General features: G+C 67.7%; 54 protein-coding genes. 25 read left to right on the forward strand and 29 right to left on the reverse strand.

Features of this window, described 5'->3' with window-relative positions; all coding sequences use genetic code 11:
• Window positions 1–119 precede the first annotated feature (119 nt).
• A complete protein-coding gene (locus VGP60_RS18985; RefSeq protein WP_327549364.1) occupies window positions 120–452 on the forward strand; it encodes a hypothetical protein in 333 nt (110 codons plus the stop codon).
• 20 nt (window positions 453–472) lie between these two features.
• On the opposite strand, the gene VGP60_RS18990 is transcribed toward VGP60_RS18985, so the two are convergent.
• The 12 genes from VGP60_RS18990 to VGP60_RS19045 all read right to left on the reverse strand — a co-directional run bounded on the left by VGP60_RS18990 (window position 473) and on the right by VGP60_RS19045 (window position 13,278).
• Window positions 473–1,381: a glycosyltransferase family 2 protein gene (locus tag VGP60_RS18990; RefSeq protein WP_327549365.1), complete on the reverse strand. Its 909-nt coding sequence runs from the start codon at window positions 1,379–1,381 to the stop codon at window positions 473–475.
• Window positions 1,381–2,247 (reverse strand): glycosyltransferase family 2 protein, encoded by an 867-nt coding sequence (locus VGP60_RS18995; protein ID WP_327549366.1) that lies wholly within the window; start codon window positions 2,245–2,247, stop codon window positions 1,381–1,383. The genes VGP60_RS18990 and VGP60_RS18995 overlap by 1 nt, the downstream gene beginning before the upstream one ends.
• On the reverse strand, window positions 2,244–3,143 hold the full coding sequence (locus tag VGP60_RS19000; RefSeq protein ID WP_327549367.1) for a polysaccharide pyruvyl transferase family protein: 900 nt from the start codon (window positions 3,141–3,143) through the stop codon (window positions 2,244–2,246). The genes VGP60_RS18995 and VGP60_RS19000 overlap by 4 nt, the downstream gene beginning before the upstream one ends.
• A gap of 4 nt (window positions 3,144–3,147) precedes the next feature.
• Window positions 3,148–4,458: a UDP-glucose/GDP-mannose dehydrogenase family protein gene (locus VGP60_RS19005; RefSeq protein WP_327549368.1), complete on the reverse strand. Its 1,311-nt coding sequence runs from the start codon at window positions 4,456–4,458 to the stop codon at window positions 3,148–3,150.
• The gene (locus VGP60_RS19010; protein WP_327549369.1) at window positions 4,451–5,392 is read right to left on the reverse strand and encodes a glycosyltransferase family 9 protein; all 942 of its coding nucleotides are present in this window, start codon (window positions 5,390–5,392) and stop codon (window positions 4,451–4,453) included. Before VGP60_RS19010 ends, VGP60_RS19005 begins: the two co-directional genes overlap by 8 nt.
• Complete coding sequence (locus VGP60_RS19015; RefSeq protein WP_327549370.1) at window positions 5,389–6,075, reverse strand: SDR family oxidoreductase; 687 nt, start codon at window positions 6,073–6,075, stop codon at window positions 5,389–5,391. The genes VGP60_RS19010 and VGP60_RS19015 overlap by 4 nt, the downstream gene beginning before the upstream one ends.
• 20 nt (window positions 6,076–6,095) lie before the next feature.
• The gene (gene rfaE2 / locus VGP60_RS19020) at window positions 6,096–7,478 is read right to left on the reverse strand and encodes a D-glycero-beta-D-manno-heptose 1-phosphate adenylyltransferase (protein WP_327549371.1); all 1,383 of its coding nucleotides are present in this window, start codon (window positions 7,476–7,478) and stop codon (window positions 6,096–6,098) included.
• A complete protein-coding gene (locus VGP60_RS19025) occupies window positions 7,475–8,038 on the reverse strand; it encodes an SIS domain-containing protein (protein ID WP_327549372.1) in 564 nt (187 codons plus the stop codon). The genes rfaE2 and VGP60_RS19025 overlap by 4 nt, the downstream gene beginning before the upstream one ends.
• On the reverse strand, window positions 8,035–9,081 hold the full coding sequence (locus VGP60_RS19030; RefSeq protein WP_327549373.1) for a glycosyltransferase family 9 protein: 1,047 nt from the start codon (window positions 9,079–9,081) through the stop codon (window positions 8,035–8,037). Before VGP60_RS19030 ends, VGP60_RS19025 begins: the two co-directional genes overlap by 4 nt.
• Window positions 9,078–10,550 (reverse strand): HAD-IIIA family hydrolase, encoded by a 1,473-nt coding sequence (locus VGP60_RS19035; protein ID WP_327549374.1) that lies wholly within the window; start codon window positions 10,548–10,550, stop codon window positions 9,078–9,080. Before VGP60_RS19035 ends, VGP60_RS19030 begins: the two co-directional genes overlap by 4 nt.
• Window positions 10,547–12,172, reverse strand: coding sequence for a carbamoyltransferase family protein (locus VGP60_RS19040; protein WP_327549375.1), 1,626 nt, complete (start codon window positions 12,170–12,172; stop codon window positions 10,547–10,549). The genes VGP60_RS19035 and VGP60_RS19040 overlap by 4 nt, the downstream gene beginning before the upstream one ends.
• Window positions 12,173–12,318: 146 nt before the next feature.
• Window positions 12,319–13,278, reverse strand: coding sequence for a UDP-glucuronic acid decarboxylase family protein (locus VGP60_RS19045; protein WP_327549376.1), 960 nt, complete (start codon window positions 13,276–13,278; stop codon window positions 12,319–12,321).
• 170 nt (window positions 13,279–13,448) lie between these two features.
• Here VGP60_RS19045 and VGP60_RS19050 point away from each other — a divergent pair, with 170 nt between their 5' ends.
• On the forward strand, window positions 13,449–14,438 hold the full coding sequence (locus tag VGP60_RS19050) for a glycosyltransferase (protein ID WP_327549377.1): 990 nt from the start codon (window positions 13,449–13,451) through the stop codon (window positions 14,436–14,438).
• Window positions 14,439–14,470: 32 nt separating this feature from the next.
• The gene (locus tag VGP60_RS19055; protein WP_327549378.1) at window positions 14,471–15,697 is read left to right on the forward strand and encodes a glycosyltransferase; all 1,227 of its coding nucleotides are present in this window, start codon (window positions 14,471–14,473) and stop codon (window positions 15,695–15,697) included.
• 136 nt (window positions 15,698–15,833) lie between these two features.
• Here VGP60_RS19055 and VGP60_RS19060 read toward each other — a convergent pair whose 3' ends face one another.
• From VGP60_RS19060 to VGP60_RS19075, 4 genes are all read right to left on the reverse strand, one after another.
• Entirely contained in the window at window positions 15,834–17,327 is a 1,494-nt protein-coding gene (locus tag VGP60_RS19060; RefSeq protein ID WP_327549379.1) for an FAD-dependent oxidoreductase, read from the reverse strand.
• Window positions 17,327–17,830, reverse strand: a complete 504-nt coding sequence (locus tag VGP60_RS19065; RefSeq protein ID WP_327549380.1) for a DUF4383 domain-containing protein — start codon at window positions 17,828–17,830, stop codon at window positions 17,327–17,329. Before VGP60_RS19065 ends, VGP60_RS19060 begins: the two co-directional genes overlap by 1 nt.
• Window positions 17,831–17,939: 109 nt before the next feature.
• The gene (locus VGP60_RS19070) at window positions 17,940–18,407 is read right to left on the reverse strand and encodes an SRPBCC family protein (RefSeq protein WP_327549381.1); all 468 of its coding nucleotides are present in this window, start codon (window positions 18,405–18,407) and stop codon (window positions 17,940–17,942) included.
• Between the two features lie 209 nt (window positions 18,408–18,616).
• Window positions 18,617–18,859, reverse strand: coding sequence for an acyl carrier protein (locus VGP60_RS19075; RefSeq protein ID WP_327549382.1), 243 nt, complete (start codon window positions 18,857–18,859; stop codon window positions 18,617–18,619).
• Window positions 18,860–18,974: 115 nt separating this feature from the next.
• On the opposite strand from VGP60_RS19075, the gene VGP60_RS19080 reads away from it, so the two are divergent.
• Window positions 18,975–19,514 (forward strand): SRPBCC domain-containing protein, encoded by a 540-nt coding sequence (locus VGP60_RS19080; RefSeq protein ID WP_327549383.1) that lies wholly within the window; start codon window positions 18,975–18,977, stop codon window positions 19,512–19,514.
• Here VGP60_RS19080 and VGP60_RS19085 read toward each other — a convergent pair.
• Together VGP60_RS19085 and VGP60_RS19090 are read right to left on the reverse strand one after the other, a co-directional pair.
• Window positions 19,504–19,653: a hypothetical protein gene (locus tag VGP60_RS19085; protein ID WP_327549384.1), complete on the reverse strand. Its 150-nt coding sequence runs from the start codon at window positions 19,651–19,653 to the stop codon at window positions 19,504–19,506. The two genes, VGP60_RS19080 and VGP60_RS19085, sit on opposite strands and share 11 nt — an antisense overlap.
• Before the next feature lie 548 nt (window positions 19,654–20,201).
• Window positions 20,202–20,753 carry a copper resistance CopC family protein gene (locus tag VGP60_RS19090; RefSeq protein WP_327549385.1) on the reverse strand — a complete coding sequence of 184 codons (552 nt, stop codon included), beginning with the start codon at window positions 20,751–20,753 and terminating at the stop codon, window positions 20,202–20,204.
• A gap of 469 nt (window positions 20,754–21,222) precedes the next feature.
• Between VGP60_RS19090 and VGP60_RS19095 the strand changes: the two genes are divergently transcribed.
• Genes VGP60_RS19095 through VGP60_RS19115 form a run of 5 tightly spaced genes read left to right on the forward strand, consistent with a single transcriptional unit; the run spans window position 21,223 to window position 25,077 of the window.
• On the forward strand, window positions 21,223–21,810 hold the full coding sequence (locus tag VGP60_RS19095; RefSeq protein ID WP_327549386.1) for a hypothetical protein: 588 nt from the start codon (window positions 21,223–21,225) through the stop codon (window positions 21,808–21,810).
• 4 nt (window positions 21,811–21,814) lie between these two features.
• On the forward strand, window positions 21,815–22,729 hold the full coding sequence (locus tag VGP60_RS19100) for a copper resistance D family protein (protein WP_327549387.1): 915 nt from the start codon (window positions 21,815–21,817) through the stop codon (window positions 22,727–22,729).
• Between the two features lie 44 nt (window positions 22,730–22,773).
• Window positions 22,774–23,781 carry a cupredoxin family copper-binding protein gene (locus tag VGP60_RS19105; RefSeq protein WP_327549388.1) on the forward strand — a complete coding sequence of 336 codons (1,008 nt, stop codon included), beginning with the start codon at window positions 22,774–22,776 and terminating at the stop codon, window positions 23,779–23,781.
• A 10-nt stretch (window positions 23,782–23,791) separates the two neighbouring features.
• Complete coding sequence (locus VGP60_RS19110) at window positions 23,792–24,427, forward strand: hypothetical protein (RefSeq protein WP_327549389.1); 636 nt, start codon at window positions 23,792–23,794, stop codon at window positions 24,425–24,427.
• On the forward strand, window positions 24,424–25,077 hold the full coding sequence (locus VGP60_RS19115; protein ID WP_327549390.1) for a plastocyanin/azurin family copper-binding protein: 654 nt from the start codon (window positions 24,424–24,426) through the stop codon (window positions 25,075–25,077). Before VGP60_RS19110 ends, VGP60_RS19115 begins: the two co-directional genes overlap by 4 nt.
• Before the next feature lie 43 nt (window positions 25,078–25,120).
• Here the strand turns inward: VGP60_RS19115 and VGP60_RS19120 are convergent, their stop codons facing one another.
• From VGP60_RS19120 to VGP60_RS19140, 5 genes are read right to left on the reverse strand one after another with little or no spacing between them, the layout of a single operon-like run.
• On the reverse strand, window positions 25,121–26,665 hold the full coding sequence (locus tag VGP60_RS19120) for an acetolactate synthase large subunit (RefSeq protein ID WP_327549391.1): 1,545 nt from the start codon (window positions 26,663–26,665) through the stop codon (window positions 25,121–25,123).
• Window positions 26,666–26,714: 49 nt separating this feature from the next.
• Window positions 26,715–27,353, reverse strand: coding sequence for a TetR/AcrR family transcriptional regulator (locus VGP60_RS19125; RefSeq protein WP_327549392.1), 639 nt, complete (start codon window positions 27,351–27,353; stop codon window positions 26,715–26,717).
• Window positions 27,354–27,380: 27 nt separating this feature from the next.
• Entirely contained in the window at window positions 27,381–28,232 is an 852-nt protein-coding gene (locus VGP60_RS19130; RefSeq protein WP_327549393.1) for a fumarylacetoacetate hydrolase family protein, read from the reverse strand.
• A 4-nt stretch (window positions 28,233–28,236) separates the two neighbouring features.
• Window positions 28,237–28,707, reverse strand: coding sequence for a nuclear transport factor 2 family protein (locus VGP60_RS19135; RefSeq protein ID WP_327549394.1), 471 nt, complete (start codon window positions 28,705–28,707; stop codon window positions 28,237–28,239).
• Window positions 28,701–29,282, reverse strand: coding sequence for a VOC family protein (locus VGP60_RS19140; RefSeq protein WP_327549395.1), 582 nt, complete (start codon window positions 29,280–29,282; stop codon window positions 28,701–28,703). Before VGP60_RS19140 ends, VGP60_RS19135 begins: the two co-directional genes overlap by 7 nt.
• An 84-nt stretch (window positions 29,283–29,366) precedes the next feature.
• On the opposite strand from VGP60_RS19140, the gene VGP60_RS19145 reads away from it, so the two are divergent.
• The 4 genes from VGP60_RS19145 to VGP60_RS19160 all read left to right on the forward strand — a co-directional run bounded on the left by VGP60_RS19145 (window position 29,367) and on the right by VGP60_RS19160 (window position 33,910).
• A complete protein-coding gene (locus VGP60_RS19145) occupies window positions 29,367–30,425 on the forward strand; it encodes an LLM class flavin-dependent oxidoreductase (RefSeq protein WP_327549396.1) in 1,059 nt (352 codons plus the stop codon).
• Between the two features lie 85 nt (window positions 30,426–30,510).
• Window positions 30,511–31,584, forward strand: coding sequence for an LLM class flavin-dependent oxidoreductase (locus VGP60_RS19150; RefSeq protein WP_327549397.1), 1,074 nt, complete (start codon window positions 30,511–30,513; stop codon window positions 31,582–31,584).
• Window positions 31,581–33,059: an FMN reductase gene (gene msuE, locus VGP60_RS19155; RefSeq protein ID WP_327549398.1), complete on the forward strand. Its 1,479-nt coding sequence runs from the start codon at window positions 31,581–31,583 to the stop codon at window positions 33,057–33,059. The genes VGP60_RS19150 and msuE overlap by 4 nt, the downstream gene beginning before the upstream one ends.
• Entirely contained in the window at window positions 33,056–33,910 is an 855-nt protein-coding gene (locus VGP60_RS19160; RefSeq protein WP_327549399.1) for a maleylpyruvate isomerase N-terminal domain-containing protein, read from the forward strand. The genes msuE and VGP60_RS19160 overlap by 4 nt, the downstream gene beginning before the upstream one ends.
• Window positions 33,911–33,935: 25 nt before the next feature.
• Here VGP60_RS19160 and VGP60_RS19165 read toward each other — a convergent pair whose 3' ends face one another.
• Together VGP60_RS19165 and VGP60_RS19170 are read right to left on the reverse strand one after the other, a co-directional pair.
• The gene (locus tag VGP60_RS19165; RefSeq protein WP_327549400.1) at window positions 33,936–34,571 is read right to left on the reverse strand and encodes a TetR/AcrR family transcriptional regulator; all 636 of its coding nucleotides are present in this window, start codon (window positions 34,569–34,571) and stop codon (window positions 33,936–33,938) included.
• Between the two features lie 25 nt (window positions 34,572–34,596).
• Window positions 34,597–34,926 (reverse strand): LysR family transcriptional regulator, encoded by a 330-nt coding sequence (locus tag VGP60_RS19170; RefSeq protein WP_327549401.1) that lies wholly within the window; start codon window positions 34,924–34,926, stop codon window positions 34,597–34,599.
• Window positions 34,927–35,191: 265 nt separating this feature from the next.
• Here VGP60_RS19170 and VGP60_RS19175 point away from each other — a divergent pair, with 265 nt between their 5' ends.
• Together VGP60_RS19175 and VGP60_RS19180 are read left to right on the forward strand one after the other, a co-directional pair.
• Window positions 35,192–35,557 (forward strand): DsrE family protein, encoded by a 366-nt coding sequence (locus tag VGP60_RS19175; RefSeq protein ID WP_327549402.1) that lies wholly within the window; start codon window positions 35,192–35,194, stop codon window positions 35,555–35,557.
• A gap of 93 nt (window positions 35,558–35,650) precedes the next feature.
• Window positions 35,651–36,388: a TetR/AcrR family transcriptional regulator gene (locus tag VGP60_RS19180; RefSeq protein ID WP_327549403.1), complete on the forward strand. Its 738-nt coding sequence runs from the start codon at window positions 35,651–35,653 to the stop codon at window positions 36,386–36,388.
• Between the two features lie 22 nt (window positions 36,389–36,410).
• Here VGP60_RS19180 and VGP60_RS19185 read toward each other — a convergent pair whose 3' ends face one another.
• Together VGP60_RS19185 and VGP60_RS19190 are read right to left on the reverse strand one after the other, a co-directional pair.
• Window positions 36,411–37,343: an SDR family oxidoreductase gene (locus VGP60_RS19185; protein ID WP_327549404.1), complete on the reverse strand. Its 933-nt coding sequence runs from the start codon at window positions 37,341–37,343 to the stop codon at window positions 36,411–36,413.
• A 100-nt stretch (window positions 37,344–37,443) separates the two neighbouring features.
• Entirely contained in the window at window positions 37,444–38,610 is a 1,167-nt protein-coding gene (locus VGP60_RS19190; RefSeq protein WP_327549405.1) for an FAD-dependent oxidoreductase, read from the reverse strand.
• Window positions 38,611–38,671: 61 nt separating this feature from the next.
• On the opposite strand from VGP60_RS19190, the gene VGP60_RS19195 reads away from it, so the two are divergent.
• A complete protein-coding gene (locus VGP60_RS19195; protein WP_327549406.1) occupies window positions 38,672–39,292 on the forward strand; it encodes a TetR/AcrR family transcriptional regulator in 621 nt (206 codons plus the stop codon).
• 86 nt (window positions 39,293–39,378) lie between these two features.
• On the opposite strand, the gene VGP60_RS19200 is transcribed toward VGP60_RS19195, so the two are convergent.
• Complete coding sequence (locus VGP60_RS19200) at window positions 39,379–40,341, reverse strand: amidohydrolase family protein (protein ID WP_327549407.1); 963 nt, start codon at window positions 40,339–40,341, stop codon at window positions 39,379–39,381.
• 583 nt (window positions 40,342–40,924) lie between these two features.
• On the opposite strand from VGP60_RS19200, the gene VGP60_RS19205 reads away from it, so the two are divergent.
• From VGP60_RS19205 to VGP60_RS19245, 9 genes are all read left to right on the forward strand, one after another.
• Window positions 40,925–41,704, forward strand: a complete 780-nt coding sequence (locus VGP60_RS19205; protein WP_327549408.1) for an MBL fold metallo-hydrolase — start codon at window positions 40,925–40,927, stop codon at window positions 41,702–41,704.
• A 157-nt stretch (window positions 41,705–41,861) separates the two neighbouring features.
• On the forward strand, window positions 41,862–42,908 hold the full coding sequence (locus VGP60_RS19210; RefSeq protein ID WP_327549409.1) for an NAD(P)-dependent alcohol dehydrogenase: 1,047 nt from the start codon (window positions 41,862–41,864) through the stop codon (window positions 42,906–42,908).
• Between the two features lie 35 nt (window positions 42,909–42,943).
• On the forward strand, window positions 42,944–43,495 hold the full coding sequence (locus VGP60_RS19215; RefSeq protein ID WP_327549410.1) for a VOC family protein: 552 nt from the start codon (window positions 42,944–42,946) through the stop codon (window positions 43,493–43,495).
• On the forward strand, window positions 43,492–45,168 hold the full coding sequence (locus tag VGP60_RS19220) for an FAD-dependent oxidoreductase (RefSeq protein ID WP_327549411.1): 1,677 nt from the start codon (window positions 43,492–43,494) through the stop codon (window positions 45,166–45,168). The genes VGP60_RS19215 and VGP60_RS19220 overlap by 4 nt, the downstream gene beginning before the upstream one ends.
• Before the next feature lie 40 nt (window positions 45,169–45,208).
• Entirely contained in the window at window positions 45,209–46,069 is an 861-nt protein-coding gene (locus tag VGP60_RS19225; protein WP_327549412.1) for a fumarylacetoacetate hydrolase family protein, read from the forward strand.
• Entirely contained in the window at window positions 46,066–46,497 is a 432-nt protein-coding gene (locus VGP60_RS19230; RefSeq protein WP_327549413.1) for a hypothetical protein, read from the forward strand. Before VGP60_RS19225 ends, VGP60_RS19230 begins: the two co-directional genes overlap by 4 nt.
• Before the next feature lie 131 nt (window positions 46,498–46,628).
• Entirely contained in the window at window positions 46,629–47,813 is a 1,185-nt protein-coding gene (locus VGP60_RS19235) for an oxygenase MpaB family protein (protein WP_327549414.1), read from the forward strand.
• Between the two features lie 84 nt (window positions 47,814–47,897).
• Entirely contained in the window at window positions 47,898–48,557 is a 660-nt protein-coding gene (locus tag VGP60_RS19240; RefSeq protein ID WP_327549415.1) for a TetR/AcrR family transcriptional regulator, read from the forward strand.
• Window positions 48,558–48,829: 272 nt separating this feature from the next.
• Window positions 48,830–49,726: a LysR family transcriptional regulator gene (locus VGP60_RS19245; protein WP_327549416.1), complete on the forward strand. Its 897-nt coding sequence runs from the start codon at window positions 48,830–48,832 to the stop codon at window positions 49,724–49,726.
• Window positions 49,727–49,766: 40 nt separating this feature from the next.
• Here VGP60_RS19245 and VGP60_RS19250 read toward each other — a convergent pair.
• On the reverse strand, window positions 49,767–50,097 hold a 331-nt coding region (locus VGP60_RS19250; RefSeq protein ID WP_327549417.1), incomplete at its 5' end, for an SDR family oxidoreductase.

A 50,097-nucleotide genomic window follows, 5' to 3' on the forward strand; every position in this document is an offset into this window, starting at 1 on the left:
ACACTCGTAAACACTCACGACCCCCACGCGCCTGAGGTTGCGGTTTGCGTTCGGGGCAGTGGGTACTCCACCGGAATCGGTTTGTCGTAGAAGCCAGGCCGTTACTACGAGGAGTACTCATGAACCAGAGCGACGAGCAACGCGGCGAAGCCGGCCGTTTCGAAGGAGAAGCGCAGCACGGATGGTCGCCGGATGTCGGTGCTGAAGGTGATGCGGCAGCGGAGGCGGGAGAGAAAGCGAGGCAGACACCTTCTCGCGAAACGAGCGGCGAGGACAGGCCGATTGCGCAGGAGGAACGCGAAGGTGTGTCATCGACGGACATGGAGCCGGGCACGCCGTTCGGAGCCGGGGACAGCACCAGGCGAAGGGGTGAAGACATCGCGGCTGAGGAAGGCGACGAGCCGGAGGGCCACAAAGGTGCGTCCCAGCGGCCATACGGCACTTCCGGTTGACCGGCATCAGCCATGCCCGCTCAGCCGACGTAGCGCCGGGCGGCGGAATTCCGCTGTGATTCTTCGAGCAGGCGGAGTCCGTGCTCCACCGCGGGAGGAACCACCCGGCGTTCCCGGATGACCCAGAGCGCACCCCGGAGCGCCTCGGCGACCGCGGCCAGGGTCGCGGTGTCCTTCGGCGCGGACCCGAGAACGACACCGCTGCGCCGCAGCGCGCTGCGGACGGGACGGCGCAGCCACAGAGTCCACAACGTGTTGCGGATCCCGAGTTGCCGCCGTCGCCGTGGATCGCGGGCGTGCGAAGGCGCGTGGTGGATGACGATGTCCTCCGCCCAGCACATCCACCATCCGCGGGCCGCCAGGTCGAGGGCGAACAGTTCCTCTTCCCCGCCGAGCCACATCCGCGTGCTGAAGCCACCGACCTCGCGGAAGGCCGCCACCCGCACGGTCGTCAGGCCCGCCATGATCCCGAGCAGCGCCGGGCCGGGAAGCCAGTGCGGGCCGGGTACCGGCGAATCGCGGAGCTCGGGGGTGATGGGGTCTTCCCGCAGGTCCGGTTCGACCAGGCAGCGGCCGGTCACCGAGCCGAGCCCGGGATGTGCGTCGAGGAGATCGGCGGCCCGGGTCAGCGCTCCGGGTTGCCAGCGCGTGTCGTCGTCGCAGAAGGCCGCATACGGCGTGTTGACGAGGTCCATGGCGTGGTTGCGGCCGGCCGCGCCCAGGTTCTCCGTCATCGCCATCAGTTTTACCTCGGGGAACCGCAGTGCGATCGTTTCGGCCGTGCCGTCTTCGGACGCGTTGTCCACCACGATGATCGGCGCCGCGTCCGGCAGTGTCGTCATGCGATCCAAAGTGGACAGAGCCTCCACCCGTCGGTTGTGGGTGATCATCACGACGGTGACCCGGGGTTCTCGGGTGTCCTGGTTCATCAGTGTTCGTGTCCTTCTTCCAGCAAGCGGACCTGCCCTTCGACCCGTACGGGCAGGCGGGTGCGCCCGGCCAGTGCGGCGGGCAGGCGGCGGAGGAAGCCCGCCAGTGCGCGGCGGGCGACCGGGTCGTGCGGAACGCGTCCGGCGGTGTGTGCGGTCTTCCGCAGGGCTACCGGCAACGGACGGCGTAACCACGCGATGAGCAGGTCGTTGCGGAGTTCCTGCGCGAGGCGCCGGGCGTCGGCCGGCCGGCGGCTCGACGGATGGTGGTGGGCGAGGATTTGGTCGACGTAGCAGAGCTCCCAGCCCGCGGCGGCGAGGTCGTAGGAGAGCAGTTTCTCCTCGCCCGCGAAGTGGAGCAGTGAACTGAACCCGCCGGAACCGAGGTACGCCTCCCGGCGGACGACGACCGAGCACGCGAGGAAACCGAGCACGGACGGCCCTGGCAGACCGGGGCGATGCCCCAACGGGCTCGCGGCCATCAGCTTGGCGACCGGATCGGGAGTGCCGCCGGGCCCGACCAAGGTGGTCGCGGCGACCAAACCGACCCGGGGGTTGTCGTCGAGCACGCGTTCGGCGCGGGTCAGCGCGTCGGACGCCCACCACGAGTCGTCGTCGCTGAAGGCCACGTATGGCGTGGGAGCCCGGGCAACACCGATGTTGCGGGCCGCGGCGCCTTCGTTGTGGTCGAGCTCGACGAGGTCCACCGCGGGGAATTCTCGCTGTACCGCCGGTGCGGTGCCGTCGCGCGAACCGTTGTCCACCACGATGATCTGCGGCCGCGGGCGTAGGGCGGCGAGCTGGGTGAGGGTCTTGAGCAGTTCGCCGCGGCGGTTGCGCGTGGCGATGACGACCGTCGTTTTCATCGGTTCGCCCTGTCCTCCCGCAGAATCGAGACGAGTTGGGTGGTGAGCTTTTCGGTGGTCCTGATCGCGCAGGTCCGAGCGTGTCGTGAGGCCTCGTCGGACAGGCACCAGTTCCACCAGCGGGCGAACCGCGCCTTCCCGCCGGAGTCGCACACCTGGTCCGCGGTCAGCAGCGCCGGCCAACCCCACGCGGACACCTGTGCGGAGACTTTTCCGCCACCCGCCACCGGATCCACGGCCAGTACCGGGGTGCCGGCGCGGAGGGCGAACACCACGCCGTGCAGGCGGCTGGACACCACGACGTCGAGGCGGCGCAGGATCGCCGCGAACTGGTCCGGAGTCGCGCAGTGGCGCCAGTCGGTACCGTCCAGCCGGGTGTCGAGGGGGACGGGAGCGCAGTCCCGTTCGTTGACCCAGGTTGTCACCTCGCGGTGTACCTGGTCGTGCTGACGCCGTGCGCCGTATTCGGCCTGTCCGGGCGCCAGCACGACTCCGGCCACCGGGACCGGCGCCAAGGTTCCTCCGGCGGCAAGGTCCACAGTGGACTCATTCGGGCCGTCGCGGGCGAGGACGTGGTGGAAGCCGGTCACCGCGGCGTCGTCGCCATCGATCACGGAGACGCCGACCACGATGCGCCGGCACGCCGCGAACTTCTCATGCAGCCAACGGACCTGTGGCCCGTGAGCGGGACCGCAGGCGAAGACGAGATGGGTGAAGTCACCGGGATCGGCGGCCTCCAGGGTCAGCGCGCCGGGCCGGAAGACCGGGCTCCACGCGCTTCGTGACGGGATGCCCGCCGCGGTCAGGGCGGCCGAAACCCGCCGCATGCTCTGCACGTCCCCGGCGGTGGCTTCGCCGTGGAGGAAACTCGGCCATCCGGTTACCAGTACGCGCATGACGTCAGCTTCTCGTCACGCCGGGCTTGCCGACGCCGGTGTGCACGAAACCCGTGCCCGCCAGTACTTCGCCGTCCAAAAGGTTTCTGGTGTCGATCACCACCGCGCGGTCGGAGACGGCGGCGAGCTGCGCCCAGTCCAGTGCCCGGAACTCCGGCCATTCGGTCAGGACGACGATCGCCGCCGCGTCCTTGGCGACGAGGTAGGGATCGTCGACCAGGTGCACCGAGGGCAGGCCCTCCTGCCCGGCGAGGGGGACACACGGGTCGTAGGCGGTGAGGATCGCGCCCTGTGCCACCAGTTCCGCGGCGACGACGAGCGCGGGGGAGTCGCGGAGGTCGTCGGTGCCCGCCTTGAAGGTGAGACCCAGCAGGCCGATGCGCATGTCCCGGATCGATCCGGCGGGAGAACCGGTTGCCGCGGTGCGGATCTTGCGCACGACTGTGTCGCGCTGCCGGGTGTTCGCCAGCACGGCCGCCCGCAGGAGGCCGAAGTCCACACCGGCCGAGTCTGCCGCGTTCAGCAGGGCGTTGGTGTCCTTCGGCAGGCAGGAACCGCCCCAGCCCGGGCCCGGCATGAGAAACGCCGGTCCGATCCTGGCATCGAGGCCCATGGTGCGGCCGACGTCGGACATGTCGGCGCCCACCTGTTCGCACAGTTCGGCGAGCACGTTCACGTAGGACAGTTTCAGGGCGAGGAAGGCGTTGCTGGCGTATTTGGCCATCTCCGCGCTGGCGGTGTCGGTCCGCAGTACCGGCGCGTCCATGCCGAGGTACAGCCCGATTACGGCCGTGGCGGCCGGGGGCTCGGCCGCGCCGACCACAATCCTGTCGGGGTGCAGGAAGTCCTGTACGGCGAAGCCTTCGCGGAGGAACTCCGGGTTGCTCACCACCGGCACGTCCGGCCGTCCGAGCAGCTCGGCGATCCGGCGCGCGGTCCCGACGGGCACGGTCGACTTCGTGACCAGCACACAGCCGACCGGCAGCACTTCGGCCAGCATGGGCAGGATCGAGTCCACCGCGCCGAGGTCGGCGGCGCCGCCGGGGCCCATCGGCGTCGGCAGGCAAAGCAGCACGATGTCCGCGACGGCCAATCGGTTCGGGTCGGAAGTGAAGGTGAGGCGACCGTTCGCCATGCCCTCGGAGACGAGCTCGGGCAGACGGGGCTCGGCGATGGAGACGGTGCCCTCGGTGAGCCGGTCCACTTTGGACTTGTCCTTCTCGACGCAGACGACGTTGTGTCCCCGGTGGGCGAGACAGGCCGCGCTGGTGAGCCCCACGTACCCCGCGCCGACGACGCCCACCCGCCTACCCATGGGCGGCCCGTTCGCCGACGAGCGTTCGCGCGGCCGCGAGTACCCGTTCTTTCCCGAGCAGGAGGAGACCGGAATGGGGCTCCGGCCCGTGGGGATCACCGACGTCGCCGACCCACAGCGTGAGGTGCTGCACCGCGCCGGGCGGCGGCCCCCACAGCCGGGGCGGGGTGGGCCCGAACAGCAGGACCGACGGCGTGCCGAACGCCGTCGCGAGATGGCCGACCCCGGTGTCCCCGCAGACGACCAAAGCGGCGCCGGCGACCAGCGCGGCCAGTTCGGCCAGAGCGGTCCGCCCGGCGAGCACCGCGGTGCCCGGGAGACCGGCCACTTCGGCGACTTCGGTGGCCAGTGCCCGCTCGCTGCCGCTGCCGGTGACCACGACGCGGTGACCCGCACGGTGCAGAGCCCGTGCCACATAAGCGAACCGCTCGGTTGGCCATCGCCGTGCGGGAAAGGCCGCGCCGGGATGGATCACCACGGTGTCCGGCTCCGGACTCGGGCCCGGGGGCGTCGGGAGTCCCAGGTCGCCGCGATCGGCGTCACCTCCGGCGAACTCGACGAGACGGCACCACCTCTCGACCTCGTGGATGTCGTCGCGCCACTCGATGCCCGGCAGGTCCGGGAAGTCCGGGTGCAGGTGGGTCAGCAGTTCGCCCGGTTCCCGCCGGAGCAGGTCGCTGATGCTCTGCGGGCCGCTGCCGTGCAGGTTGACCGCGATCGTGGGCGGTTCACCTGACCGGTCGAGGGTGCCGAGCCCCGCTGTCGGCAGCAGCTCGTCGACAGCGTCGATGAGCTCCACCAGATCGCGCAGTCCCTCAGGAGCGGCGAGCACGAGACGTTCGCCGGGATATCGGCGTCTCAGCCCGCGCAGTGCGGGCACGGCGGTCAGAAGGTCACCCAGACCGAGCGCCCTCAGCACGAGAACACCGGTCATGGCCAGGAGCCTTCCTCCGAAGAGCACACGACCATTTCCCGGACCTGGCAGCCGGGTGGCTGGCTCAGGGCGAACAACACCGTCCGCGCGACGTCTTCGGGTTTGTTCAGCTTGGCGTCCGGCCCCGGCTTGTACTGCTCGTCGCGGTTGTCGAAGAAGGCGGTGTGCATCCCACCGGGGACGAGCAGGGTGACGCCGATCCGGCCGGCCGTCTCCGCGGCGAGGGCGCGCGTGAAGCCCACGACGCCGAACTTCGCGGCGCAGTAGGCGGTGGCGTCGCTGACCGCCTTGATACCGAGCGTGGACGCGACCGTCACCACCGTGCCGTGACCGCGCTCCAGATAAGGCAACGCGGCGCGGACCACGGCCGCGGTTCCGAGGAGGTTGACGTGGACCACCCGCTCCCAGTCCTTTGTGGATACCGAGTCCAGCGTCCCGCAGGCGTCGATACCCGCGGCGGTGAACACCGCGTCGAGGCCACCGGCCCGCTCGGCGAGTTCACGGACCGCGTTCTCCGTCGCCGCGGAGTCGGCCAAGTCCGTTTGGACGGACTCCACGCCGTCTTCGGGTCGTGCCAGGTCGATCACGAGCGGTACCCCGCCCGCCTCACGCACCGCGCGGACGGTCGCCGCACCGAGCCCGGAGGCGCCACCGGTGATCAGGACATTGCCAAGGTTTCGCATCTTGCTCCTTTTCCTGGTTTCTACGCACCCGCGTGGGCCGCGGCCACCAGCCTGCTGGTGGAGTAGCCGCTGACCATGGGAATCAGGACGATTTCGCCGCCGTGCCGGTGCACGACCTCGGATTCGGGAAGGTCCGCGTCGGTGTAGTCGCCGCCCTTGACCCACACGTCCGGTCGCAGCCGGTCGAGCACGGCGACGGGCGAGTCCTCGTCGAACACGGTCACCGCGTCCACAGAGGACAGTTCGGTGAGCAGCCGCGCACGATCCCGTTCGGGCACGATCGGCCGGGCGGGACCCTTGAGCCGCCGCACCGAATCATCGGAATTGAGGCAGACGACCAGCGCGTCACCCAGGGCACGCGCCTGGCGGAGCAGGCTGATGTGGCCTGGGTGCAGCAGGTCGAAGCAGCCGCCGGTGGCCACGAGCCGGCCGCCGCGGTCCCGGACCCTGGCCGCCAGCTCGAAGGCCGAGCCGCTTCGGTCCGGGCATGCCCGGGATCCGGACGTCTCGGTGTCGCAGGTGGACAGTGCGGACGCGCCCCCGGCCACGACGAACCGGGCGGCCGCGTCGACCGCCGCCGAGACGGCCTCGGGCGTGGACGCGCCGTCGAGCAGCGCGGCGGCCGCGGCGGCCGCAAACCTGTCCCCGGCACCGCAGGTGTCACCGGGGAAACCCCGCGAAGAACGCGCGGCCCGGGAAACCGGGACCGTAGAACAGTTCTGGCCGTCGGCGAGGACCGCACCGCCGGAACCGGCCGTCACCGCGACCCCGGCCGCTGCCCACTCGCCACGCAGGATCTTCGCCAGTTCCGCGGCATCGGTGTATCCGGGCGCGAAATGCCGGGCTTCGGCTTCGTTGGGCGTGGCGAGCCGGACGCCGTCGACGGGGTTCGGGCCGCGCGGATGCGGGTCCCAGACGATCGGCACACCAGGTGCCAGTTCGGAGAGCAGCCGGCGCATCCCGGGATGACGGGCGACGCCCCGGCCGTAGTCGGCGACAAGGACGGCACCCGCCGACCGAAGCACGCTTTCGACGCGGGCGTCGAGAGGTACGGCTGTTGCCACCCCATCACCGGAATCCAGGCGCAGCAACGTTTGCCCGCCCGAGCGGACCCGGGTCTTGCAGACCGTGCCACCGCGCAACGGCAGCGGGACGACCTCCACCTCCCGGCCGAGCAGGCCGGTGAGCGCGCGGCCCGGGGCGTCCTCGCCCAGCGCGGCCACGAGCACGACCTCCGACGTCGACCGCGCGGCGAGGACAGCGGCGAGTCCGGCACCGCCCGCCCGGCGCCATTGCCGCTCGACGTCGACCACGGGCACCGGCGCCTCGGGACACAGCCGCTCGGCTGTGCCTTCGAGATCGACGTCGAGCATCGCGTCCCCGACGACCACCAGTGGCCTCACGTGGGCACCCCCAGCGCTTCGTCGAGCGCCGCGCAGAGAGCGTGGACGAGCACCAGATGCACTTCCTGGACCGTGGCGACGCTCGGGGCTTCGACGGTGATCGCGTCGTCGCACCGGGCGGCTAGTGGGTTCGGCGCGGGGCCCGTCAGCGCCCACGCGGTGAGGCCGAGCTCGTGCGCTGCCTTCGCCGCGGCGACGACGTTCTGGCTGCTTCCACTGGTGGACAACGAGATCAGCACGTCACCGGGACGGCCGTGGGCGCGGACCTGGCGGGCGAAGAGTTCGTGCTCGCCGTAGTCGTTGACGATCGCGGTACCCGCGGAGGTGTCGGCGTGCAGCGCGATCGCCGACAGCGGTTGCCGGTCGTGGAGGAACCGGCCGACCAGTTCGCCGCTGAGGTGCTGGGCTTCGGCCGCGCTGCCACCGTTGCCACAGGTCAGCAACCGGCCGCCACCGAGGAGCACGGTGGCCAGGTGCCTGCCCCAGTCCCGGATCTTCGGGGCGGTCGAGCTGGTCCGTTCGAGGACACCGCACAGCGCGGTGAAATGTTCTTCGATCACGAGACGCCTCCCGTCGTTGAACGGCGCGCGCGCCGGCCTGATAGCAGTTCTTCGGTCGCGGCGACCACCTGCTCCGGAGTGATCGACTCCAGGCAGGGGTGCCCGGCGACCGGGCAGTCGCGGGCCCGGGTGCCGCGGCAGGGCGCGTCCTGGTCGCCCAGTAGCACGACCGGCACGGCATGGGGAGTCCACCGTGACGCCGGGACGACCGGCGCGAACAGGGAAACCACCGGCGTGCCGACCGCCGCCGCCAGATGGGCGGGTCCGGTGTTCGGCGCGACCACGACACTCGCGCCGCGCAGTACCGCCGCCAACTCCGCCATATCGGTGGTGCCACCGAGATCGGTGAACTGCCCGGCGGCGACCTCGCGGGTGAGCTCGCGTTCACCGGGAGCCCCGGTGACGATCACACGATGGCCCGCCGCCGCGAGCGCCTTCGCGAATTCCGCGCTGCGGGTACCGGACACCTGCCGGGCCGGTACCGACGCGCCTGGATGCACGACGACGTATCCGGGAGCGCCGGTGAACGCCCGCATGTCCGGCAGGGGCTCGCGTACCGTCAGCCGGCCGTCGTCGCCCTCGGGCAGCGAAAAACCGGCGGCCTCGGCCAAGGACAAGGCGCGCACCGCTTCCGGCGGATCCCCGGTGACCCGATGGCGAAGGTCCAGAAGGGACCCGGGGTAGTCCTCCGAGATGGCGCCGATCCACGGGACGCCGGCCATGCGCAGCAGCACGGCCAAGGGCAAGGGCGACTGGTGGAACGAGGTGAGCACGAAGGCGCGGTCGACTTCCGCCGTCCTGATCAGATCGACCACGATTTCCGCGTCGGTTTCGGTGAACGGTCCCGGCTCGGGGTCGATCCACGGGGCGCACCAGGTGAGCACCTGGTCGACGTCCGGCAGCAGGTTCGCGGCCGCGGTGCCGCGTGGCCCGGCGAGCAGTGTCACCGAATCGGAGTGCGCGGCGATCGCGCGCACACACGGCCCGGCGAGCAGCACGTCACCGTTGTTGTCCAGGCGTGCCACCAGGGAGCGCCCGCTCATCGGGTTCCGCCCAAGGCGAGTTCGACGGCTTCGGTGACGTCGCGGGCGACCGTCGCGTCGAGGCGTGCGGACTCCACTTCGGCCGGCAGCGTGTGCTTCGTCGGCACGAGGATGCCGCGGGCACCGGCGCTGGTGGCCGCGGTGACGTCCGCGAGGATGTCGCCGACGACCACGCAGCGTCGCACGTCCACCCCGAGTGCGAGCGCGGCTTGGCGGACCAGCCCCGGCGCGGGTTTCCGGCACGCACAACCGTCTTCGTCGCCGTGGACACAGATCTGCCAGGTCCCGAACGGGCCGAGCAGTTCCTCGGCCCGCGCGTTGACCGCCCGTAGCTGCTCTCGGCTGACCAGTCCCCGTGCGACTCCCGACTGGTTACTGACCATCCCGACGCGGATCCCCTCCGAACGCAGGCGCCGCAACGCTTCCACGGCTCCGGGCATGGGTTCGACCAGCGCCGGGTCGGCGAGGTAGGGGATGTTCACGATCACGGTGTCGTCCCGGTCGAACAACACCGCCTGCGGTCGCGCCCGGCCACGAAAGCGGAACTCACCGCGGATCCGGTGCGCACAGGCGGCGGGCGGGATCAGTGCGCTGGTGACCAGCATGCGGCCGACCTCGTCGCGGGTGCGCGGGCCGGGATGGATCCGGCGGGCGGCGAAGTCCGTGGTGAGCGCGGCCCAGACTGCCACCGCCACCGCCGCGGCGGTTTTCTTCTTGGCGGCACTGAGAACGATGGCGCCGAGCATGGCCGCGGTGGTCAGGGCGTGGAGCCCGAGCCGTCCTTTGCCCTCTTTGGTTCGCTCGCGCCAAGTGCGTCCGTGCTTGTGGCGCATGAGCGCGTTGTCGGCGTTGCCCCGCTGTGCCCGGAGACTGGCGAGCGGGCCGGAGTTCTTGGCCGGATGGGTGGTGGTTCGCCTGCCGGTCACGATCCGGTAGCCCGCCTCGGAAACCCGGAGCGCGAGGTCGGAATCCTCCCGGAACGCGCGGGGAAACCGTTCGTCGAAACCGCCGGCTGCGACGAGCACATCGCGGCGGTAGGCCATGTCCGCGGTGATCCACTGAGCCTGTTCGAGCCCGGCTGTACCGCGTTCCTCGTCGGTGGGCCGCCGGTCCGCGGGGAGCGGTACCACGATGCGGGCCTTCGACGCACCGACATCCGAGGGCAGGCCGAGCAGGTCCTTCACCAGGAGCACCGGCCATTCAGGACCGGTGAGCACGTCGTCGTCGAGGAAGGCGATCCACTCCGTGGAAGCGTGCTGCCAGCCGACGTTCCGGGCGGCCGCGGGGCCGCGGCCACCCGATTTGAGCAGCTTGATTCCCTGTGGCAGCCCGAGATCGTCCGGTTCAGGACGGTCGTCCACCACGATGATTTCCGCCGGAGCCGGTCCGGTCGCTTCCCGCAAAGCCTTGAGCAACAACAAAACATTCTCGCGGCGGGTGGTGGGGATGACCACGGTGTAGTCGCTCACGGGCGCCTCACCACGAACGGGCCGAGCGCGAGCAGCTCGATCGGAGCCGAACCGAAACACTCGAGCGCGTCGCGCGGGCTGTCGACCATCGGCCGTCCCGCGGTGTTCAGGCTGGTGTTGACGACGGCCGGTATCCCGGTGCGGGCGTCGAATTCGGTCAGCATTCTCGCCAGCAAAGGGTTCGACGCGGCGTCGACCGTTTGGGCGCGGGCCGTTCCGTCCACATGGGTCACTGCGGGAAGCCGATCGCGCCAGGCCGGCGTCACGTCGTGGATGAACAGCATGTACGGGCTCGGGAGCGGTCCTCGGCCGAAGAGTTCCGCCGCGCGTCCGGCCAGCACCATGGGCGCGACGGGCCGGAACTGTTCGCGGCCTTTGACATCGTTGAGACGTTCGAGGTTCGCCGCGTGCCCGGGGTGAGCCAGTAGCGACCGGTGGCCCAGCGCACGCGGGCCGAACTCGGATCGGCCCTGGAACCAGGCGACGACCTGGTCGTCCGCTAGCGCCTCCGCCGCGGCCACCGCGACGTCCGCCGGCCGCTCGTACCGGACCTTTGCCTTGCGCAGCAAGGTTTCGAGCTCGTCGTCGGTCCAGTCGCGGCCGAGGTCGGCGCCGGACATGGGCGCCGCGCGTTCGCCGTATTCGGCGGCCAGCTGCAGCGCGGCGCCGAGCGCGGTACCCGCGTCCCCGGCCGCGGGCTGCACCCAGATCCGGTCGAACGGACCTTCGTCGTGCAGACGGGTGTTGGCGACACAGTTCAGCGCGATACCACCGGCGAGGGAGAGATTCGGCTGGCCGGTGCGCTCGTGCAACCAGGTCGTGAGCTCGAGCAGGACGTCTTCCAGGCAACGCTGCACGGTCGACGCGAGATCCGCGTGTCGCGGCAGCAGTTCGCCGGTGTCCGTCCGGGGTGGAGCGAAGGAGTTCCAGTTGATCGGCTCGGTGCGGAAACCGCCGTCGGCACTCGTGTGCACGAGTTCACGAAAGCGGTCCAGGAATCGCGGCGTGCCATAGGAAGCGAGGGCCATCACCTTGTATTCGTCGCTGGAGCGCGCGAACCCGAGGTGTTCGGTCAAGTCCTCGTACATCAACCCGAGCGAGTGCGGAAGGGACTGTGCCGCGAGTTCTTCGAACTTGCCGTCGCGGTATTCGCCCGCCAGGTACGAAGTGGCCTCGCCGCGGCCGTCCGCGACGAGGACAGCCGAGTCCGGAAAGGGTGCCGCGAGGGCCGCGGAAGCCGCGTGTGCCACGTGATGCCGGACGAACCGCACGACGGCGGGATCCAGCCCGGGAAGCGCGGCACTGAGGAAACCGGGTGCCCGCCGGACGTAATCCGTGCGGGTCTCTTCGGAGCCCTGGTCGAGGCCGCCGAGTGCATGGTCGACCAAGGCCGGGTCATAGGAGTACGCCACCGCGTCCAGTTCGCCAGGCGAGACGCCCGCGTGGTCGAGACACCACTTCATGGCCTGCTCGGGGAGTTCCCAAGTGGAGAACGGCACCGGGCGTTTGCCGTGTTTGCGGCGGCTGAAGCGTTCTTCCTCCGCCGCGGCCACGATCCGCCCGTCGACGACCAGCGCGGCGGCCGGATCGTGGAAGACGGCGTTGACACCGAGAATGCGCATCGGGCCACCTTTCTCAGTCGGGACACGGACTCCGGCTCCGGACCCGCTCGTGTGCCTAGCGTTACCCGCTGAAGTCGGCGATAAACTGATTCGGTCGAAAACCCCAGGACGTCGCTACTCACCGAAGCGACTCTCCTGTTCGGCAGCTACTCGGCAGCGCCGGTAAAGCGCTGCTGGAACCACTTGACCGTCCGTCGGAGACCGTCGGTCAAGGACACTTCCGGTCGCCACGAAAGAACTTGTTCGGCCAGGGTGATGTCCGGACACCGGCGTTGCGGATCGTCCGTGGCGGCGTCCACGTGGGTGACAGTGGAACGACTGTCGGTCAGTGCCCGGATCTCCTCGGCGATGCGAAGGACGGAAAGCTCCCGCGGGTTACCGATGTTGACCGGCCCCGGATGTCCGCTCGCGGCCAAGGCGACCAGACCGCGGACGGTGTCTCCGACATAACAGAGCGAACGGGTCTGCTCTCCCGAACCCTCCACCGTCATGGGTTTCCCCGCGAGCGCCTGCCCGATGAACGCGGGCACCAACCGGCCGTCGCCGGCACGCATGCCAGGGCCGTAGGTGTTGAAGATCCGCGCGATCGCCGTGTCGGCACCACGTTCCCGCCGGTACGCCGAAACGAGCGCTTCGCCGTACCGCTTGGCTTCGTCGTAGACACTGCGCGGGCCGATCGGATTGACGTGCCCCCAATAGGTTTCCCGCTGCGGATGCTCATGGGGGTCGCCGTAGACCTCGCTGGTCGAAGCCAGCAGGAAGCGCGCGCCATGCACCGACGCGAGGTCCAGCGCGTTCTCGGTGCCGTGCGATCCGGTACGCAGCGTCTCGATCGGCAACCGGAAGTAGTCCCTCGGTGACGCGGCCGAAGCCAGATGGAAGACGACATCACACGGTTCGGTGACCAGTAGCGGTTCGGTGATGTCGTGTTCGATCACCCGGAATTCGGGGAAACCCGCCAGATGGGCGATATTGGCGGGTGACGACGTCACGAAGTTGTCCACACAGAGCACCGCGGAACCGTTGCGCAGCAGGTATTCGCAGAGGTGGGACCCCACGAACCCCGCCCCGCCGGTGACCAGCGCCCGCGGGATCGCAGAAGACATGCGCCTCCTTCGGCGTGCTTCGACCACAGACTCGGACTGCTGCGCGGATACCCCGGCCGATCTTGGATAAACCCACGTTCGTCCGGCTCCGGAAGTGTCGGCGGACGAGGAGCGGGTATGTCGCGGGTGAGCGAGGTTTAGATCGCCTTCGATCGGTAATCCCTCCCACCATGATCGATGGCCGGCCTGACGACCGTGGACTGCGCATCCTGGTGTGGCATATCCACGGTTCCTGGACCACATCCTTCGTGCAGGGGCCGCACACCTATCTTCTGCCGGCGACAGCGGAGGGTGGCTCGTGGGGGCGGGGCCGATGTGGACGGGACTGGCCGGAGTCGGCACGCGAGATCGCGCCCGCCGACCTCGCCGGGGCCGACGTCGATCTCGTCGTACTGCAGCGCCCCGAGGAGATCGAACGCGCCGAGGAGTGGCTGGGCCGACGTCTCGGGCGCGACGTGCCCGCGGTGTACGTCGAGCACAACACCCCGCGCGGCGACGTCCCGGAGACCCGGCACCCGATGGCGGACCGGCCCGACATCCCCGTGGCCCACGTGACGCACTTCAACGCGCTGATGTGGGACTGCGGGCGCGCCCCGGTCACGGTGATCGAACACGGGGTCGTGGACCTGGGGCACCGCTACACGGGGAGGCTCGACCGGGCCGCCGTCGTGATCAACGAACCGGTCCGCCGATGGCGGGTCACCGGAACCGATCTCTTGCCCGCGTTCGCGCAGGCGGCTCCGCTGGACGTGTTCGGCATGGGCTCGGACGGCTTGGCGGAAAAGACCGGCCTTGGCGCGGACAGGCTCGTCGCGATCGGTGACCTGGACTCCACGCGGCTAGCGGCGGAGATGGCGCAGCGGCGGTTGTACCTGCACACCGCCCGCTGGACGTCGCTTGGCCTGTCGCTGATCGAGGCGATGCACCTCGGGATGCCGGTGGTCGCCGTGGCCACGACCGAAGCCGTGCGGGCGGTCCCGCCGGAAGCCGGGGTGGTTTCGGCGAATGTCGGAGAGCTGGCCGCGGCCGTCCGTGAGCTCGTCGACGAGCCTGAAAACGCGCGCCGGATGGGTAAGTGCGCCCGTGAGTTCGCCCTTCGGCACTACGGCCTGGACGCTTTCGTCCGAAATTGGCAGCAGGTGTTCGAGCGAGTGGTCTGAGTCCGTGTTCCCGGTGAAGGAGGCGAGGGTTTATGAAGATCGCGATGGTCTCCGAACATGCCAATCCGTTGGCGGTGCTTGGGGAGGTCGACGCCGGCGGGCAGAACGTGCACGTCGCCGAGTTGTCCGCCGCGCTGGTACGAGCCGGGCACGAGGTCACCGTCTACACGAGACGGGATGATCCGGCCCAGGAGCGGTGTGTCGCCGCGCCCGGGGGCTACCGCGTCGTGCACGTTCCCGCGGGCCCGGCGGCGCCGGTGTCCAAGGACGAACTGTTGCCGTATATGGAGGACTTCGCCAAGTTCCTGGAAGTGGACTGGCTGCGCGAACGCCCGGACGTCGTCCACGCGCACTTCTGGATGTCGGGGCTCGCCTCGATGCTGGCGGCGGCATCCCCCGGCGTGCCAGTGGTCCAGACCTTCCATGCTCTCGGTACGGTGAAGCGTCGTCATCAGGGAGAGGCGGACACCAGCCCGCCCCAGCGCATCGGTATCGAGCGAGCGCTGGCCACCGGGGTCGCCAGGGTCGTCGCCACTTGCTCGGACGAGATGTTCGAGCTCGGGCGGATGGGACTTCTCCGCAGCCGGGTGTCGGTGGTGCCGTGCGGGGTGGACCTCCGCCGGTTCTCCGCGTCCGGGCCGTCGATGCCGAGGAACGGCGAACACCGTCTGGTGGCGGTGGGAAGATTGGTGCCACGTAAGGGTTTTGCCACGGTGATCGCCGCGCTGCGCCAGCTGCCGCGGACCGAACTGGTCATCGCCGGTGGTCCCGCGAAGGGCAAACTCGCCGACGACCCGGAAGCGAACCGGCTCAAGGACCTCGCCGCCCGGGCCGGGGTCGCGGATCGGGTGAAGTTCGTGGGCCAGGTGTCCCGGCGGAACATGCCGAAGTTGTTCCGCTCGGCCGATCTCGTGGTGTGCACGCCGTGGTACGAACCGTTCGGAATCGTGCCGCTGGAAGCGATGGCGTGCGGTGTCCCGGTGGTCGCCGGTGCCGTCGGAGGCCTGATGGACACGGTGGTCGACGGCGTAACCGGCGCACTCGTCCCGCCGGAACAACCGATCGCGCTGGCCAAGACCATCCGGAAACTGCTGGCGGATCCGGCCGCCCGTAAGGCCTACGGGTTCGCGGCCGCCGATCGCGTGCGTGCGCGGTACTCATGGGACCGGATCGCCAGCGACGTGCTCGCGGTGTACGGCCGGGTGGTCTCGGACCCGCAGCGTGCGTCGCTCGACCTCGCGGTCGGGGAAAGTGCGTAGCCGGCCGCGACGACGCAGATCCTTCTGCCGTTTCCGGAAGCGGGCTGGGGCCGCCGACTTTCGTCGGAGTCACCGGTCCGCCTTGCTGCGTAAGGATCCTGACTACTATGGACGGACGAACTGACGCCGTGAGCCGTCACGGATCTCGTCGCGACAGAGGCCGGGTCGCGGGACCTTCGAGGACGGCGCCGTCGACGTCGAAGCGGGAGCCGTGGCACGAACAGTCCCAGCTGCGTTCGGCACCGTTGAACCGCAGCAGGCAACCGAGGTGGGTGCAGCGCAGCGACACCGCGTGCACGACGCCCTCGCGATCGCGATATACGCCCTTTTTCCCTTGCCCGTCGGGCAGCACCCGGGCGGTGTCGACAGGAACATCATCGGTGTCGGCCGCCTCCGGCGGGACGAGCCTGTCGCCGATGAGGTCCTTCGCGACCCTCGCGTTCTGCTGTAGCAGCGCCGGAGCACTGCGCAGGCTGGCGCGGTGCGGGGAAAACAGATCCGCGTGCGGATTGTCCGCGCCGGCGATCCGGTCGGCGAGCACCTGCCCGGCGACGGAACCCATTGCCAGGCCCCACTTGGCGAACCCAGTCGCCACCCACAGCCGTGAGGTGCCCGGCAGGTAGGCACCGACCATCGGCAATCCGTCGTAGGCCTTCGGATCCTGCGCCGACCAGCGATGGCGGATCTCCTCGACGTCGAAATGCCGGTGCGCGAAGTCGGCGAGAGCGGTGTACCGGCTGAAGTCGACGCCACGTTCACCGGCGGGATGACTCTGCCCGCCGACGATGAGGTGATCACCGTGGCGGCTGAACGACCATGACGGATTGCCGACGCTGATCGCCAGCTCGGCCGGTGGCGTTCCGGAGCGTAGACGTGCGGCGACGCAGTAGGACCGCTGTGCCTCGAGGCGGGCAAAGAACAGTCCCCGGTCGAGGATCGGGTAGTGGGTGGCCACCACCACGTGTTCGGCCCGGATGGCCCCTTCGTCGGTGCTGACCTGATAGGGCGCGGTGACCGATACGTTCCGCACGCGGCTGTGCTCGAACACCCGGCCGCCCTCGGCGGTGAACGCGGCGGCGAGACCACGTACGTATTTCGCCGGGTGCACCACGATCTGTCCGGGCAGCCGTACCGCCCCGTACGTGGGGAACGGCAGGTCCAGCTTCTCCGCCCACTCGACCGGCAGCCCGGCACGGGTCGCGGCGTCGGCTTCGGCTCGGACCGTGTCGTGTTCGTCTTTGGTGTAGGCGAAGGTGGCGGCGGGCGCGCGCTGCAGATCGCAGTCGATCGGTTCGGCCAAGGCGGCCACCAGCTCGACCCCGGCGGTGGCGGCTTCGGCGTAACCGGTGGCGACCGCGGCGTTGTGTCCTCGTTCCAGTGTCGAGTACATGGTGGACTGCAGCGCGGTGACCTTCGCGGTGTTGTTGCCGCTCGCCCCGGCACCGACTCGGCCGGCCTCCACGATGACGACATCCACGCCATGGCGCTGCAACAACACCGCCGTGGTGAGGCCGCCGATGCCGGCGCCGATGACGGCGACCCGGGCGTGGTGCTGCCCGCTCAGTGGTGGGTGATCCGGTGTGGTGGGAGTGTCCTGCAGCCAGAGGGACTGTTCAGTCGTGGTGGTCATCAGCGGCTGTCCGGAGCGACCTCGCCGGGGACTCGGCCACGGGCGCCGGTGAGCAGGCCCAGTGCGATCATGGCGACAGCGAGACCAAGGTGCAGCCAGTTGTCCGCGGTGTTGACCGGCACGAAGTTCGCGGCACTGTCGTGGTCGATGACCAGTCCGTAGATCCACAGCACCAGATAGATCACCCCGCCCCCGACCAGAAAGGCCCGTGCCGAGCGTGGGCTGCGGGCCAGTGCGAGCCCAGCGATGCCGAACAACAGGTGCACGATGTTGTGCAGGATCGACACCATGAACAACCCCAACAGCATCGCCATGGAGTGGCGCCCGGCGAAGCTGAGCTGGTCGTAGTCGGTCGTGAGACCGGGGATGAATCCGCCGATCCCGACGATCAGGAAGACCACCCCGATCACGCCGGCGACCAGCTGCGCCGGTGAACGTGCCGCGCCACCGGGAGTGACGCCATCGGTGGACCGGTCTGGTTGGGGGTTGAGTGGAGCGGCCATCACAATGCCTTCCTCGAGAACGGAAATCGATGCACCATGCCGGTGGCGGCACAGAGCGTTGCTGATCTGGAGAGAGGGTGAGCCTGTCAGCGGTATGGGTGACTCGCGGTCAATGCTGGGCGGGGCGTTCGACGTCGCCGCGCCACGTCCCGGTCTCCCGCCCTTCACGGTTCTCGATGAACGTCTTGAAGCGCTTCATGTCGCCCTTGACCTTGCGGTCGAGAATGCCCAGCTTGTCCGCGACGCTCTCGGCGAAGCCGTCGGGGTCGATGTCCATCTGCGCGGTCACCCGGGTGGTGTCGTCGTCGATGCGGTGGAAGGTGATGACACCGGCGTGGGTGGGGCCGGTGTCCGAGGCCCACGCGACACGTTCGTCGGGATGCTGCTCCGTGATCGTGGCGTCGAACTCCCGCGTCACGCCGCCGACGTTGACTTTCCAGTGAGTGTGGGTGTCGTCGAGTTGGCGGATCTCCTCGACGCCGTCCATGAACCGCGGGAACGACTCGAATTGGGTCCACTGGTTGTAGGCGGCGGACACGGTGGCTTCGACGTCGACGGATTCGGTGATGGTGCTCATCGGACAGATACCCTTTCTTCTGCGCTACGGGTGCCGGCAGGTCCACCGACACCCGTAGCCATACCCGCTCGCATCCGTTTAAAACGACGACGAACCTATGCGGACGCCGATGCCGGCCCGGCGTTCTCCCGCAAGAGCAGCGGCGCAAATGCCGAAGCGGTCCACCCGACCATTCACGGGTGGACCGCTTCGGGGGTAGGCACCTGCGGTCAGGTGACAGCTGGGCCTGACTGTGAGCTTCCGGAAAGCTCCTTCATGTATTCGTGGCATTGGGCGGCTCGAGCGGAGTCCTCCTTCATCGTCCGGCCGAAGAAGTCGGCGATGTCCTGCCTGCCGGCGTTTTCGGCGTCGCGGACGTATTGGCCGTAGTCGTGACCGGCCTTGAGCGCGTGGTACTGGACCGACACCAGGTCGTAGGTGACGTCGTCGAACCCGGTTTCACCTGTCGCCATCTCGTGCTCCTCCTTTTGTCATGGAAGCATTCGCGTACCCGTTCCCGGCCCGGCTAATCGCTTACGTCGCCATCTGTGCTCACGTGTCGACGAGATGGGCTCTTCTGCACTATCCGTGGGCGCCGTTCCGCCGGGCGCGCACCTCGACGAAGTCGTCGAGGGCGAATACCGCGGCGGCCTGTCCACCAAGATCGGTCCCATCAACGAGCGCTACACCGGGAAGGCGCGTTTCCTCGAGCGCGACGAAATCGACCACCGCGCGGTGATCGAGGCCAAGGGCCGCGAGGAGCGGGGGAGCGGTACCGCGGCGGCCACCATCACCGCCACCTTGCGGGCCACCGAGCGTGGCACCCGGGTCGACCTGTCCACCGACATGGCCATCAGCGGCCGGGCGGCGCAGTTCGGCCGGAGCCTCATCGCCGAGGTCAGCGCCACGCTCATCACGGAGTTCGCCACCCGGCTCGAAGCGACCATCGGTGGCGGTGACACGCAGGCGGCGACCGTGTCCGTCGCCGGGCAGGAGAACAGCCTCGACGTCGGCCGCACGATCGTGTTGCCGCTCCTGCGGCGCGCGGTGGCCCCGGCCGTGGTCGGCATCGTCACGGGCGTGGTCGGCTGGGTGCTCGGCCGGCGTACGCGCCGGGTCACCGGCTGAGCGGGAGACGGTCACCCGCGCCCGAAAAAGCGGCGGCGTGGACGCCCGCCGAGATCGCGAGTGCGTTCGGGCTCGAGCGCGGCACCCGCGCCATCGCCTTCGACCGGCTGCTGCTCGCCGGCGGCCGGCCGCTGGTCATGACGGATATCCTTTGCTGTCAACACATGCTACCGCCGCGGTAAGGACGACCGAACAACCGTGGAGCCAGGTCCTCCAGCTTGATGCGCCCTGGACAGCTCTTGCGGTCACATGCCGCGGCGGTATCGCGATGCCAGCCGCAGTCCGGTTTTCGGGGAGCCGGTCTGTTTCCTGTTCCACCCCGCCGCGGACGGGATATCCAAGCCGGATCGGGTGACGGCAGGCCGCCTTGTCGGGAGAATGGAGTCACTCCCGGCCCTGGAAAGGGCGACCTAATTCGGGCACTCCTGTTGTCTCGCTCATTGTCTCCCCGAGGTCGGATCCCCTTTTCGTGGTCGCCGCTTACGACGACGCACAGCAAGCAACCCGAGGAGCCGAGGAAAGCGCACGCGTTTGCCGCGGAAAAGTCGACGCATCAGCCCGTGACCGTTTCTATCGCGGGATCCATGAGCGAGGTACAAACATTGACTGGATCAGTGAAACGAGTGCCGGATTCAGTGCACCGGGCAGGAACGTCATAGCGGCACAAGTGCCAGTGTGCGGCACAGGTCAATGGTCGACGTGACCGGGCCCGCGGCCGATGTGGATGGCGACGGCGGCGCCTGCGATCAGCAGAACGACAGCCCCGGTAATCCAGGGCCACGCGGGTACGCCGCCGCCCGTGTCGGACTGCGCGGCCGTGTCCGCCGCGGGGGAGTTGGGCGGGGTTGGGGCGGCCGGGACGGATGTTGCAGTCGCCGGGCCGGGACTGGTCAAGGTGAAGGTGAGGGAGCCGGATACCGGATGGCCGTCGGTGGAGACGATTCGGTAGTGGACGGTGTACTTCCCAGCCTGGCCCAAGGGTTTCAGGGGTGCGGAGAGCTTTGGGCCGGTGATCACGGGCGCGCCACCTTCCCAGTGTGAGGTGCCGTCGGGCCCGAGCACCGCCAGTTCGGTGAAACCCGTGTCGAGGGGTTCGTTGAACTGCAGCACGACCTCGGCCGGCGCGGTCGCGATCGATGAGTCTTTCGCCGGGCTGCTCGATTCGAGGACGCTGTGGGCACTCGCCGCCGGTGCCGTGAGCGCCAGGATGAGCATGCCCAGCGCCACCGCGCCAAGCATCCTGAATGCGCGGAATTGTCCGGTTTGTTTGCTTTGATGGAATAGGGTGTTAGTGTCATAAATTGGTCGCAATGTCCTGCCCTTAATGCTTGACGGCGCGTGCGGCACAGATAATGACAGTGATCAATCGCAACGTACGGGTTTCGTAAGAAACGACAACGTTAAATATTTCTCACCGCCTCCGCGAACGGTCTGGATCTCACCGTCCGGACGGCGTACAAGGTGATCAATTTTACCTATCTGTCATGCCCGGATCATCACATGAAACAGGACGACTGGTGTTCTTCTCGCTCGTCGGACGATTTGGCAGGTCTGACGGGTGGTCGTCGAAAAGGTTCCACGGACAAAGCCGATATTGAACGATTTGCCTGTCGCACGTCGTGATGATGTGAGCCGGGCGACGGAAACTATGTTGGGAAGGAATTCGCTTGTGACGGCTTCGCGAGGGCGCTCGCTTCACCGTGAACACGTGGTCGCGGCCTGCCTGGCCGGTGCGGTCGTGGTGGTGGTCGGTTATGCCTCGGGCGTCGGGCTGAAGACGGCACCAGCCGGTGCAAATACCTCGGTGATGGCGGTGGACGGGCAGCCACAGGCCTCGCCGGCTCAGCGGCCGGTGCCGTCTGGTCAGCCGCCGCCACCGGACGCCGTCGAGCCGATGCCTCCGATACCGGGACCAGCGGCTCCGCCCCCCGTGGTCCCGCCGGGCGCGGTTCCCGTCACCGACGTTCCACCGGTTCAACCGCCGCCGCAGGGGTCCGACCCGGCCCCTCCCGGCTCGACCGATCCCGGCGCGCCATCCACGCCACCCGGTGTTCCGGCGCCCCCGGGAACGCCCCCTCCCGCCCCTGGCTGCCAGCCGGGGGCGGTGCAGCCCGTCATCGACGCACTGACCGGTCTCCCGCTCGTCGGCGGCCTGACCACCGGCCTCGGACTGACCGGTCCGGGTGGAATTCTTCTGGCCCTGGTCGGATCGTGCCAGCCGCAGCCCGGGCAAGCTCCGTTGCTGTTGCCCGCCGGCCTCCCGCCGGCCCAGGCCGTTCCTCCCAGCGGCGGCTGATCCGGTGGCTCTCAGTGCTGCCAAGGCGTTGTACGTCCTCGCGCGTTGCGTGGACTACGCCGGCATGACCGTGTTCGTCGGCGGGATGTTCTTCCTCGCTCTGCTGTGGCCGGACGGTGGCGACAATCGCCAGGCGCGCGGTGTGGTCGTGGTCGGCTGGGTCCTCGGCCTGGCCGGCACCGTCTGCGGGCTCGGCCTGGAGGGTGCCTGGGTGGCTCAGCGCTCACCACTGGATCTGTTCGACTGGGACCTGATCAGCCAGGTGTTGAACGGTCAGTTCGGGCGGATCTGGTTCTCGAAGACGCTGCTGTGGGTGCTGGGTGGGGTCGTCCTCGCCGACCTGCTGCAGCGCGGGCGGCGGGCCGCGACGTCGACGGCTTGGCGGGTCGGTGCGGGCGCGATCGCCGTCGGGTTGTTACGTACCACCGGGTTGACCGGGCACTCGGCGGAGAGCGGGCACCCGTTGCTGAGCCAGCTCGCGGACTTCGCGCACCTGGCCGGGATCTGCGCGTGGATCGGCGGCCTCGCGATGCTGCTGTTCGGCGTGCTGGCCCGCCGCGACCCCGGCGAGCTGGCCGAGGTCGTGCCCCGCTACTCGAAACTCGCGATGATCGCCGTGCTGCTGGTCATCGCCGCCGGGTCCGTGTTGGCGTTGCAGACCCTCGGTTCTGTCGGCCGCGTGTTCACCACGGACTACGGGCGGGTGCTGCTGGTCAAGCTCGGCGTTCTCGCCGTGGTGCTGCTGATCGCGCAAGGCAGTAAGAGCTGGGTCGCCCGGCGGCTCGACTTCGCGGTCGTCCTGCGCGGTGACGCCGGTGTTGTACGTCCATTCGTCTACTCCGTCGCCGCGGAGACCACGCTTGTCGTCGTGGTGTTGTTCGCGGCGAGCCTCCTCGTCACCGCCAGTCCTGGCCGGTGAACGGTTCCACCCTGAAATACCGTCACATCGAAAGGAAGCCCTTGATGGACAACCCCGAACACACCTCTGCTGCCACCGGATCGCAGCCCGACGCCCCGCCCGCGGTGGCACGTCGGCGTCGGTGGCCGATCGCGGTCGCGATCGTCGCACTGGCACTGGCCATGGTCAGCCTCACGACCATGCGCACGGGGCAGTCGACCACCGCGACCGGCACGAGCACCGACGACGTCGACCTGGCGGCGCTGTCCGCGCAGGGCCCGCTGGCCGTGCCGCTGTACCAGGGACTCGCTCAGGAACAGGCCGGGGGAGCCGCCGCCGCAGCACCTGCCGCCGCGTCGACAAAGTCGGTCGAGATGATGGGCTACGCATTCTCCCCGGCCGCGTTGACGGTCTCGGTCGGTGACACGGTGACGTGGACCAACCACGACACCGCGCCGCACAACGTCGTCGTCACCGACGGCCCGGAGAAGTTCACCTCACCGACGCTGCAGACCGGCGGAACGTTCTCCTACACCTTCACCAAAGCGGGCACCTACTCCTACTACTGCGCGATCCACCCGGATATGAAAGCCACTCTGACCGTTGACGGCGGGTCGACACCGCCGTCGTCCTCGACCCCCACGGCCTCGCCGACGTCGGCTCCCACGACCGCGCCGTCCAGCCCGGGCCACTCGATGCCGTCGCCCACGCCGCCGGGTTCCGGCGACTGTGTGCCCAAAGCCGTGTTGCAGCCGATCATCGACCACATCAAGGCCGCACACCTGGAGCCGTCGCTCGGCCAGCAGGTCCAGGACCTCCTGAACCTCGACCAGTACATCAAGACCCACACCGTGTGGCTGGAAAGCGTGCTGTCTCCGGTGACGAACGGGTCGGCCAACAAGGTCCTCACCGACACCCTCGCACCGATCATCGCGCACATCCAGAGCGCCCACCTGGAGACCTCGCTCGGTCAGCAGGTGAGCGATTTGCTCAACCTCGATCAGTACATCAAGACGCACACCGTCTGGCTCGAAAGCGTCCTCACCCCGATGCTCAACCAGGCGACCTGCTGACGTCCGCACGATGATCAGGTCCGGGGTGGGCCCCGCGGGCTCACCCCGGATCGCCGCCACCAACCCGGAGGACATTGTGCCCGCCGACACCCGATTCCTGCCCGCGGACGGCCACCACAACCCCGCGCTGTCCACAGAGGACATCGAATCCACGCACCGCGCCTTCGCCGTCAGACGTGACCGATGCGTGGCCGAGCTGACGATGCGACTGCTCGGGATCCGATGGCTCCGGGCCCGACTGACCGTGAGCCACGCGACCCTCGTGATCGGGGCCGGCGAGGACATGCTGGCCATCGAGCTCGCCACCGCTTCGCTGCGGACCGCCGTGCCCTTGCTCGCCAAGGTGCTTACCGGACAGACCGCCTTGCGCGCCGAACTGTTTCCCAGCCTGTACTTCACCAGCGACGACGTCGACATCCTGGACGACTCCACTGTGGAACTCGTCGGGCAGGCCGAAATCGCCGGTTCGCCGCGGGACCTGTTCCTCAAAGGCGAACTACGGCACATCGAGAGCGACCGCGTCATCCTGTGGCTGCGCGGGATGCTGCCGTCCCCACGTCGCTCTCCCGCGAACGGCGGTCGGACCGCCCGGTTGCTGGCCCGCCGTCCGGTGCATGTCGAGTTCGCCGCGGAGTTCGTCCGATGACCCGATTCTTCTGCTTGCTCGCCGCCGCCGCCGTCCTCCTGCTCCCCGAGCCCGTCGCGTCGGCGGCGTCCACGGCGACCCGGACGGTGATGATGCAGGACTACGCCTTCACACCGGGGTCGCTGACCGTCCAGGTGGGCGACACCGTGACCTGGATGCAGCACGACACCGCGCCCCACGACGTCGTCACCACCAGCGCACCCGTCGCCTTCCGCAGCCCGCAACTGTCGCAGGGGGAAAGCTGGAGCTACACCTTCCGTTCGTCCGGCACCTACGCCTACTACTGCTCGGTGCACCCCGACATGCGTGCCCAGGTCATCGTCCAACCCGCGCCCACCCCCACCCCCACCCCGCAGCCGTCCACCCGGGCGCCGGTCGTTCCACCCGCGGCCAAGCAGTCGACGGCCGCGCCGAGCCGCACGAGCGTGGCAGCCCCGCCCTCGGTGAGCACAACGCCGACGACTTCGTCCGCCGCCGCACCTGTACCGGACGAGAGCGAACCGCCGTCGGGAAACCAGCCCGCTCAGGCGGTCGCCCAGCCGACCGCACAAACATCGAGCACCTCGCTGGACCCGATGTTGCTCGTTGCGGGTCTCGTCACCGCCGTCGCCATCGGCTGTCTGCTGGCCCTTACCTCCCGCCAGGCCTGACCGCCGTGCCGCGTCGTCGTTCACGTCAGGCGGTGGCCCTACCTCAGGGGATCGCGGCTTCGATGAGGTGGGGGCCGGGTTCGGCGAGGGCGCGCCGGAATTGGGCGGCGAGGTCTTCGGCTGTGGTCGCGCGGGTCGCCGGGACGCCAAGGCCTTGGGCGATCTTCACGAAGTCCATGTCCGGGCGGGACAGGTCGAGGAGGTCGTTCGCCTTCGGGCCCGAATCCTCGGCACCGACCCGCTGCAACTCCATCCGCAGGATCGCGTAAGCCCGGTTGTTCAGCAACACCGTGGTGACATTGAGGTTTTCGCGCGCCTGTGTCCACAACGCGGAGATCGTGTACAGCGCACTGCCGTCGGACTGCAGCGCGATCACCGGACGATCCGGTGCGGCGACGGCCGCCCCGGTAGCGACCGGCAGGCCCTGGCCGATCGCACCGCCGGTCAGCGTCAGCACATCGTGCCGCGGCGCACCGGCGGTCGCGGCGGGCAGTGTCCAGCCCGAAGTGTTGGCCTCGTCGGAGATGATCGCGCCCTCGGGCAGCAGCGCGCCGATCACCTCGACCCAGTTCTGCACGGTGAGCGGGCCACTCGGCAGCGCGGGCCGATTTGCTTGCTGCAGCACGGGTTCGGTGTCCGGCGCGAGTTCGTCCGCGAGCGCTTCGAGCGCGCCGACCACGTCGTCGCCGAGCTCGGCCAGCGTGTGCACCTGTGCGCCCTCTGGCACCAGCACGCTCGGCTTGCCGGGATAGGCGAAGAACGACACCGGCGCCTTCGCCCCGGCGACGATCACGTGCTTGGCCCCGTCGAGCTGGGAGGTGGCCTGCTCGGCCAGGTAGCCGAGCCGTTCGAAGGTGGGCAGCCCGGCACCGCGTTCCAGCCGCGCGGGGAAGGTCTCGACGAGGGGCTTCGCGCCAGTAGCGGTGGCGATCCGGCTGATCGCGCGCAACCCCGCTTCGCGGGTGGCCGGCCCGCCGAAGAGCAGTGCGACGGGTTCACCGGTGCGCAGGATCTCGGCGATCGATTTCACTGTCGACTCTTCCACCGCAAGCGGACCCCGCGGCGGGACCGGGGCGGCCGCGACACCGCCGTCACCCCAGGACACGTCCGCGGGCAGGATCAGCGTGGCCACTCGGCCCGGCGCGTCCTGCGACGCGGCGACCGCGGCGGCGGCGTCCGCGCCAACGTTGGTCGTGCTGTCCGAACTGCGGACCCAGCCCTCCAGCGACCCGGCGATCGCCTTGATGTCGGATTGCAGTGGGGCGTCGTACTTCTTGTGGTACGTGGCGTGATCACCGATGATATTGACGATCGGTGTGTGCGCCCGGCGCGCGTTGTGCAGGTTCGCCAGGCCGTTGCCCAGCCCCGGTCCGAGATGCAGCAGGGTCGCCGCGGGCTTTTCGGCGATACGGGCGTACCCGTCGGCCGCGCCGGTCACGACGCCCTCGGAGAGGCCGAGTACGCCGCGCATCTCGGGCACTGTGTCGAGTGCGGCGACGAAATGCATTTCCGAGGTGCCCGGATTGGAGAAGCACACGTCGACGCCGGCGTCGACGAGCGTACGGATCAGGGATTGCGCGCCGTTCATCTCACTCCTGGTGGAATCGGGTCGTGCTGGGGATTTGTGGTCGCAACCGTCAGGCGGTCAACCTGAGTTCGCTGACCACGAAACAAATATCGGGATGGGCGGACTGCACACTCGCCAAGATGGCTACTGCCGCGGCATAGACGAGCTGTTCGAGTTCGTCGACGTCGAGATCGCAATCATGAGTGAGCCAGTCGATCGTCACCTCGTCGAGCATTCCCATGACGCCCCGGACGGCGATGCGCAATGGGGGCAGCGGTTCGGTGGTGAGGCTCAGGAGGTCGAGCATGAACTCGGCACCGGCCCTGCGCCCCTGCTCGAACAGCTCGTCGGCTTCCGGATCCTGCCGGTCGGCCCGCATCATGGCGAGCACGGTGTGGACGTGGCGGCGTCGATACTCGATGTGCCGCCGCAATAGGCCACGCAGCCGGCTCTCCCGCGAGTCGTCATCCTCGCGGGACTTGTGCAGCTCGAGGATTTCGCCCAGCATCTGTTCCAGGACAGCGAGAAACAGGCCGCGTTTGTCCTTGAAGTGGTAGAACAGCAGACCGTGCGCGACGCCTGCCGCTTCGGCGATCTCACTGATGTAGATGTCGTCGTAGGGCTTACGCGCGAACAGGTCGGCCGCGACATCAACGAGCGCCGCTCGGCGTTGCCCGCGAGTCAGAGTCGTCTTCTTGCCGGGACTCATGCGAATCGCCTCCCTGGCGAAGCTGGGTCAGCGGGGGAGCAGTGCGACCGTGTTGCGCAGGCTGCCGATGCCGTCGATGGCCACCTCGACAATGTCGCCGTCTTTGAGGTACGAACCGGATGCGAGCCCGACTCCGGCGGGCGTACCGGTGAGGATGATGTCCCCCGTTGTCAGCGGGGTCCTGGCGGAGACCGCCTCGATGATCTCGGCGACGGAGAACAGCATCTCGCTGGTCCGGCCGTTTTGCCGTAGTTCATCGTTCACGCGCGTGGTGACAGCGAGGTCGAGGGGCTGGGTGAATTCGTCCGGCGTCACCACCGCCGGGCCGAGCGGCTTGAAGGTGGGAAACGTCTTACTGCGCTGGATGGGGGCCATGTCGACCACGGCTCCGTTGTCCATGCCCTGGAATTGGAGATCGCGGGCCGACACGTCGTTGGCGACGGTGAATCCACCCACGTGGCGCCAGCTGTCCTGGGCGCGGATGTCCTTCCCGCCGGTCCCGATGATCACCGCGAGCTCGGCCTCGTAGTCGAGCTGGCCGGCTGCCTCCTCGGGCACCACGATCGGCGAGCCGTGCCCGGTGACGAGGCCGGGCCCCGCCGAAATCGAGAAAAACTGCGGTGAGGGCGGAACGGACATGCCGGCCTCGAGCACGTGGTCTCGGTAGTTGGCTCCGACCACGACGAGCGTGCTCGGCCGGGACACCGGCGCGAGCAGCTCGATCGAACCCAGGGTCGCTCGTTCGGTCACCTGTGCCGTGCGAGCGAGGGTGATGTCATCTGCCAGCAGGCTTGCGATGTCGGGATGGGGAAGGTCCAGCAGAAGCACCTCGTCGCCCTCGCCGCGGGCCAACCCACGCGTGGTGCGGTACAAACGCATCGGGTCACCGCCTTCCGGCAAGGATCGTGATCCGGCGCGCGGAGATACGCCACAAGCCGTCCGCGCCACGGACAAGCTCGTCCCGGACACGGCTCAACGATCCAGGCTTCGCGCTCTCCGCCCGATCATCGCCGAGTACATACACCTGCAGCTGACATTCCGACTCCGCCACCTCAGGATCGGTGAGCTGGAAGGACGACTGGCTCAGGACGTGCACTGTCTCCCTGTCCTCGTCCTCACGGTGCCGCATGGCGTGGTTGATGTCCTCACCGCGCAGCGTCACGTCGCCGGCCTGCTTCGTCGCGTCCGACAACGTCAGCGACCCGTCGGCGGTGTACAGCCCGGCCGCCTGGGTCGCGTGCCCTTCATCGATCAACCGGAACGACGCCCGCACGACATCCTCACACGCGAGGCGCGCCCGCAGCTCCGCCAAACCGGCTTCGGCGCCGGCCGTACCTGCGATCGCGGTCACCATGTGGGGGCCGCCAGCTCAGCCGCGGGCTCGCCGGCGCGCAACCTCCCGAGCATCGTCCCGGGGTCGAACAACTCGCCAAAGGGGTTTTTGGCGAAACTCTCGGACCCCATGAACGCCGTACCCCCTTCGGCTGTGTCGAAGTTGTCGATCTGCAGCTCGATTTGATTGCCGTCCGGGTCGGCGTAGTACATCGACGTCGTGGGGCCGTGGTTGACCGCCAGTACCGGCAGCACCGATTCGTTCCGGAGCCGCTCCCAGTTCTCGAGCAAGTCCTTCAAGGTGGGATAGGTGAAGGCGATGTGGGCGAGTTGTTGCGGCGCCAAGGCCGCACTCGCCCCCGCGGGGATTTCGGCAGGACCAGAGCCCTCCTTGACCAAGTCCCCGGCCCCGATCTCTTGCATGGCGGCCGCGTCGGCGATGGCAATGCGGTGGTGTTCGTCGTCATAGGTGAGGAAGGCGATCGCCGGGGTTTCGTGGACGACGCGCCCATCGAGAAGTCGGACGTACCAGTCGCGCATGTGCTGGACCTGCTGGGAGTACAGGACAACATGAGACAACTTCGCTGGTGAAGACATGTGTATCAACCTTCCGAATCGTCGTTGCTCGGTGACACGACCGACACTACTTCTGACTTGACTTCAAGTCAAGTTCTCCTATGCTTGACCTTGTTCGGCAACCCAAGGCAGGGCCCGTCGAAGAAGGTCGGTTCCGTAACCGGGCATGCCTCAGGCGGTCGCACCCACCGCACATCGGCTCTGCCCATCGCTCGCACACCGTTGCTGGAGGCCACCATGAACACCGTGCAATTCGGTATTTTTCTCAGCCCACGCCGGGACCGTGCGGCCGCACTGATCGACAACACACTGACCGCCGAGGACGCCGGCTTCGATTACGTCTCCGTCCAGGATCATCCCTACGTACCCGAATTCCTCGACCCGTTCTCGATCATCGGCGTGCTGGCCGGGCGGACCCAGACGCTGCGATTCATGCCCAACGTCGCCAACCTTCCACTCCGGCCGCCCGCGATGCTGGCCAAAACCGCCGCCAGCCTCGATGTCCTCTCCGGCGGCCGGTTCGAATTGGGACTGGGCGGTGGACGCACCTGGCCGCAGATCGTCGGCCTTGGCGGACCCCATTGGCAGCCGGGTCAAGTAGTCACGGCCACCGACGAAGCCATCTCAATCCTGCACGCGCTCTGGCAGTACGGGCCGGCCACAGACGCCGAAGGGGAGATCTTCCAGCTCACCGGCGTTGCCCCTGGCCCAGCGCCCGCCCATCGTGTCGGAATCTGGCTCGGCGTCGCCGGACCTCGCATGCTGCGGCTTCTCGGCCGCCGTGCGGACGGGTGGGTCGCCCCGTTGGGAACCGGGTTCGAAACCAAAGCCGCGGCACAAGACCTGATCGACGCGGCCGCGCGGGAAGCCGGACGGCAGCCCACCGATGTCCGGCGAGTCATCCAACTCGTCGGCACGGTAACCGACCGCCCGGGTACGGCCGAACGTCCCCGCAGCGGCTCTGGCGCGCAACCCATCAACACCACCCCCGAGGGATGGGCCCGCATCATTTCGGAGTTCGTCACCACCGAAAGGTTCGATACGGTCAACTTCGTCCCGGCACACGAAACCCCGGAACAGATCGAAAAATTTGGCACCGAAGTCATTCCGGCGGCCCGCGAGCTGGTGAACGACTTCCGCCGGGCCGTCAATTCTCCGGCGTAGCTCCACAACCAGGAAAGACCGGTCTTTTTATCCGGCGCGTGCTCCCAATAACCTCACTAGGCCGCAAGAAAGAAATTGATCAGCCATGGCATTCGAACTCGGCATCTACCACTTCGGTGAACTGACACCCGATCCCGTCACTCATGTCCCGCCCGAACCCGGGAGACGCCTGCGCGAGTTGATCGAACAGGCAAGCGTCGCCGACGAAGCGGGGCTCGATGTGTTCGCCGTCGGCGAGCACCATCGTTCGGATTTCGCGGTGTCGAGCCCGGCCGTCGTGCTCGCCGCGATGGCGGAGAACACCCGGAACATCAAGCTCTCCAGTGCGGTCACCGTGCTCAGCTCCGACGATCCAGTGCGCGTGTTCCAGCAATTCGCCACACTGGACCTGATTTCCGGAGGACGAGCCGAGATCATCGCCGGGCGTGGATCCTTCACCGAATCGTTCCCCCTGTTCGGCTACGAACTCACCGACTACGACAAGCTGTTCGCGGACAAGCTGGACCTCTTGCAACAGCTGCGCCAGGAGAATCCGATCACCTGGCAGGGCTTGACTCGCCCTCCTCTGCGGAACGCCGACATCACCCCCCAGCCAGAGCGAGAGCTACCGTTATGGGTGGCGGTCGGTGGCACTCCAGCCTCAGCCGTACGCGCCGCCAAGCTGGGTTTGCCGCTTTCGCTCGCCATCATCGGCGGCAGTTACCGGCAATTCGCGCCGTTCGTCGACCTCTACCGCCAAGCAGCCACGGAATTCGGGCACGATCCGGCCCAGCTGAAAGTCTCGATCAACTCGCCGGGCTTCGTCGCTGATACGCACCAGGAAGCCATCGACATCTCGCATCCGTATTTTGAGGCGGGCTGGGCCGCGAACAATCACCAGCGCGGGCGGGGCGTTCCCATGCCCTTCGCGGCCTACGAAGCCCAGTCGACTCCAGGCGGCGCTTACTTCCTCGGCAGCCCGCAGGAGGTCATCGACAAGATCATGGCGCAGTACGAGCTCTTCCAGCACGATCGTCTCCTGATCCAGCTGGCGTTCGGAGATGTACCGCAGAAGGAAACCATCAAAGCGATCGAGCTACTCGGCGCTGAGGTCGCACCGGTGGTACGTAAGGAAATCGCCTCGCTGCGCGGTGAGCAGAACGCGGAGGCCAAGTCATGACCAATCCACTGCGGGTGGTGGCCGTTATCGGCACAATGCACGCGCCGTCCAAGACCACCGCACTCGTCGAGCTGATTCTGAAATCCCTCGGTTCCCGGACTCCGATCGAGTCGCAAATCATCGAGACCCACGCCCTCGCTTCGAGCCTGGGGCCGGCGCTGGAACGTGAGCAGGCAGGCGAGCAAGTCGAACGAGCCCTCCGTTCGGTGGAAAGCGCCGATATGCTCATAGCGGCGTCGCCGGTGTTTCGCGGTACGTTCACCGGGTTGTTCAAACATTTCTTCGACCTGGTCGATCAGTATGCGCTGGCCAACAAGCCGGTGCTACTGGTCGCGACCGGTGGCAGCGAGCGGCATGCGCTCGTCATCGACCAGGCGTTGCGACCGCTGTTCGGGTTCTTCCAATCCTGGACCGCGCCGATGGGGATATACCTCAGCTCAGGTGACTTCGACGGAACGACGGTGCTCAACCCGGAGGTTTACGAGCGGATCGAAGTTGCGGTCGCCGATGTGGTCCCCGTCGCGCTGGCACTCGCATCGGCCGATGATTCGATGGCCGGCGGCGCACCCTCGCTGGATGGCAGCAGGTGGCAGACGGTTGGCTCAAGTCGCGGTGGGATTTCTGGCGCGCGACAGATTTCGGGGGAAAGGAACAAGATGCATTTTCCTGCGCCTTACACCAGCCGCGCCTCGATGCTGGAGGTGATGCGCGCCGAGCATGAGCGTTTCTTCAAAATGGTCAGCAATCCGGACGATTGGCATGCCGAGAGCCGGCTGCCGGACTGGCAGGTCAGGGATCTGGTCGCCCACATGATTGACGAGACCGAGCGCTATCTCGATCACTGGAAGATGGCGCGCGGAGGGCAGTTGCCCAAGAGTCCGAGCCTGGCCGACTTTCGTGAGGAATTGAAGGCCGGTGTTCTCGCCCTTCGTGAGCTCCCCCGTGAGGAGGCGATTGCTCGCCTGAGGGCGGCGGCTCACGCGACCGTAGTCAATTTCGAAGCGCTGACGGAAGAGGAATGGAGCGGCTTCCAGATCGCCCACGGTTTTCTGGGGCCTTTGCCCGCCTCGTTCTTCGTGCCCCTGGAGCTGGGGCACCATGCGCTTCATGCCTGGGACCTTGGCCTCGGCGACAGGGACGCCAAGCTTGACGAACAGTCCGCAGGCATCCTCGTGACGCAATACATATTCAATCTCTGGGATTACATGTTCGACGCGGAGGCGGCGAAGGGCGTCCATATCAGATATGGCATCAGGATAGATGGCGACTGGGGCGGTCAATGGATCGTCACGGTCAATGGCGCCGAATGGGCAATAGAAGAAGCCGATGAGCTGCGGGACGTGCAGGCCGTGGTCCGTTATCGGCATCCGTCCGATATGGTGCTGATTTCCTATTTCCGGATCGAGGCAGGAGAAGTCAGCGGAGAGCCGGGCGTCATCGAAACAGGTCGCCGCCTATTCTCCCGGCCGGTATGAATTCGACCCATGGTGAGAAGTGGTGGATCATGAGCATATACAGGACGCCCTACACCGGGCGGGACGCTTTACTCGAGGCCTTGCGAGCCGAGGAAGATCGACTGGTCGGCGTGGTCAGCGATCCCGGCAACTGGAGTTCCGGCACTTATATCGACGGCTGGACCGTGCAGGACGTGGTCTGTCACCTGATCGACGAGACAGAAGACTACCTGAAGCGCTGGGACATGGCGCGCAAAGGCGAATTGCCCGAAGGTATTGACCTGGCAACCTTTCGTGAGAAGCTCCGGTCAGGCGCCCTCGCCCACCGTCATCTCGCGCAAGATGTGGCTGTCGCCCGTTTCACCGCGGCCGCGGCCGAGATGATGGCGATTTTCCGAGACTTGACCGAGGAAGAATGGGACGGTTTCACCATCGCCCACCCCTTGTTCGGCGCCATGCCTTCATCCACCTTCCCGGCGGTTCAGGTCGCGGACTACATGCTGCATATCTGGGACATCCGCTGGGGACAGGGCGACACGACGACCAGGCTCGACGAGCGATCAGCCGGGACTCTGATCCCGCACCTGTTCAGTCTATGGGGCTACACCTTCAATCACAGTGCGGCCGCAGGCGCCGCCATCTCCTATGGCATCAGGACCGGTGGCGCATGGGGCGGTCAGTGGAAGGTCGTCGTCGCAGGCAGCCAGTTCGTCATCGAAGCGGTTGAGGACTTGAGCGAAGTGCCGGCGATATTCCATTATGAGGACGCAGCGGAGATGGTTCTGAGCCGCTTCAGCCGGATAAAGGCCGCCAAGGCGAGTGGGGATCCGGACGCGATTAACGCGATCAGGAGCTTGTTCTCGGGACTCTGAGCTTGCCCGATATCGCCGTTTGCCGTCAGGCCATCGAGTCCAGTTCGTCGACCACCTGGCAGATGCCGGGGTGGGCGGATCGCACGGACGACAAGATGGCCACCGTCGCCCGGTAGACAAGCTGTTCGAGTTCGTCTTCGGGGACATCGCAGTCGTGAGTGAGCCAGTCGATCGTCGCCTCGTCGAGCATCCCCATAATGCCCTGGGTCGCAATGCGCACTGACGGCGGCGGTTCGGTCAGGCCCAAGAGGTCCAGGAGGAATTCGGCGCCGGCCTGGCGGGCTCGCTTGAACAGTTCGTCGGCTTCGGGATCCTGCCCGCCGGCCCGCATCAGGGCGAGCATGGTGTGGACGTGGCTGCGCCGATACCTGATGTGCCGCCGGAACAGGCCCCGCAGCCGCCTCTCCCGCGTGTCCTCATCCTCGCGGGGCTTGTGCAGCTCGAGTATTTCGTCGCGCACCTGTTCCAGGACAGCGAGGTACAGACCGCGTTTATCCTTGAAGTGATAGAACAGCAGCCCATGTGCGACACCGGCCGCCTCGGCGATCTCACTGATATAGATCTCGCCATAGGGCTTGCGCGCGAACATTTCGGCCGCGACAGCGACAAGCGCTGCCCGGCGTTGCCCGCGTGCTGGTGTTGCCCGCTTACTGGAACCCATCTCGATTGCCCTCCGCCTGTGCACGCTACTCGGGCGCGTCAGCCGCCGCTCTCTGCGTACGTGTGTCAGCCGCAAAACGCCACTTGGGTGAACCGTCCACAAAATGACCAGCCACCGTGGTGAAGTAGTCCGCCTCAGCGACAATCCTCTTGGCGGAGGTAAGCAGAAATCGTCCCGCTTCCGTCAACGAGACTCGGCGACTGCTTCGCTGGAACAATGCGACTCCCAGCTCCCGCTCCAGTTTCTGAATTTGAAGACTGAGCAATGGCTGGGCGACGAACAGTGACGTCGCCGCGCGGCTGAAGTTCAGATGCTCGGCCAACGCGATGAAATAGTGCATCTGCCGTAGTTCCATGTCTCCACTCACCTCCGCGACCAGCCGTTCCGTGAGCCCGGCGCAACGCGACGTGCCCGCCGCCGGACTCGGCGTGCCTGCCACGGCCGGAGCCTGCTGAGCCGGTCGCCAGCCGTAGCATGATCATGATTGTGCCCCTTGCTCAAGATCCACGGGGGGCCACCGCTTCCAGCGATGAGTCGGTTTTGCCGTAAACGTTACATTTCTGCCTCCTCGCGCGACGTACCCACCGGTACATCCCGCTTGCGACGCAGGAGGACACAGGATGAGCAATAAAGCGGTCATCAGCCTTTGCGCCGGGCTGGAAGACTCCGAAAGGGTGACCGTGGCGTTTCTCGTCGCGGTGGGAGCCGCCGAAAAGGGACGTCCAACGCTGATGTTCCTGACGAAGGAGGCCGTCCGGCTCGCGATTCCGGACTTCGCCCACGCCGTCGCGTGTGATGGCTGTCCATCCCTCACCGATCTCATGGACCGATACGAGAAGGCCGGTGGACGCTTCCTGGTGTGCCCGATCTGCTTCGACGCCCGTAAACTCGGCAAGGGCAACCTCGTCGTCAACGCGGAACTCGGCGGAACCGTCCCGATGTGGGACTGGATCGGCGACGAGGCCGCAACAACCTTCAGTTACTAGGCCGCGCGAGTCACCGGGCCGAGTGAGCGCAACGGCACTGCCTCGGCTCGCTCAGGCCAGGACGGCCTGGCCTGAGCTGGTGGCCGACAGCGGGTGAAAGTGTCCGTCGAGGGCATCGGCTACCTGCGCAGCACGGTGACCGCCGCGTCGAATAGCGTGGACACCGCGGTCGGCAGGAGGGCAGCTCAGATGGGTTCCGGTAAGCGGACGACGCCGGCGCGCGGGCAGCGCAGGGCGGCGCTCGTCGCTGTCGCGGCGGATCTGTTCGCGCGCAAGCCTTATGACGAGATCTACATCAGTGAGATCGCCGAGGCGGCCGGTGTCGCGCACGGGCTGCTGTTCTATCACTTCAAGGACAAACGCGGTCTGTATCTCGCGGTTCTGGAACAGGTGCTGGACGAAGTACTCGAGCTGCACAAGCCCCGCGAGGACGAGGACACCAAGGAGCAGCGGCTGCGGGGCTTGTTCCGGCGGCACATCGAATATCGGCGCGGCCACGTCCACACCATGCTTGGCCTCATGCGGGCCGGTGGGCAGGGCCCCCAGGTCGACGAGCTGTTCGAGCGGGGGCGCCAAGCCGGCGCCGACTTCATCCTGGACCTGCTGGGCCTGACCACCGAACCGCCGCCGCCGTCGCTGCGCATCGCCATCCGCGGGATCATGGGGATGCTCGACGAGGCGACGATCGACTGGCTCATCCACGACTGCGACGTCCCGGTGGACGAACTCGAGCAGCTCGTCTACCGCGCGACCGTCGCCATCCTGTCGTCCGTGCGATCCGCCCACCCCGAAATCTGTGACGTCGTCGACGAACTCGGCTCCGCCGCTTAGTGGTCCGCCTGCCTAGATAGCGTCAGGCGTGGTCACCGGCGCTGAGGCCGACGAGCTCGTCGGTGACGGACCACAGTCGTCGCCCCGCGTCGCCGTCGAGTGCGGTGGCCCCCAGCTCCGTCAGCACCCCTCGGTCGTAGAACCGGCCACTCGTGTTCGCGAGTGCTGGGTCGAGCGCCACCCGCAGCAGGCCGGCGGCGGCATCGTCGGGAGAGATGAACGCGCGGCGGACCAAGGGGTAGACGTTGCGCACGACCGGGTGGTCGAACATCGCCTTCATCATCGGTGTGTCCACCATTCCGGGATGGGCAGCGTTGACGTCCACGCCGGATCCCTCGAGCCGGCGAGCGAATTCACGGGTGTACAGGATGTTCGCCAGCTTCGACCGGCTGTAGGCGAGCATGGGCTGGAACGTCCCCTTGGTCATCATCAGGTCGTCGAAGTCGAGGCCGCCCTTCGCGCGGCGGTAGGCTTCGGAGGCGACGAAGAGGATACGGCTCGGGGCACTCGCACGCATCCGGTCCTCGAGCAGCCGCGCGAGCAGCGCATGCCCGAGGTGGTTCACGCCGAGTGTCGTCTCGAAGCCGTCGGCCGTCTCGGTTCGAGCGCCATGCCCCAGGTATCCGGCGACACAGACGAGAAGGTCGAGCTGGTCCCAGCGTTCCAGCACTGTTGCCGCCGCTCCCCGCACCGATGTGAGGTTCGCGAGGTCCAACTCCACGACGTCGACCGTGTCGTTGCCCGTGGCCTTCCTGATCTCATCCCGAACGCGGTAGCCCTTCGCCTGGTTTCGTGCCGCGATGAGAGTGACCGCCCCGCTTTCCGCGAGCCGGCGGGCGACCACCTGTCCGACGCCGTCGCTCGCGCCGGTCACAAGAGCTACCTGGCCACCCATGTCCGGCAGATCGGCCAGCCCTTCGACCCGCTGCGGTCGATTCCCGGCATGACGACTCATGATCTCAGTCCGTTCCCTGGTCCCGGTCAATGTTCACGGCGGAATGGCCCTGGGTGGGCCGACGCCCTGGTTCCGTGGTCACCGCAAGACGGCGACGAGGTCAGGCCCACAGTGGTCCTAGGCGGCGGGCTGCTTGTCGCACTTCGGAGTAGGGGCGGGTGGAGCTTTTGGCTTCTTTGAAGATATTGATGCCGAGGACGGAGGCGGTGATCATGCGGACGTTGGCCATGGTGTTCTGGTAGCGGATCTGCCCGCCGATCCAGGAGATCGCGTCCGCTTCGGGTTTCCAGGCCGCGTTGTAGCGGGCGCCGGCGGTGTCCAGCGGTCCGGATGCCAGGCATTTGTCGAGGACGATCGCCGATTCCAGGGCCGCGTTGCCGCCCTGGCCGACGGGTGGGAACGCGGCGGCGGCGTCGCCGAGCAGCACCGCCTTGCCGCCGTGCAGGCTCGAACAGGTCAGCCGCTGGCCAAGGTGGGCGCCCTCGCGCTGGGAGAATTCGGCGATCGCCTGCTCGCTGGTCAGGTCCAGGACGCGCGGGGAGTGCTTGCGCAGCCAGGTGGTGGCGTCCTCGGGGGAGGTGAACGTGGTCGGCTTGTTGACCCCGATCACGCAGATCCAGCGCACGCCGTCCGGCTTGTTCTCGTCGTTGATCGCCGCGGCGAGGGTGAGTGGGCTGAACGCCAGCCCGTTCAGGTAGTGCTTGTCCAACTCGTCGCCGACCTGGTCGAGTTCCAGTATGAGCCCGTAGTTGGGGACGGTGGAGGCCTCCACGGTGAACCCCTCGACCTGTTCGCGCATCGCCGCGCGGACGGCCGAGCCCGCGCCGTCGGCGCCGATGATGAGATCGAAGCGCGCCCCTGCCACCTCACCGGTGTGCACGTCGGCGGTGCGCACGTCGCTGTTGAACACGAAGTCGATCATGTCGTGGTGCCGCTCGTCGGCGACGGAGATCAGTGCCCGCATGATGTCCCCCCGCGAGCCGATCCAGCCGGGCTCGGACCACGGGTCGCGCAGCCGGCCCCCGGACTTGATCCCGCGGAACGGGACCATGTGGGCGTCGAAATGGTCGACGGCGTCGATGTACCGCACCGCGTTCAAGCCATGGCCGGTGAGGTCGATCGGGTAGGAGCGGTCGGGGTTGAAACGCGGCATGCGCTCGGGGTGGGCGTCACGCTCGAACACCGTGCTGCGGACGCCGCGCCGGGCCAGCGCGATGGCCGCCGTCAACCCGCCGGGACCCCCGCCGATGATCGCGATGTCTCCCATTGCGGCATCCTCACTTTCATTGATTTAAGATCAACGATACACAATCAACTAGACTGAAGGCATGGTCTCCACTAGAGCCGAGCGCGCGGCTTCGACCCGGCGCAAGCTCCTCGACGCGGCGGTCCAGCTGTTCCTCGACAAGCCCTACGACAAGGTTTCGGTCCACGACCTCGCCGACGCCGCCGGAGTGGCCTACGGGCTGATCGCCCACCACTTCGGCAACAAAAGAGGCATCCACCGCGAGGCCATGCGACAGATCGCCCGCCGTCTCGCGCAAGGCCCACCGCCGCCCGGTCCTCCCGGCACCCGGATCCGGCACCTCGTCCGCGACCACCTCACCTCCACCCGGCACAACCCGGCCGCCTATCTCGGGCTCATGCTCAGCACCGACCCTGACAGCCACGCCATCGTCGATGCCTCCAAGCGGCTGGCCATCCAGGCCATCAGCGAGATTCTCGACCTCGACCCGGAACGGCCCGCCGTACGACTGGCCCTGCGAACCTGGCTCGCCGCGTTCGGTGAAGCCGTGATCGTCTGGCTCCAGGACGGCTGTCCGTACTCCACCGACGACCTGATCGAGGTCCTGACGGCCACCCTCGCCGAACTGCTCCGCCAGGCCGCGCGGCTCGACCCCGCGCTCGACCCGGCCCCGGCCCTGGCCGCACTGGACCGGCCCGACTGACCCGCAGCGGACGACGTCGGGGTCACCAGGACCCCGGCGGCGTCGCCCGCCACCCCGCTGCCGGCGGGGCCCCGGCGGTCAGGTCATCAGGCGAAACGCGGGAACAGGCGAAGGGCGTTGTCGCGCTCCACGCCCTGCAGTTCCTCCTTGGTGAAGCCGTCGAAGCTGGTGAGGTTCGCGATGTTGAGTTCGACCGTGGGCTCCGGGGCCGCCGGCCAGTCGGTGCCGAAGAGGATGTGGTCCGAACTGGTGACTTCGAGCGTGGGAAGCAGCGAGTTGCGGCTGCCGGCCAGCGCCGTCTCGTAGTAGAGCCCGCGCAAGACGTCGGCGACGTGTGCGGGGTCGATGTCCGCGTCGTCGGGTCCTCGTCCCATGACGGTGTGTTCGCCGATCCGCCAGCCGAGCATCGGCAGAACCCCACCGCAATGGGCCAGGATCAGCCGTAGTCCCGGATGCCGCCGGAAGACCCCGGTGTAGAGCGCGTTGGTGATGTTGCGCGCGGTGTCGAAGGGGAATTCGACGATCGAACTCGGGCGGCCGAAGCCCAGCACGTCGATGTAGGGGCAGTCCACCGGGTGCACGAACACCGGCACCTGTCGTCGCGCCAGTTCGGCCAGTACCGGCTCCAGGTGCGGATCGCCGAAGTAGTGCCCCAGCACGTTCGAGGTCAGCACCACACCGTCGAGCCCCAGCTCGTCCAGTGCGTACGCGATCTCCGCCAGCGCCTGCTCGGGGCCATCACCCGGCAGCGAAGCGAAGGCTCCGAACCGATCCGGGTGCTTCGCGATCAGTTCGGCGTGCCCTTCATTGATCATCCGGGTCAGCCGCGTGCCGAACTCCGGGTCGTCCGGCGACCCCCCGAACGTCATCGGCATCGACACCAGCTGTGCGGCGATCTCCTGCCGGTCCATGTAGGCGAGCGCCGCTTCCGGCGTCCATCGCACCGAGATCTTGTAGCCACCGGTCGGTTTGAAGCCCCGCGCTGCCATCACCGCGACAGCCTGTTCCGGCATCGCGTGGGTATGGATGTCAATACGTTGACCCGGCATGACGCCACTCCTCTTGTTCATGGGACGTGAACACCCCGGACGGTCGGTAAACCACTTTCCGCGCGGGCGTGTCGACTCTGATGCGTTGTGAGTTCGACCTTAAAGTTTAAAGTGTTGCTAGTCAATTTATGCGGCGACGCTGGCGACGGAGCCCGTTCGGTCGGACGTGCCACGGTGCGCTGACTGTCCGCGACCTATGTGCCGTTCGCGAGCGCCGACCAGCAGCAAGCCGCGCCGTGCGTCACGTGACAGTGAGTCGGCTTTCATGACCGCAGGGTAATCCCATCGCTTAGATGTCGCACTTTAGGGGTGCTGGCGCAGGAGGATGTCGGCTGCGCGGCCCGTGCATGGGGGAGCAGGTGACCGCTCGTCAGGCCGGATTGACTGGCCTCACCTGCTCTCGACTATGCGCGGATGGTGATGGGGTGATAGCTAAGTGTCACGGCGTAGCCTGGTTGAAAAAATTGACTAGCAACACTTTTATGTCTAGTCTCGGGACCAGTTCGGTCGACCCTTCATTGAGTCGGCTCTCCACCGGCAGGCACCGCAGCCTGCCGACATCTCGCCCACACTGGAGTGGTCCATGCGAATTGGCGATGTGACGGTTCATTCCCTCCCCGACGGCGTTCTGCCGATGCCGCCGACCGTGCTCTATCCCGACCTGCCGATGTCCACCTGGCGGAGTTTGCCGGGCACCGTGGACGAGGACGGTCTGCTTCCCGTCCCGTTCGGTGGCTTCCTGGCCACCGACGGACAGGGACACCGTGTCGTGTTCGATCTGGGCGGCGGTTTCGCTCCCCAGCTGATCCCCGGCGGCGAACTCCCCGCGGTCCGCGAACTCCTGCCCGGTCACCTGGAGAAGCTGGGCTGCCCACTCGACTCGGTGACCGACGTGGTCCTCAGTCATCTGCATATCGATCACGTGGGATGGGCTTCCACAAACGGCTGGCCCACCTTTTCCGGTGCCAGGCACCACATTCACGCTCAGGACTGGAAGCACTTCGTGGTCGACGGCGCGGACGACGCGGTGCGGGACAAAGTCAGTCCATTGGGTGACGCGGTCGTGCTCTGGGAAGGCGACTCGGTTTCCGTCTTCGACTGGCTACGCCTCGTTCACGCCCCTGGCCACACGCCGGGCGCCTCCATCGCGCTGATCGAGTCACAAGGCCAGAGCCTTGCCCTGGTGGGTGATCTCTTCCACCACCCGGCCGCGCTGGACCACCCCGACTGGCGCTGTGGCTTCGACTGGGACGCCGAGCTCGGAGCGTCCACCCGAGCGGAATGGCTGGAAAGGCTGCGTGAGACAGGCACGCCCCTCGTCGGCCCGCATTTCCCGGACTTCAAGCCGGTCACGCTCCGATGAGCCGCCTGCCGGAAGCCGTCCGCCGTCCCAGCGGCACCGGAACCGCCGTTTCTCCAGGTCGTCCCGCTCCACGTAGTTCGTCATCGAAAGGCTTGCCATGGACCGGGTGAAAGCAGCGGTGTGCCGGCCGGACAACGACTTATTCCGTTTGGAAGAATTGACCATCGACGACCCTCGCCCGGACGAGGTGCTGGTGCGCTTCACGGCGACCGGACTGTGCCACACGGATCTGGAGGTGGCGGCCGGACGGATGCCGACTCCGTTCCCCGTGGTCGCCGGGCACGAGGGCGCCGGAGTGATCGAGGCGGTCGGCTCCGCTGTCACCGGGTTCAGCCAGGGCGACCGCGTGGTGGCCAGTTTCAGTTTCTGTGGCACCTGCCGGAACTGCTTGAGGGGTCAGCCCGCCTATTGTCCTGACCATTTCCCGCTGAATTTCGGTGCCCAGCGCGCCGACGGGTCCGTCGGGTTTCGTGACGCCTCGGGTGATCCGGTGCGGGACCAATTCTTCGGCCAGTCGTCGTTCGCCGGCTACGGATTATGTCGGCCGAGCAGTCTCATCCGGGTGCCCGGGACCTCCCTGCCCGACCATGTTCTCGCCCCCCTTGGCTGCGGCGTCATCACGGGAGCGGGCGCGGTGTGGAATGTATTGGAGGTGTTCCCGGGCAGTTCGGTCGCCGTATTCGGCGCCGGTGCCGTGGGACTGAGCGCTGTCATGGCCGCCGTGGCGGCCGGCGCTTCCCGGATCATCGTGAGTGACATCCACCGCTCCCGGCTCGATCTCGCGGTTCGCCTCGGAGCGACCGACGTATTCGACGCCACGAATGACGCCGGCGCGGAGACGGTCCGGGAACTGACCGCGGGGCTGGGCGTGGACTTCAGCGTGGAGTCCACCGGAGTGCCCGCGGTGATGGCCCAGGCCGTGGCAGCCCTGGCCCCGTTGGGGAGCGCGGCGATCCTCGGCGTCGCGCCGGACGGCGCGGACTTGCACACCAACGCCTTCGCGCTCCTCGAAGGTCGTACCGTGACCGGTTCCATCGTCGGCCACCAGGCCCCCGCGGTACTCGTGCCGCGCATTCTGGCCCTTCACGGCAAAGGCCTCTTCCCCCTTGAAGCCATGATCAGCACTTACCCGCTGGACGACATCAACAAGGCCGTGGACGACGTCCGCTCGGGAGCCGTGGCGAAGGCCGTATTGCTTCATTGAGCCGTATCCATCCCCTCAGGCAAGGAACAATTGACATGTCCGGAATACGTTTGTCGGAAGTCGTCCTGCGGACGACCGAATACGACCGCCTCTGCGATTTCTATTCGCTGGTGCTGGCGCAACCGCGCAGCGTGGAAATGACGCCGCCCCCGTCCGACGACCCGGACGACCCGTCGCGCATCTGCTTTCTCGACTTCTACTTCGACCCGCCCTATAGCCAGCGCATCGCCGTCTTCGAGTGCAAGGACATCGGTTCCGGACCGACATCCCGTGGCCTGCACCACTTCCAGCTGCGCACACCGACCATCGACGCGCTCCTCGACCTCTACAGCACCCTCAAGAACAGCGGCCACCTACCGATCGAGGCGTCCAACCACGGCCCCGGTACGAGCTTCTACTACCGCGACCCGGACGGGAACAAAGTCGAGCTGTCCTCGCTGAACTTCACCTCACAGCAGGAAATGCGGACGTTCATGGCGACCGACGAGTTCAAGAACAACCCCAACGGATTCCCGCTGGACCCCGAACGCCTGCTCGCGGGCGCGCAGGCAGGGCGGGACCTCAGCGAAATGCTCTGGGAACGATGACACCCGTCTCGACGCCGGGCCCGACCGGCGACATCACCAGTGACACCTACGACATCGTGGTCGTGGGCGGCGGCCCCGTGGGCATCGCGACCGCCATCGAACTCGGCGGCCGCGGGCTCTCCGTCCTGGTCGTCGAACGCGAAGACGGCGTCGTCCGCTACCCGACCGCGGAGTCCATCGACACCGCGTCCATGGAACTGTTGCGCCGCTGGGGAATCGCCGACGCGGTAGCAGACAGCGGGTTTCCCGCGGACCAGCGGCGCGACATCTCCTTCGTCTCCCGGATGACGACCTACGAACTCGCCCGCTTCCCTCGTCCGTCCAATGCGGACCGGCGCACCACCACCCAAGGGCTCAGCCCGGAGGGTGGCGTGTGGTGGCCGAAGTTCTGGTTCGATCCGGCGCTGCGGGTGCGGGCGGTCGCGGAATCCACAGTGGACCTCCGCTTCCAATGGACCTGCGAGAGCTTCGACGACGGCACCGAGGGAGTCTCGGTGCGGCTCTCCTCGACCGAACACGGGCCCCGCACGGTACGCGCGCGTTTCCTGGTCGCCTGTGACGGCGCCGGATCGCCGATCCGCAGGACTCTGGGCATCGCCTCATTGCGGGACTCCGACCAAACCCGCGCACGGTGGCAGGGCGCCTTCGTCAAGCTGCCGGGGCTTCGCGAGCGGATCCCGCACGCCCCGGCTGTGCAGTACTACCTGATCAACCCCCGCCGCATGATTCTCGGCTCGCTCGACGGCGGCGACCTGTGGCGCGTCACCTACCCGCTCAAGAACGGCGAGTCACCCGCCTTCGCGGATGTCCGCGCGACCATCGCCGACGCACTCGACTGCGCGGTCGAGGAGGTGGAGGTGTTCGACGCCAGGGAATGGAGCGGCGACGCGGTGGTGGCCGAGTCCTTCCGGTCCGGGCACGTCCTGCTGGCAGGCGACGCCGCACACCGGATGTGGCCCTCGGGCGGGCACGGAATGAACACCGGTCTTGGCGACGTGGCCAACCTCGGCTGGAAGCTGGAAGCCGTACTGCGCGGCTGGGCACCGGACTGCCTGCTCGACACTTACACCGCCGAGCGCCGCCCGCACGGTGAGCGCATGGTGCGCCGTGCGTGGCACAACTACCGCATGGACAACGCGTTCCTGTCCGATCCGACACTGGACGATCCCGCGGGGGAGGCGACGCGCGCGTTCGTCGGCAAGCGGATCGTCGCGACCCGCCAGGCCGAGTGGCGGTCCCTCGGTGTCCAGCTCGGCTTGCGCTATTCCGAGTCACCGCTGGTCGTGCCCGACGGCACCCCTGAGCCCCCCGACGACCCCGGGGAGTATGTGCCGACGGCGCGCCCCGGGCACCGCGCCCCGCACATCGCGCTGGCCGACGGACGGTCGGTGCTCGACCTGTTCCGTGGGCGTTTCACCCTCCTCAACATCGCGCCCGCCGTCGACAGCGGGTCGCTGGCCGCGGCGTTCCGGCACCGCGGGATCCCCCTTGACGAGGAGTGGACCGGCGTCGCGGGCACCCGGGAGCTGTACGGGTGCGCCATCGCACTGGTCCGTCCGGACGGCATCGTCGCCTGGCGCGGTGACGAGTGCCCCGCGGACCCTGACTGGCTGCTGGATCAGGTGACCGGCCGGACGAGCGCGGCATTGATCGGCGACGGGAACCCGGCCTGACCGGCCAGATCCGCCTACTACCGACAGAACGGAGAACGCCATGTTGCTCGCGCAGACCACCGACGGCATCGCGCGGGGCGGGCCCGACGGACTGCAACTCCTCGACGTCCCACGACCGCTCGAGGACTTCATCGCCGAAGGACGTCTGGCCGAGCTGGAAGGGGTGAAGACCCGGAAGGCGATCGGCTGGGACGAGGCCACGCTGGCACCGCCGGTGAGGCGGCCCGGCAAGATCGTCATCATCGGCCTGAACTACCGCGACCACGCCGCGGAAACGGGCAACCCGCTGCCTTCCTTCCCCCGCTTCCACCTGATACCCGGCTCCGCCGTGACGGCCGGCGGTACCTTCATACGGCTGCCGCACACCGCCCCGGACAAGGTCGACTACGAAGGCGAACTCGCCGTCGTGATCGGGCGCACCGGCCGCGACATCCCCGAAAAGTCCGCGTGGGACTTCGTCGGCGGCGCCACGGTCGCCGACGACATCTCGGCGCGCGACATCCAGTCGGGGGAGAACCCGGCACTGCCGATGGCCAGCCCGGCCCTGGCCAAGGGGTTCGACGGCTTCAAGCCACTGGGCCCCGCCCTGCTGACCACCGACGAGCTGCGCCAGTACGACGCACTGGGAATCACGACCGAGGTCAACGGGGTCGTCCGCCAACGCTCGTCGACGGCCGAGCTCGTCTTCTCGATCCCTCAGTTGCTGGCGTGCGTCAGCTCGTTTCTCACCCTGGAAGCCGGCGACGTCATCCTCACCGGCACTCCCGGGGGAACGGGCGTGGCCGAGGGACGGTTCCTCCGGGCGGGCGATGTCGTCACGGTCACCGTCGACAACATCGGGACGCTGACCAACACGATCATCGACGCTGAAACAGCAGAACCACGCGAGGCGGCGCGATGACCGCCGGCGCATGCGTGCTCTGCGACCGGGCCGGCACGCTCGCTGCCGCCGATCCCGGCTGGCTGCTGCGGACCGGCCACTGGGGAGTGTCCCCGCACCCGGCCATGCCAGTCCCCGGCTGGGTCGCGGTCCAGACGATCCGGCACACCGAAGGACTCGCGGACCTGAACGATGCCGAGGCCGCGGAGCTCGGTCCGCTGCTCTCCCGGGTGAGCGCGGCCGTGACCCGGGTGACCGGCTCGGAACGCGTCTACACCTACTCCCTCGGCGAGGGCTGTCCCCACACCCACGTCCTCGTTGGCCCGCCCCAGCGAGAACTGCGCGGCAAGGCTTTCATCGCCGCGCTGCTGGGCCGCGACGAGACCCTGGCGGACCAGGCGGCCGCAGACCGCACGGCCCTCGGACTGGCCGGTGAACTATCCGGCTGACAGAAAGAAGTGTCCGTTTCGGCGGGCATTCAACCGCACACCAACCTGAAAGGCAGTGACCACAAGTGACTCGGTCAGCCGAAGTGTCGATCCCGGAATGCTTTTCGTATCACCGACTCGTCGACACCCCCATGGCGAACACCACCAAGTGGCAGCTCGAACGCATAGCCAAGAGCCACCTCGACGTTCCCGAAGACCTCGCGGAGGCGTTCGGGCGCGCGATGAACACCGGGGACCGGCTCGGCGACGCCTACATCGACGCCGCGTTCGCCACGCCTGAAGGCAAGGCACGCGCCAGGAAAGACGTCGACCAGGCCCTCCAGCACGGCATCGGGAGCGTCGACGACGCCCCTCCGGAACTCGTAGCGCTGTTCGAGCAGATCAACACCGATCCCGACTGGGTCGACTGGGCGAAGGTCGAACACGGCGCCGAGGTCTTCCGCCGGTACAAGGAGCTCTACCCGTACTTCGGGATGGTCTCGTTCCCCGGCTACGCGCTGGAGACCATCGCCAAACCGCTCGCGCTGACCGGCGCCTACACCGGCGGGTCGGCATTCGGCCGGTTCCTGGAGACCTGCCGCCTCTGGACCGACACCACCGAGCCGGGTGCGATGCGACCCGGCGGCGTCGGCCGCCGCTCCGCGGTGTTCGTGCGCACCCTGCACTCGATGATCCGCCACACCCTGCTGCCGCACGCCGAGTGGGACCAGGCCAAGCTCGGTATGCCCATCAGCCAATTCGGGATGTTCGGGACCCTCCTGCTCAGCTCGTTCGCCCCTGGGCAACAGCTGAAGCTCATCGGATACCGCCCCACCGACGCCGACATCGAAGCCATGATGCACCACTGGCGCTACGTCGGGTACCTGATGGGTGTCGAGTTGCCGTGGTTCCCGGAGACCGTGACGGAAGGCTTCCGCGCCCAGTTGCTGATCACGCTCGTGCAGGAGCCGACTCCGAGCAAAGACTCCCAGAACCTGTGCAGCTCGTTCATGGACACCTTCCTTCCCGCTGAGGACGCACGGGGACTGCGCAAGGTCTACGGCACACTGCGATACAAGGCGCAGCTCGGTCACGCACGCTTCTACCTCGGCGAGGAAAGTTATCTCGGGACGGGCCTGCCCGACGCCGGATTATGGCGCTACGCCCCGATCGCACGGGTGATTCCGAACGCGACGCGCGAGACCCTTCGCCGTACGGTCCCCGGGGTGTCCGGGTGGATCGACCAGAAAAACCGGCGCGCCCGTCATGATTTCCTCAACAAGAACCTCGAGAGCGGCGAAGCGAAGTTCAAGCCCGTTGACAAGCTTGCGCGGTAACGGACCAGTTGCCCTGTCCCCCCCTGGCGCGCCTGCTCTCCTCCACCCCGAGCGGAGGAGAGCAGGCGTCATAAAGGTGGCCCCATGCCCGACATCCCGTCACCTGTCACCCGTCCGCGCGGACGCCCACGCAAAGACGCCCAGTTCGCGCCCATGGACGACGTCATGGCCGCGGCGATCGAGGCGTTCTCTGTGCACGGGTACAGCGGGGTCTCGTTGCGGAGGGTCAACGACGAACTGGGTGTCAGCCGTAACCTTCTCTATCAGCGCTTCGGTTCGAAGGCCAATCTGTGGCGGACCGCCGTCGACTGGGCTTTTGGCCCACTCCTCGAACACCTGGAGGTCACGGACGATGAAACGGCTGACCCCATTGTGCGACTGAGGGTGTTGATCCGGAATTTCATCGAGTTTGCGGCGACCCGCCCCTATCTGGCTCGCCTTGTCGCGGTGGAGGCCAGCACCCTCACGGATCGGCTTGAGTATCTTTACCACCACTACATCGAGCCCATCCAATTACGGTTCATGCCTGTTTTCGAACTGCTGCGCGAGCAGGGGAGAATCAAGAACATCCCACCCGAGGTCTTCTATTTTCTTCTCACGTCCGGCGGTTCCGCGCCCTACGGTCAGATCGGGCTCGCCACATTGATGAACCCGCAGCTGATTTCACCGGGCGAAAAGACCGCCCAGGTTTACGCCGAGAACGTGGCCGAAGTGCTCATCAACGGCCTGTTGCTGGCCAGTTGATGGGAGCCACATCGAGCGGGCGGTGATCGTGGCCTGGAACGTGTGCCAGCCTGATTCCGGTAGCTGTTCAGCTGTGAGGAGTCCCGCGTGGGCGCCTCGGGGTGCGGGCGTGGCCGTCTCCACGGGTTGACGACGGCCCAAGCCCCGATGCCTGTTTCGATCGCATCGAGAACCCGATCTGCCGAGGTTGAAAACGCTCACTACGATTACGCTGATTACAAAGTTACAACGGGGGTGGACCGCGGTACACCGCAGGGAGGGGACGGGAGCCGATGAGCCTTCGTCAGTACGAGTACGCCCTGGCGGTTGCCGAGGAGGGCTCGGTGACGGCGGCGGCGGAGCTGCTGCACGTCGCTCAACCGTCGATGTCCCAGCAGATCCGCGGCCTGGAGCGGGAACTCGGCGTGAAACTGTTCGCCCGCACGCCGACCGGGCTGGTGCCCACCGTGGTCGGCCGCGCGTTCCTGCGGGAGGCGGAGATCGCGGTGAGGGCGTCCCGGCGGGCGAGGGCGACGGCGCGAGCCGGTGCCGACGACCTGGTGGGCGAGCTGGTGGTCGCGGTGCAGATGGGCTTCGGCACGCGGCAGCTGCCGGGCGCGCTGGGCGCACTGCGTCGCCGCTTCCCGCGGCTGGAGGTCACCGTCTTCGAAGAGCCGAGCTCCGCCGAGCTGGATCGGCTGTGTCGCCAGGGCCTGCTGGACCTCGCCCTGATGGCGGCCTGCGACCAGAGCCCCGCCGACGCCCACCACCTCGGCGACGAGGAGTTCGCCGTGGTGCTGGGCGCCGGGCACCGGCAGCTCGCCGCGGACCGGGTCGAGCTGCGCGAACTGGACGGGGAGCCGTGGGTGAGGTTCGACCGCGACAGCGCGCTCGACGGTGTGCTGCTGAACGTGCTGCGGGACAACGAGTTGACCCCGACCACGGTCGCCAGGGTGTCCCAGACAGCGACGGCCGTGCGCTGGGCCGTCCAGGGGCTGGGGGTGACGCTCGTCCCGGCCTCCGTGGTGCCCCACGATTACGAGCACCTCGTTCGCCCGGTGTTCCCGGTCGTGTCCCAGCCCGTCATCGCCGTGCTCCGCCACGGCGCGGGCCCGGCGGAGACGGCTCTGCTCGAACTCCTGCGTCAAGAGACGTGGTCCGAGTCCGCTTCCTTCTCGCCGGCGTCCTGACGGTCGAGAAGGAAGCGGGGGCCGTTGAATGCCGTCGGCGTCAACCCATGGGGAATTCGCCGCCGTCCACGATGAGATTCCTCCCGGTCAGCCAGCTCGCCCGGTCGGACACGAGGAACAGCACCGCGTTGGCGATGTCGTCGGGCCGGCCATCGCGGCCCAGCGGCGCGGTGTCGTTGGCGTTGGTCTCGGCCGGCGTCGTGTTCAGGCGCGCCCACTGCTCCCGCGTCGCTTCGCCGCCGGGGGTGGCGGTTCTGCCAGGAGACACGGTGTTGACCCGGATTCCGGACGGGGCCAGCTCCAAGGCCAGTCCCCGGCTGTAGAACTCCAGCGCCGCCTTCGCCGCCACGTAGTGCAGGAACGGTCCTACC

Source organism: Amycolatopsis sp. (assembly GCF_036008905.1).
In the GTDB taxonomy this organism is placed as follows: Bacteria; Actinomycetota; Actinomycetes; order Mycobacteriales; family Pseudonocardiaceae; genus Amycolatopsis.

Bases quoted from the DNA above. Each gene is read 5' to 3' on its own strand.
- VGP60_RS18985 (WP_327549364.1), top strand. From the start codon at position 120: ATGAACCAGAGCGACGAGCAACGCGGCGAAGCCGGCCGTTTCGAAGGA.
- VGP60_RS18990 (WP_327549365.1), bottom strand. From the start codon at position 1,381: ATGAACCAGGACACCCGAGAACCCCGGGTCACCGTCGTGATGATCACC.
- VGP60_RS18995 (WP_327549366.1), bottom strand. From the start codon at position 2,247: ATGAAAACGACGGTCGTCATCGCCACGCGCAACCGCCGCGGCGAACTG.
- VGP60_RS19000 (WP_327549367.1), bottom strand. From the start codon at position 3,143: ATGCGCGTACTGGTAACCGGATGGCCGAGTTTCCTCCACGGCGAAGCC.
- VGP60_RS19005 (WP_327549368.1), bottom strand. From the start codon at position 4,458: ATGGGTAGGCGGGTGGGCGTCGTCGGCGCGGGGTACGTGGGGCTCACC.
- VGP60_RS19010 (WP_327549369.1), bottom strand. From the start codon at position 5,392: ATGACCGGTGTTCTCGTGCTGAGGGCGCTCGGTCTGGGTGACCTTCTG.
- VGP60_RS19015 (WP_327549370.1), bottom strand. From the start codon at position 6,075: ATGCGAAACCTTGGCAATGTCCTGATCACCGGTGGCGCCTCCGGGCTC.
- VGP60_RS19030 (WP_327549373.1), bottom strand. From the start codon at position 9,081: ATGAGCGGGCGCTCCCTGGTGGCACGCCTGGACAACAACGGTGACGTG.
- VGP60_RS19040 (WP_327549375.1), bottom strand. From the start codon at position 12,172: ATGCGCATTCTCGGTGTCAACGCCGTCTTCCACGATCCGGCCGCCGCG.
- VGP60_RS19045 (WP_327549376.1), bottom strand. From the start codon at position 13,278: ATGTCTTCTGCGATCCCGCGGGCGCTGGTCACCGGCGGGGCGGGGTTC.
- VGP60_RS19050 (WP_327549377.1), top strand. From the start codon at position 13,449: ATGATCGATGGCCGGCCTGACGACCGTGGACTGCGCATCCTGGTGTGG.
- VGP60_RS19055 (WP_327549378.1), top strand. From the start codon at position 14,471: ATGAAGATCGCGATGGTCTCCGAACATGCCAATCCGTTGGCGGTGCTT.
- VGP60_RS19060 (WP_327549379.1), bottom strand. From the start codon at position 17,327: ATGACCACCACGACTGAACAGTCCCTCTGGCTGCAGGACACTCCCACC.
- VGP60_RS19065 (WP_327549380.1), bottom strand. From the start codon at position 17,830: ATGGCCGCTCCACTCAACCCCCAACCAGACCGGTCCACCGATGGCGTC.
- VGP60_RS19070 (WP_327549381.1), bottom strand. From the start codon at position 18,407: ATGAGCACCATCACCGAATCCGTCGACGTCGAAGCCACCGTGTCCGCC.
- VGP60_RS19075 (WP_327549382.1), bottom strand. From the start codon at position 18,859: ATGGCGACAGGTGAAACCGGGTTCGACGACGTCACCTACGACCTGGTG.
- VGP60_RS19085 (WP_327549384.1), bottom strand. From the start codon at position 19,653: ATGACCAGCGGCCGGCCGCCGGCGAGCAGCAGCCGGTCGAAGGCGATG.
- VGP60_RS19090 (WP_327549385.1), bottom strand. From the start codon at position 20,753: ATGCTTGGCGCGGTGGCGCTGGGCATGCTCATCCTGGCGCTCACGGCA.
- VGP60_RS19105 (WP_327549388.1), top strand. From the start codon at position 22,774: ATGGACAACCCCGAACACACCTCTGCTGCCACCGGATCGCAGCCCGAC.
- VGP60_RS19110 (WP_327549389.1), top strand. From the start codon at position 23,792: ATGATCAGGTCCGGGGTGGGCCCCGCGGGCTCACCCCGGATCGCCGCC.
- VGP60_RS19115 (WP_327549390.1), top strand. From the start codon at position 24,424: ATGACCCGATTCTTCTGCTTGCTCGCCGCCGCCGCCGTCCTCCTGCTC.
- VGP60_RS19120 (WP_327549391.1), bottom strand. From the start codon at position 26,665: ATGAACGGCGCGCAATCCCTGATCCGTACGCTCGTCGACGCCGGCGTC.
- VGP60_RS19125 (WP_327549392.1), bottom strand. From the start codon at position 27,353: ATGAGTCCCGGCAAGAAGACGACTCTGACTCGCGGGCAACGCCGAGCG.
- VGP60_RS19130 (WP_327549393.1), bottom strand. From the start codon at position 28,232: ATGCGTTTGTACCGCACCACGCGTGGGTTGGCCCGCGGCGAGGGCGAC.
- VGP60_RS19135 (WP_327549394.1), bottom strand. From the start codon at position 28,707: ATGGTGACCGCGATCGCAGGTACGGCCGGCGCCGAAGCCGGTTTGGCG.
- VGP60_RS19140 (WP_327549395.1), bottom strand. From the start codon at position 29,282: ATGTCTTCACCAGCGAAGTTGTCTCATGTTGTCCTGTACTCCCAGCAG.
- VGP60_RS19150 (WP_327549397.1), top strand. From the start codon at position 30,511: ATGGCATTCGAACTCGGCATCTACCACTTCGGTGAACTGACACCCGAT.
- msuE (WP_327549398.1), top strand. From the start codon at position 31,581: ATGACCAATCCACTGCGGGTGGTGGCCGTTATCGGCACAATGCACGCG.
- VGP60_RS19160 (WP_327549399.1), top strand. From the start codon at position 33,056: ATGAATTCGACCCATGGTGAGAAGTGGTGGATCATGAGCATATACAGG.
- VGP60_RS19165 (WP_327549400.1), bottom strand. From the start codon at position 34,571: ATGGGTTCCAGTAAGCGGGCAACACCAGCACGCGGGCAACGCCGGGCA.
- VGP60_RS19170 (WP_327549401.1), bottom strand. From the start codon at position 34,926: ATGGAACTACGGCAGATGCACTATTTCATCGCGTTGGCCGAGCATCTG.
- VGP60_RS19175 (WP_327549402.1), top strand. From the start codon at position 35,192: ATGAGCAATAAAGCGGTCATCAGCCTTTGCGCCGGGCTGGAAGACTCC.
- VGP60_RS19185 (WP_327549404.1), bottom strand. From the start codon at position 37,343: ATGAGTCGTCATGCCGGGAATCGACCGCAGCGGGTCGAAGGGCTGGCC.
- VGP60_RS19190 (WP_327549405.1), bottom strand. From the start codon at position 38,610: ATGGGAGACATCGCGATCATCGGCGGGGGTCCCGGCGGGTTGACGGCG.
- VGP60_RS19195 (WP_327549406.1), top strand. From the start codon at position 38,672: ATGGTCTCCACTAGAGCCGAGCGCGCGGCTTCGACCCGGCGCAAGCTC.
- VGP60_RS19200 (WP_327549407.1), bottom strand. From the start codon at position 40,341: ATGCCGGGTCAACGTATTGACATCCATACCCACGCGATGCCGGAACAG.
- VGP60_RS19205 (WP_327549408.1), top strand. From the start codon at position 40,925: ATGCGAATTGGCGATGTGACGGTTCATTCCCTCCCCGACGGCGTTCTG.
- VGP60_RS19215 (WP_327549410.1), top strand. From the start codon at position 42,944: ATGTCCGGAATACGTTTGTCGGAAGTCGTCCTGCGGACGACCGAATAC.
- VGP60_RS19220 (WP_327549411.1), top strand. From the start codon at position 43,492: ATGACACCCGTCTCGACGCCGGGCCCGACCGGCGACATCACCAGTGAC.
- VGP60_RS19225 (WP_327549412.1), top strand. From the start codon at position 45,209: ATGTTGCTCGCGCAGACCACCGACGGCATCGCGCGGGGCGGGCCCGAC.
- VGP60_RS19230 (WP_327549413.1), top strand. From the start codon at position 46,066: ATGACCGCCGGCGCATGCGTGCTCTGCGACCGGGCCGGCACGCTCGCT.
- VGP60_RS19235 (WP_327549414.1), top strand. From the start codon at position 46,629: ATGGCGAACACCACCAAGTGGCAGCTCGAACGCATAGCCAAGAGCCAC.
- VGP60_RS19240 (WP_327549415.1), top strand. From the start codon at position 47,898: ATGCCCGACATCCCGTCACCTGTCACCCGTCCGCGCGGACGCCCACGC.
- VGP60_RS19245 (WP_327549416.1), top strand. From the start codon at position 48,830: ATGAGCCTTCGTCAGTACGAGTACGCCCTGGCGGTTGCCGAGGAGGGC.